Source organism: Arthrobacter alkaliphilus (assembly GCF_021483235.1).
GTDB classification, from domain to species: Bacteria; Actinomycetota; Actinomycetes; order Actinomycetales; family Micrococcaceae; genus Arthrobacter; species Arthrobacter alkaliphilus.
On sequence record NZ_JAKEEC010000016.1, the window covers coordinates 1 to 55,924 of the forward strand.

Genomic DNA, 55,924 nt, shown 5'->3' on the forward strand with positions numbered 1-55,924 from the left:
ATCGTCACCAAAACCCTCCAACTCCTCGCAGCAAAGGGCCAGATCGACCCGAGTGCGCCGTCGTACGCCATTGACCGGTACAAGCTCCTGGACGTGAACTCCGGAACCACCGGCTCCGCAGGCGGAGAAAGCTAAGGCCTGCAAAAACATCGGCGGCGGTGCTCCCTGAGCACCGCCGCCGATGTGATTTCCTCTTACGCTCCGAGCGAGCGGTGATCCACCACGAATCCCGTGGCCGCACTCTCCCTGACCGCGTTGATACCGGCCACGAGGGCCGCGATATCCGGGAACCTGGGCGACACTGCCACGACCGTTCCATCATCGGCCTTCAAGCGGAACCGGAACGATTGTTCCCCTGCCTTCAAGATCTCGAAAATGCCAGACATAGACTCTCTTTCCACCGTGGATGCGACGCTGCACCCGCTGCGATGACCACTGACTCTCGTGAAGTCCCTAAGAGAATATCGGCCACGCAAGCGGGTCAGAAGGCCTACCCGTGGGTAATATTCAACCTTTTTCGGTAGACCAAACTTTTGCATGAACATGCATGGATACCTTGGAGTACCCCGTGGATAGGGTGAACACATGAACGATTCCAGCACCGTGCCCACCACTGGCGTGCTGTTGGCCGGCGGGGCGGGAACGCGCCTAGGCCTGGGCCCGAAGGCCCTGCTGCCGTTCCGCGGACGCACCTTGGTGGAGGAACTCGCCGCCACATTGCTCGACGGCGGTTGCCGGGAGGTGGTGGTGGTGCTCGGTGCCGGCGCCGCGGAGGTCCGCCGGGCGACAAAACTGGACAAGTACCTCGTGGTGGACAACCCGGAGTGGGCGAGCGGCATGGCCGGTTCGCTTCGTGCCGGTGTCGCGGCGGCCGCCGAAGGCCACCATGTCATGGTGGCCTTGGTGGACCAGCCCGGGGTGACATCCGGCGTCGTTGCCAGGCTGCTGGCCGCGCATCGGGACGGACGCGTGACCGCCGCGGGATACGCGGAACCCCCCTTCGAGGGTGGCCGCACCGCAAAACTCCGGCGCGGCCACCCCTTGATCATCGATGCCACCCTCCGTGCCGAAGCGGCCGAAGCCGCCGTGGGCGACGCCGGAGCCCGCCGTTTCTTCAAAGCCCACCCGGGCCTCGTGGACGTCATCGACTGCAGCGACCTCGCCGATGGAGCCGACGTCGACACGAAGGACCAGCTGCACCTCCTCGGCGATTAGCTCACACCAGTTGCACGGTGGCAGCAGCGTCCTTCAGTGCGAGGTAGATCTTGTCCCGCGCGATGGGGAGCGCCGTGAACCGGATTCCCGTGGCGTTCCGGATGGCGTTGGCCAAGGCGGGTGCCACCGGGTTGAACGGGCTCTCACTCATGGACTTCGCCCCCAGCGGTCCCATCTCATCGTTTGTTTTCGCGAAGTAGACCTCGCTGCGCGGCACGTCCGCGAAGGACGGGATGTGGTACTGCCGCAGGATGTCCGTGGTGACCTTCCCGGCGTCGTTCACCCGGACTTCCTCGTACAGCGCGACCCCCAGCGCCTGGGCGATTCCGCCTTCCACCTGGCCGCGGCATTGCCGGGGATTGACCACGACGCCGGCATCGGCCGCCTGGACGCTCTGCAGGATCCGCAACTCCCCCGTGCCGGTGTTCACGGCAACCCGGAACCCGTGGACGTTGAAGGCGACCGAACGCGGAGTCCCGCCCCCGCGACCCTCGGAGGCGAGTTCGATCCCCGCTGCCTCGGCGCGCGTGGACAGCTCGGCAAGCGTGAGGCGCTTACCGTGGCATTCCACGGCGCCCTCGATCAGGACGCAGCTCCCCGCATCGGCCCCGAGGATTCCGGCGGCGAACGCCCGGAGGCGAACAGCGAGTTCCTGGGCCGCGAGCAGCGTGGCCTGCCCTGCCACCACTGTTCCGGCGGAACCGAACGCGCCGGTGTCATGCTCCACGAGGTCCGTGTCGGACTGGCGGACTGCCACGTTCGACGCCGTCGTGGACAGCGCGGTCGCCGCCAGCTGCGCGTGGACCGTGGTGGTGCCGTTGCCGAACTCCGCGGTCCCGACGGCGGCGTCGAAGGTGCCGTCGGGAAGTAGCCTGAGGTGCGTGTGCGCGAAGTGGCCGCGCGGCGGAACGGTGTCGATCATGGACAGTGCGGAACCGACGCCGGTGACCCATTCCGGGCCAAGGTCGTCGAGCCCGGCGAGGCGGTAGCGTTCGCCGCCGCGCTCCAAGGCATCCCGGACCAAGGCCACGCACTGGTCCAGTCCGTAGCTCCCATAGAAGACGTCCTCTTCCGGCTCCGGATTCGTTGAGAGCATGTGGTCCCCTGGCCGGACCATGTTTTTGAGCCGGAAGTCCAAGGGGTCCATGCCGATTCCGACGGCAAGTTCGTCCATGGCGGATTCGATCGCGAAAATCATCTGGCTGAGACCATAGCCACGGAAGGCGCCGGCCGGGACCGTGTTCGTGTAGACGGCCTGCGCGTCTACCTTCTTGTTGGCGCATTTGTAGACAGCGAGTGACTCGCCGCAACCGTGGAACATCACACCGGGCGCGTGGTTTCCGTACGCGCCGGTATTGGTGACCACATCCACCTGCATCGCGGTCAAGTGGCCGTCGCTGGTGGCTCCGGCCTTGACCTTGATGGTGAACGGATGGCGTGTGGTGGTCGCAGCGAATTGCTCCGTCCGGGTGAACTCCACCTGCACGGGCCGGCGCAGCTTGAGTGCCGCCATGGCAACGAGGTCCTCGGTGAGCACCTCTTGCTTGCCGCCAAACCCGCCGCCCACGCGTCCGGCCACCACGCGGATACGGTCTTCCGGAAGATCGAACACCCGGGCGAGTGTCCGCCGGACCAGGAACGGGACCTGGCTGGATGAACGCACCACGAGCCTGTCCTCCGCTGGATTCCCGGAGGGCTCCACCCATGCGATGGAACAGTGCGTTTCCATCGCGACGTGCTGCACCCGCTGCGTCTGGTACGTGTTCTCGTGGATGAAGCCGGCCGCGGCGAATCCGGCTTCGACGTTCCCCAGCTCGGAATGGACTTCCGCCACCACGTTGTCCTGCGGGCGCGAAATCCGGGTTATTTCCCCGTCTTTGTCCCCATGGATCGCGGGGGCACCCGGCAACAAGGCCTCCTGCGGCGAGAAGACGGCGTCCAGGAGTTCGTACTCGACCTTGATAGCCCGGGCCCCGGCTTCGGCCGCGCCCACCGATTCGGCGACGACGGCGGCCACCCGCTGGCCGATGAAGCGCACCACGTCGTCGAGGACACGGGTGTCGTCCGGGTCGTCGGTGTAGAGCTCGTGCTGGGCTGTTGAGAACAACCGGGCCGGCGCGTCCTCGTGCGTGAAGACCGCGACGACGCCGGGTACCTGGAGGGCCGCCGTCGTGTCGATGGAAACAATGCGCGCGTGCGCATGCGGCGAGCGCAGCAACCTGAGGTGCAGCAGTCCCGGGAGTTGTTCCGCGGGGACGTCGAGCGTGTAGCGCGCGGTACCGGTGACGACGGCGCGTCCCGCCGGCGCAGGGACGTCGTCGCCGAGCTGGCCTGTTCCGGCGTCGTGCGTGCTGTGCCCCTCGCGGGCGACTCCGCACACCGCGTCCGCAATGGAGCGGTAACCCGTGCAGCGGCACAGGTTTCCCTTGAGGTTTCGCGGGAGGTTGGCTTTTTGTTCCTCGTCGAAGGTGGCGGCGGTCATCATCATGCCGGCTGTGCAGAAGCCGCACTGGAAACCCTGGTGTTCCAGGAACTGCTCCTGTACCGGATGCAGTTCCTCGCCACGCGACAGCCCCTCGATGGTGGTGACCGAGTGCCCTTCGGCACGCACCGCCGGGTAGATGCAACTGTGCACGGGAGTTCCGTCGACGTGAACGGTGCAGGCGCCACAGTCCCCGCCGTCGCAGCCTTTCTTGACGCCGAAGTTGCCTTGTTCACGGAGGAACGTCCGGAGGCACTGGCCCGGGCGGGGTGCGGCCTCGGTGGTGGTTCCGTTGATCTCGATTGCCATGCTCAGGCCTCCTTCTGTTGGGTGGACGGTTGCGGCGAGGTGGCATGCGGCGGCCAAAAATCGCCGGAGACTGTGAGCGGTCCGTCGCCTGGAGCCGGGCCGCACAGCTCCACGCGGATCTCCTCGGCGAGCCGGAACGTCATGTCGCGGCGCCATTCCGGGAGCCCGTGGATGTCGTCGTGGTAGAGCTCGGTGGGAATCGAGTGCCCGACGGCGGCGGCCAACTGCCCGGCGTCCGGCAACCCGGGGGCGGCGAACCTCAGCTGCACGGGCCGCTTGGTGGCCGCGGTGACGGTGAGGACCAGGCCGCCATCGGCGTCGAGCCTTCCGATCAGCAGCACCCCGGAGCGTCCGAGGTTGCTGAGCGAGAGCCGCCGGAAGGCCACCTTGGCTGCCAGGGCCGGCGCCGGCAGGTGGATGCTGCGCAGGAGTTCGCCGGGTGCCAGGCAGTTTTTGCCGTCCCCGGTCACGAACTCGGCCACTGGAACGGTACGGCTGCCGCCTCCCGGGCTAAGGATGGTCGCGGTGCCATCCAGGCCGGCGCACAGCGAGATCATCGGGCCGGCCGGGAGTGAAGTGCAAAGATTGCCGCCAACGGTGGACATGTTCCACACCTTGAAGGAGGCCACGAAGGAGTCGCAGCACGGGCGGAAAAGCGCCAGTCCCGGCCAGTTCCGGCCTGCCACCGCGTCAGATACCGGGAGGGCGTAGAGCTCGGCGACTGTGCAGGTGGCGGCCAGCTCAACGCCGGCATCGCTCACGGTCACGGCGGGCCAGCCCGCTTGGCCCAGGTCGAGCAGCCGTTTGAGCGGTTCTTCACTGCCCACTGGACTGCCGTAGGAGAACAGGACTGTACCGCCGGCGAGCCAGGCGTCGCCTTCGCGCCACTGGCCCGGGTCCGAAGTCGCCACCACGGACTCGATGGTGTTCATGTCCATGGGGTCACCTTGCTGTCCTCGGGGGTGTTGGTCTGGTGGATGGGTCCTGTCCCGTCCTTGAGCGGGGCCGCGGTGGAAGCCGGGCGGCGGGAGGCAAGGATTTCGGCGGTAATGGAAACGGCCACCTCGGCTGGAGTGACCGCGCCAAGATCCAGTCCGATCGGCGAATGCAGGCGTTCGAGGGCCTCAGCCGACGTCCCGCACGCAAGGAGCCCGTCGATCCGTTGGCGGTGGCTGCGCCTCGAACCCATCGCTCCCACATACGCAAGATCCAGGCCGAGGGCGGTCTCCAGCAGCGGGACATCGAACTTCGGATCGTGGGTCAGCACGCACACCACCGTGCGGGAATCGATCCGGCCGGCAGCTGCTTCGGCGGCAAGGTAGCGGTGCGGCCAGTCCGTGACGAGGTGGTCGGCGGCGAGGAAACGGCCCTGGCCCGAGAACGCGGGCCGGGCATCGCACAACGTGACCTCATAGCCCAGGAGTTTCCCGGCGGGGAGCAATGCCGCGCCGAAGTCGTTGGCGCCAAAGATGAGCATGCGCGCCGCCGGCAAGCGGCTTTCAACAAAGAGGGTGATGGGTTCGGGCTGCGTTGTGTTCCCGCAACCTTCGGCCGGGGCGAGCCGTACCAAACCGGTGCGGCCACCGTGCAGGAGCGGCTCCAGTTGCGCGGCCGCCGCGCGGATCACTGCCTGGTCCCTGCCAAGCAGGGTTGCAAGCTCCCGCGAATCGGCAGCGCGGAAACCCGCCGGATCCGGAACGACGACGGCTCCTCCAGGGGCGTCGAGCCTGCGTATCAGGGCCAAGGCGGTGCCGCCGGAAGCCTTGTTTAGGAGTGCAAGGTCGAGTCCCGCGGTGCTGGTTGATTGGATGGGCTGGATGTGGACTTCCAGCTCGCCGCCGCAGGTGAGCCCGACGGCGAACGCGTCCTCGGCGCTGTAGCCGAACGACTCGAGCCGGCTGCCGCCGTCGTGCATTGTCTGCAGGGCGGCCTCCACTACGGCACCTTCCACGCAGCCTCCGGAGAGGCTGCCAAGGACATCGCCGTGCTCGGAAACCAGCATAGACGTTCCGAGGGGCCGCGGGACAGAGCCTCCTGCGGCCACGATGGTGGCGATGGCGCATCGCTGCCCGGAGAGCACAGGCCGCCACGTGCCCAGCGAGGGCATCAAATCCAGCATGGCAACACTTCCTTTACCGAGGTCCCGGACCGGAGACCCGCCCGGGGCAGTGTGCGATCTTGCCTCATATTCTCATTCCTTGCGTCTGTTCAGGAGAGTTTCGGGTCAACGTGTAACCCTCTACGTGAAGAGGACCGGGGCGGGCCTCTCATTTCCCACCCCGGTCCTTAGCGGAACGGCCGCTCTTCACCGCCGCCCGCCGTCGTCGTCGGAGCCATGCGCCGGGCGACGGTCGGCGGACGCCTATTCATTGCGGTGACGTGCGGCCGGACCGCCGTCTCAATGGCCGGCTACCCTCCGAGGAAGGCGCTGATCGGCCCGCGGGCGAAGTAGATCAAGAAGCCCAAGGTCACCACCCACATGAGCGGATGGACCTTCTTGCCCTTCCCGGACGCCGCGTGGATCACGGCCCAGGAGATGAATCCGACGCCGATGCCGTTGGCGATGGAGTAGGTCAACGGCATGGTGACGATGGTGAGGAAGGCAGGCAGCGCCACGGAGAACTTGGAGAACTTGATCTCGCGGATCTGTGCCATCATCATCGCGCCCACTACCACCAACGCCGCGGCCGCAACTTCGAGCGGAACCACGCTGGTGAGCGGGGTCAGGAACATCGAGCCCAGGAACAGCAGACCGGTGACCACCGAAGCCAGACCGGTGCGGGCACCTTCGCCGATGCCGGCCGCGGAGTCGATGTACACGGTGTTGGACGAGCCCGACGTCGCGCCGCCGGCTACCGCGCCCAGGCCCTCGACGATGAAGGCCGACTTGAGCCTTGGGAAGGTGCCGTCCTTGTAGGCTACGCCGGCGCTCTTGGCTAGGCCGGTCATGGTGCCCATGGCGTCGAAGAAGTTGGTAAACACCAGGGTGAACACCAACATGGTGGCCGCCAGCCCGCCGATCCGCGAGAACGAACCGAAGAGGTCGAAGTGGCCCACCAGGCTGAAGTCGGGGGCGGATACCAGCTGGCCCGAGAGGACCGGGGTGTTGAGGTGCCAGCCACCGGGATTGGCGGCGCTGCCAGGCCCGATGTGCATGAAGGCCTCGACGACGGCGGCGAGGACCGTGGTGGCGACGATTCCGATCAGGAGGCCGCCTTGGATCTTGCGGGCCACGAGGATTCCCATGACCAGCAGACCGACAATGAAAACGAGGGTGGGGATGGACGTGATGGAACCATCAGTGCCGAGTTGTACCGGCGGTCCGCCTTTTGTGGCGCGGACGAAGCCGGAATCGACGAAGCCGATGAAGGCGATGAACAGGCCGATGCCAACGGTGATGGCGGCCTTGAGTTCCCTGGGAACGGCCTTGAAGATCGCGGTCCGTGCACCCGTGACGCCGAACAGGACAATCAGGATGCCGTTGATGACCACCAGGCCCATGGCTTCCGGCCAAGTGACCTCATGGATGACCGCGACCGCGAGGAACGAGTTGATTCCCAGGCCGGCGGCGAGCCCGAAGGGCAGGTTCGCGATCAGGCCGAAGAGGACAGTCATGACACCGGCGGTCAGGCCGGTAACTGCCCCCACCTGCGCTGCGGACAACCATCCGCCGGCCACATCCGTGGGCGCGTTCTGGGCTGAGAAGCCGCCCAGGATCAGTGGGTTGAGGATGACGATGTAGGCCATCGTGAAGAACGTGACGATGCCGCCGCGGAATTCGCGGGCCAGCGTGGAGCCACGCTTGGTGATCTGGAAGAAACGATCCAGGAAGGAGTTCGGCGCCGGGCGCTTGGGGCTGCTGCCCCGCTGTGCAGGTTCAGTTGCCGTTCGCATTTCTGCGGGGTCCAGGATTGTCATTTTCAGCCACCGGCCCTAGTAGTCAATCCTGGAGTCGAGCGTGTTCCAGGTGTTGAACGGTTGGAGGATGGCCGGTGCCTGGGGATCGCCCAGTTCCAGTTTGGTGACCGGCATGAGCGTGTTCCGGTCTTCGTTCTCGAAGTATTCGTAGAAGACCGCGTCGTCGAAGCCGACGGATGCGGCATCGTGCCGGTCGGCCGCGAAAACAACGTTGCTGATGCGCGCCCAGAGCGCCGATGCCAGGCACATGGGGCAAGGCTCGCAGCTCGTGTAAAGGGTGGCTCCGCTGAGGTCGAAGGTGCCCAGCTCGCGGCAGGCGTTCCGGATGGCGGTGACCTCGGCGTGGGCCGTGGGGTCGTTGCTCGCGGTGACCCGGTTGACGCCTTCGAAGGCGCGGCCATCCGCGGTGACAATGACGGCGCCGAACGGGCCGCCGCTGTTGAGGACATTGGCTGTTGCCAGCTCAATGGATGTGGCCAAGAAATGTTCGGCCGTGACGGTGGTACTCATGTGCGACTTCCTTAGTGCTGAGGAAGCCTGGAACCAGAGGGGCGTCTGAACATGACAGACCAGTGCTGCGATTACCAGGCTTCAGCATGTGCTTTTGAAGGTTTCGCCTGGTAGATAGCTTCCCGGAGTCCGGGTGCCCGCCTTTGGCAAATCGAGATTAGCACCGGTGATGTGAGCCGCGCCATAGTTTCTGGAAAAAAAGTTTCGACATGTGAAATGTGGTGGTCACATTGCGAACTTTGCACGGCACACCTACGCTGGGTGCCACCGGCAGGGTTGACCTCCCGGAAACCTGGATCAGCAGACAGGAACCACTGAGCTGGAACGCAACCACGCCGACCAGACAAGGATTCCAATGTCCCCGACATCCGATTTCCAACCGCAAGCCCCGGTAACCAATTCAACTTCTCCGAGGACTTGGATCAAGAATCCCCTCGCGGTGTTCACCGCCAACGGACTCGACGCCCGCGGCGGCATCGTGGTCAGTGACGGGAAAATCGCGGAGCTCGTCCCCGCCGGAAAGCGCCCTTCCGCGCCATGCAACGAAACCTACGACGCCGGAAGCCACGTCCTGCTGCCTGGCCTCATCAACACGCACCACCACTTCTACCAAACGCTCACCCGCGCCTGGGGCCCGGTGGCCAACGCCCCCCTCTTCCCTTGGCTGCAGAACCTCTATCCCGTATGGGCGCGATTGACGCCGGACAGCCTCGAACTTGCCGTCAAGGTGGCCCTCGCCGAGCTCCTGCTGTCCGGCTGCACCACGGCAGCCGACCACCACTACCTCTTCCCCGCCGGGCTCGAGGACGCGATCGACATCGAGGTCGGCGCGGTACGCGAACTTGGCATGCGTGCCACGCTCACGCGCGGCTCGATGACGCTTGGCGAGGACGACGGCGGCCTGCCGCCCCGGTCCACCGTGCAGTCCGCTGAGGTCATCCTCGCGGACAGCGAACGGTTGATCGGGAAGTACCACGAGCGCGGCGACGGAGCGGTCATCCAGATTGCCCTGGCGCCTTGCTCGCCGTTCTCGGTGACCAGGGAGATCATGGCCGAGAGCGCCGCCATGGCCGAACGGTTGGATGTCCGGCTCCACACGCACCTCGCGGAGACCATCGACGAGGAAGATTTCTGCCGCGAGAGGTTCGGGCTACGGACTGTCGACTACCTCGAAAGCGTCGGCTGGCTTGGCAAACGAACCTGGCTTGGCCACGGCATCCATTTCGACGACGACGAGATCGTCCGGCTGGGAGCCGCGGGCACCGCCGTCGCGCACTGCCCGACGTCGAACATGCGGCTCGCGTCCGGCTCCGCGCGGGTGCTGGAGCTTGAGGCCGCAGGAGTCGCGGTGGGGCTGGGAGTGGACGGATCGGCGTCGAACGATGCCTCGAACATGATCCTCGAGGCGCGGCAGGCGCTGTACCTCCAGCGGCTGCGCTACGGCGCGGACGTCCCGGTGGAGCGCGCCCTCGGCTGGGCGACGCGGGGTTCCGCCGCCGTTCTTGGGCGCTCCGACGTCGGCCAGATTGCCCCCGGAATGCAGGCCGACCTAGCCCTGTTCAAGCCCGAAGGGCTGCGCTTCTCCGGCAGCCACGATCCCCTCGCCGCCCTGCTGCTCTGCGCGGCGGACCGCGCCGACCGCGTCATGGTGGGCGGAAAATGGCGCGTGGTGGACGGCCGGATCCCCGACCTGGACATCCCGGAACTTATTGCCAAACACTCAGCCGCCGCACATAAAATCATCAGCGGTTAGGAGTAGCCTCGCGATTAAGTCCTAGATCAGGAGGCCATAATGACTGTCCCCCAGCACAACTCGCCGACACCTCCAGGTTGGTACCCGGACCCTTCGGGCTCCGGGCAGCTGCGGTGGTGGGACGGCAACGCCTGGACTGGAAACGCCTGGAACCCACAGGCCCAGGCCGGAGCGAGGCCCGGTCAGTATGGCGGGCCTCCGCAATACCTCGGACACGCCCAGCCCGCGCCGCGCCCGGAAATCAGCAGGGGGACACCGGTCTACAACCCGTTCATTTGGCTCGTCACGCTACTGCCGGTGGTCTCGCTGATCATCCTGCTGTTCTGGAATCCCGTCTTCCAAGTGCGCTACGTCGGCGCAAAGCGCGTACCCACGATGGATCCTTCAACGATGTTCAGCCTCCCGTACATAATGCTGATGATTTCGGGTTGGTTGATCTATGGAGTCAGCGTCTTCTTTGCCTACCTCGACTGGCGGAAGCTGCAAAGCGACGGAGTGGTCCGCCCCTTCCACTGGGCGTGGGCCTTCCTGGGCGCCGGAGTCTATGTAGTGGGCCGTTCAGTGATCGTGCACAAGGTTGCTCAGCAGCGCGGGCTCGGACCCGTTTGGGCGCTCATCGGCGTGACCGCCCTGAGCTTGATCGTGGTGTCCGTCAAAGCGAGCATCATGGTTTCGACCATCGCCAAGACGCTGCCCATGTAGGGATCGATAGCCCTAGGAACGCTGCCGGCCGAATACGGGAAGGGCCCGCAGCCAACGGGAGAAAGCCCCGGGCGTGCGGTCACAGTCGGCCGGAATGTAGAAGTCCGGATCCGTGGCGCCGAACGGCAGGTACAGTTCCTGGCCGGGCGCCGGGAATTCCACGACGTTGTTCTTATCCTGCGAGTCCATCTGTCCTCCTATTTCGTGCGCTCAAGGTTTTAGTTTTTTACTCCTGTTTTCCGCATATCGGAAAACAGTTTTTGTTATATGGAAATTGTAGAGGCGGGTCCTCGACCACGTCAAGGGTTGCCCACGCCAACCGCACCCGCGCGGCCAACCGCCGTCGGGCACCCCCGGTCACAATCGGAAAGTTCGTAACGATTCTTCGAAAGTGATGTACACCACTGGCAGGCGTGGGCTACGCTTTTTCTCAATTCGTGGCGCAGGTCACGTAACCTGGGAGCAGCAGGCAGGGTCGTAATGAGCTGGCATCAACGGATGCCGGCTCTTTTTTGTTGGGTCGGCTCCACCAGAAACGCGTACGAAACACGCGCTTAATTTCATTGGTGGACCTTAGTGGTTCCACCTCATAGAAGTTGGGATATGACCATGAGCAACAACATCGTCCTCGGCGACAACCAGTACGGCAAGGCTGAAGTCCGCGTCGTCAAAGTCACCCGCGACACCGACCGCCACCAGATCGAAGACCTGAATGTCACCTCACAACTGCGTGGCGACTTCGAGGCTGCGCACCTCCAAGGGGACAACGGGCACGTCGTCGCCACGGATACCCAGAAGAACACCATCTACGCCTTCGCCCGCGACGGCGTCGGCTCCCCCGAAGCATTCCTCCTCCGCTTGAGCGAACACTTCACCTCGGGCTTCGAGTGGGTCACGGGTGGCCGCTGGGAAGCGGAACAGTACGCGTGGGAGCGCATCCAGGCGCACGGCTCCGAACACGACCACAGCTTTGTCCGGAAGGGGCAGGAAGTCCGCACCGCCGTCGTGGTCCGCGAAGGCAACACGACGCACGTCATTTCCGGCCTCAAGGACCTGACCGTCCTCAAGACCACCCAGTCCGGCTTTGTGGGCTACCCCCGCGACCGGTACACCACGCTGCCTGAGACCACGGACCGTATCCTGGCCACCGATGTCTCGGCCCGCTGGCGCTACAACACCGGAATCGACACTGCCGGAACCGACTTCAACAAGAGCTATGAGGACATCAAGGCCCTCCTCTTGGAAGGGTTCACGGAGAACTACTCGCACGCCCTGCAGCAAACCCTGTTCGACATGGGCAAGAAGGTCCTCGAGGCCCACAGCGAGGTAGACGAGATCAAGTTCTCGATGCCCAACAAGCACCACTTCCTGGTGGACCTCAGCCCGTTCGGCCTCGAAAACCCCAACGAGGTCTTCTTCGCCGCCGACCGCCCGTACGGCTTGATCGAAGCCACGGTCCAGCGCGACAACACCACACCTGCCCCGGCCGCGTGGAACGGCATCGCCGGCTTCTGCTAAACCGCTACCTCCGCACCCAACTGACTCGCAAGAAGTGCCGTCTTGGACCCCAAAACGGCACCAATGCGGGTCAGTTGGGCCGCCCTACCGAAAACCACCGTTAGCCAGACCTGTTAGCCAGACAAAGACGTCTGCCATGAACCAAGAAAGTCTGCCATGAACACCAAGAAGAAAACCCGCCCCGCGAATACCACCGACACCGCGCCTAAGAGGCCCGAGGACCAGCGCCTCTCGATCGGGAGCACGTTCGCCTACGGCTTCCAGCACGTCCTGACCATGTACGGCGGCATCATCGCCCCGCCGCTCATCATCGGAGCCGCCGCGGGCATGTCCCCGCAGGACATCGGCCTCCTGATCGCGGCGTGCCTCTTTGTTGGGGGGCTGGCAACCATCCTCCAGACCATCGGCATCCCGTTCTTTGGATCGCAGCTCCCGCTGGTCCAAGGCGTGTCCTTCGCCGGTGTGTCCACCATGGTGGCGATCGTCCACGGCGGCGGCGGAATCCAGGGGGTCTTCGGCTCCGTCATGGTTGCTTCCCTGATCGGCCTGGTGATTACTCCCCTCTTCTCCAAGATCATCAAATTCTTTCCGCCCGTGGTCACGGGCACCGTCATCACCACCATCGGCCTGACGCTCATGCCCGTCGCGGCCAACTGGGCCATGGGTGGCAACAGCGCCGCACCCAACTACGGCAGCATGGCAAACATCGGCCTTGCCGCCGCCACGATGGGCGTTGTCCTGCTTCTCAGCAAGATCGGCAACGCCGCCATTTCACGCCTGTCCATCCTGCTCGCCATGGTGATCGGCACCGTCATCGCCCTCGCCACAGGAATGGCCGACTTCTCCAAGGTCGGCCAGGGGCCAATCGTTGCCTTCCCCACTCCCTTCGCCTTCGGGGCTCCCACCTTCGACATCGCGTCCATCGTGTCCATGCTGATCGTCATCCTGGTCACCTTGACCGAGACCTCGGCGGACATCATCGCCGTCGGCGAAATCGTCGATACCAAAGTGGATTCGCGCCGCATCGGCAACGGCCTGCGGGCAGACATGCTCTCCAGCGCCATATCGCCGATCTTCAACTCCTTCACCCAGAGCGCCTTTGCCCAGAACGTCGGCCTCGTGGCCATCACCGGCATCAAGAGCCGCTTCGTCGTGAGCGCCGGCGGATTCATCCTGGTGGTCCTGGGCTTGCTGCCCGTCCTCGGCCGGGTGGTCGCAGCGGTTCCGACTCCCGTCCTGGGCGGTGCCGGCGTCGTGCTCTTCGGAACTGTTGCCGCCAGCGGCATCCGGACACTTTCCAAGGTGGAGTACCGCAACAACATGAACCTGATCATCGTGGCCGCCTCGATTGGCTTCGGCATGATCCCGATTGCCGCTCCGAAGTTCTACGACCAGTTCCCGGCCTGGTTCTCGACGATTTTCCACTCGGGCATCAGCTCGGCCGCCATCATGGCCATCGTCCTGAACGTGCTCTTCAACCACTTCAAGGCCGGCAATTCGGACAACCAGTCCGTGTTCGTCGCCGGCACGGAACGCGTGGTGAGCGAGGCGGACATCGCGTGCTTGGCGCACGGCGACCGTTTCGAGAACGGCAAGCTGATCGACGCCGACGGCAAGGAAGTGCCACTTAAGTCGAGCTCCGCCGTCGAACACTGACGTTTTGCCTCCGCCGGCGGGGTGTGCGTGAGACGGTTGTTCCATGAGGATCGACGAGCGAATCGAAAAGCACTATGCGGAGCTTGGACCGCAGGAACAGAAGGCCGCGGACACCCTGCTGGACCGCTTGGGCGATTTGGCCGTTTACAACGCGGCCGAGCTCGCGGAGTTGAGCGGGGTGTCCAAAGCCACCATCAGCAGGCTCTTCCGGCGCCTGGGCTACGCCGATTTCAACGAGGTCAAGGAGCACGCCCGGACGCTGAGGTCCAGTGGAGTGCCACTCCCCACCCAAGGGCCCGACGGCGGCATCGCCCTCCACTTGGCCGCTGACCGGCAGAACCTTGACCGGCTTTTCGAGACGTTCGACGACGACCGCCTCCTCGCGGTGGCCCGGCAAGTGGCCGGAGCGCGCAATGTCCTCCTGATCGGTTTCCGCAACAGTTTCCCGATCGCGCTCCACCTGCGCGAGCAACTCCTCCAAAGCCGTTCCTCGGTGAGCCTGGCCCCGCAACCGGGCCAAAGCGTCGCCGAGGAATTGGCCGGGCTGGGGGACGCCGACGTCGTCATCCTGCTCGGTTTCCGGCGCCGGCCCGAAGGTTTCCACAGCGTCCTGAAAGCCGCTTCGGCCACCGGGGCCAGCACCATCTTGATTGGTGATCCAAGCGCCCGGTGGCTGGCGGCAGGCGCCTCAACCTGGATTGAATGCCGGGTGGAGGGCAGCGCGGCATTCGACAGCTACGCCGCGGCCATGAGCCTCATGAGCGCCATCGCCAACGGAGTCCTGGCTGCGGTGGGCCGCCCCGGAAGGGACCGGGTCCGGGAAATCACGGGCATCTTCGATTCCCTCGGAGAGATCGAGCAGCGGTGACTGTTAGCTGCCCAATGCTGTGGTCGGGTTGGCCACGAGGAGCTGCCTGATTTCCCCGAGTTCGAACCCGGCGTCGTGCAGGAGTATTGCCCACCGCCGGATGCCGTCGGCAAGAGGGCCGTTGCGCGGCTGGCCAAGGTCTCCGGTCAGGAGGGAGGCGCCGATGCCGCAGGATTTGATGCCGCGGATGGCGTTTTCCGCCGGAAGCTTGCCTTCGAGGACTGAGGCCATGGTCCTTTCGATCCAGGCACCGCGCCGGGTCATTTCAACCTGGGCTTCGGGAGTGATCCGCTGGCGTGGCAGGTCCGGGTGCGTGACCATGACGCGTTCGATGCCGTGGTCCTTGGCCGCAACGAGGACGGCAAAAACCTCTTCGCTGTCCAAATGGCCCGTGGCGAGAAGCATGCCATGTTCCTTCACGACATCGAGGACATCGTGAAGTTCCGGTACCACGCGGCCGCTCTCAAGGACTGCGATAGGCGGCCCATAGCCGGGGAGGCCGGACAGCCGGGCCTGCGCTTTTTCCCAGACCGCGGCGGGTCCCGGCGTCCGTGCCGCCTGTTCACGCTGCCGGCGGCTATCGACGGTCGGCAGCCAGACCACGCGTGCACCAAGCAGGGCCGCGACCTCCACCGCCGCCGCGTTCAGGCCGCCGACCGGGCGGTTGAGCGTGATCGACCCAATGGCGCGTGCCTGCCGGTCCACGGCCATAGTGCTGCAGAGTCCGGCAGTGGAACCGACATGGGATTTGGCGACGAGGCCAGCGAAGCCTGCCTCGGAGAAGTCGTCCATTGCCTCGGCGAGGGTCTGTGAGCGCGGGACGATGTCCGGTCCGGGGTGGGTATGGAGGTCGATCGCACCCTTGATGGCCTCCGACAGATCGTTCATGGCTCAGCCCTTGGCTTCAAGTGGCGCAGGCTCCGCAGCGGGCTCGTCAATCCTGGATCGGCCGACGAAGAGCAGGGCTACCAAGCCAATCAACGCCGAACCTGCCATATAGGCGGCCGGCGCGAGATTCCATCCGGTCGACGTCGTGATCAATTGGGCGACATAGGGCCCGAAGCCGCCGCCAAGGATCGTGCCGAAAGAGAAACCCAAGGCCACACCGGTCAGTCGGGCCCTTGATCCGAAGAGTTCGGTGAAGAGCGGGTAACCGACGGCTTGGGAGAACACCCATGGAATGAAGGAAACGGCCATCGCGAGCCAGAGGGGGACGCCGCTGCCGGGAGCCATCCACAGGAATGCGGGGAGGGCGAGGACCACGTACCCGATCATCGCCGCCCCAAAAACCCGGCGGCGGCCAAAACGGTCAGAGGACCAGGCGGCGAGCGGCATGAGCAGGGCGAAGATGACCGTGATGACCGAATTCGTCGACAGGGCTTCCCCGGCAGGGTAATGGAGCTGCGTCGTGAGATAGGTGTTGAGGTAGACATGCCCGACGTAGGCGGTGCACGTCATGGAGAAGGAAAGCACAACGAGCTTCAGGATGGCCGGCCACTCCTCCCCGAGCGCAGCACGCAACGGGCTACGTGCGGAGGCACCGGCGCGGAGGTTCTCCGCAAACTGCGCCGATTCCGGCAGGCGGCTGCGCAGGTAGAGGACCACGAGGGATAGCGGAAGCGAGATGAGGAAGGGTACGCGCCAACCCCATTCGGCCATGGCGGCGCTGCCGAACAGCGCGTTGATGGCCGCGGCCAGGCCCCCGGCGGCTGCGGTGCCGATCGCGATGCCGGCGGGGTTGAATGCACCGAAGAATCCCCGCAGCCGGGCCGGAGCCGTCTCCGCGATGTAGGTCGACGCCCCGCTGGCCTCGCCTCCCGCGCAAAAGCCCTGAAGCAGGCGCAGGAGCAGCAGTAGGGCAGGCGCCACGAGCCCGATGCTCGCATACCCCGGCAGGAGGCCGACAAGCGAACTTGCCAGTCCCATCAGGACAACGCTGGCCAAAAGTGACGTCCGCCGTCCGTGGCGATCGCCGAGCCAGCCGAAAAAGAGGGCACCGACGGGGCGCATCAGGAATCCGCTGCCAAAAACCGCCAGTGTTTCCAGCAACGCGGTACCGGGGTCGGAGCGGGAAAGGAAGGCGGTGGAAATGTAGATCGCCAAGTTCGCGTAAAGGGAGAAGTCGTAGTATTCGATGACAGATCCTGCCCCGCCTGCCACGGCGGTCTTCCAGACGGTCCGTATGGGGTTGGTCGCCGCCGCGCCTTCGTCCGGGACGGGCCCAAGTGCCCCTTCGGGGGATGCATGCAGCTCCGCGTCAGGTCTCTTCATCGAAAATCTTTCCTTCAGGGAGGAGTACGTCCTCGTACTCTCATTATCCTCGCCGGCCTTTATCATAGAATGATAGAGGCTATCATCACATTCTCAATGCGACGCGGCCACCATCGCGTGTCAACCGCGGGCAGGCCCCGCAGCCTCGCCGCCGTCGGCAGTTCGGACGCCGCACCCCAATGGCGTAAATTTCTAGATGATCCTAGGAGGAAACATGGCAGGCGACGACGGGGTGCAGGAGCGTTCCACCATGCGCTCGGTAGAGCGGGCGTTCGATGTGCTCGATTTTCTCTCGGATAGCGGGCGCCCGCTCAGGCTCGCTGAAATCGCCCGCGGCACCGGGTTGCACATTGCGACGGCGCAGCGCATCCTGCGGGTGCTCGAGAAGAGGAATTACCTCGCACAGGATTCAGCCGGATACAGCGTCGGCGCGGCTGCGCTCGCCTCGGCCCATTCCTTCCTCGTAGGCAACCAGCTGGTGCTGACGGCAAGGCCGGTCCTGCAGGAACTCGCCGCAGCGCTCGGCATGACCGCGTCACTTTCGGTCCGTCTGGGTGCCGCCCGCGTCTTGGTTGCCCGGGTGGAAGGCAGCAGTCCCCTGCGATACCAGCTGCCCGTCGGCGGACGGCTCCCGCTGCAATTGGGTGCGGGCAAGGTATTTCTGGCTTATATGGATCCGTCCGGCCGGGACGAGATACTGGGTGCCGCGGATAAAGTCGAGACCGCCAGCGGCCCAGCCATTCCTATCGCGGAGTACATGTCCGCACTCGATGAGATCGCCGCCAATGGATATGCGATCTCGCGCAACGAGCGAGTGGTGGGGGCCGTGTCCGTCAGTGCACCTGTCCGGTCCAGGGAAGGCGGGATCCTCGGCGTCGTTCAGGTCTCGGGCCGGGACGAAGATCTCTCAGCCGACCGGCTGCCCGAGGCCATCCGCGAGGTGCTCAACGCAAGCGCCAGCATCGCGGCGCGGAACCCCTGACGGCGCCGGCTCAGGCGATGGCTGTGGCATTTGCGGGCGAGCCGACCGCGCCGGGAAGGTTCAAGGGCTTCACGGTAAGGAAGACGGAGTAACTGCCCGTACGTGCACATTCCGCGGCGAGTCCGGCAAGGTGCCACAGCTCGCCAAGCGGGCAGCCGAGCTTGGCGATCAGCTCCTGGTGCATCATTCCGTCGTCCGCGCCGGCGGACGCGAGGAAAGGACTCTCCGGGCTGGCCGGGAGGGACTCGACGGCGAACGTGTCCGTACCGAGCAGGGCGATCCGGCTGTCCCAGAGCCAAGCGAGGAAATCGCTTGACTGCGCGACGCCGGTAGTCTGTCGCTTGGCTTTGACGGCGGCCCGATCGGCCGGTTCCAGGCCCAGGAACCACTCGGCCCAGCCGGTGTGCAGCAGGAGCATGTCGCCGGACTCGATCGATGAACGCTGGGCCGCAAAGATGGAGATAATCTCCGCGAGTCCGATCGACTCGCCTGCGTGATGGTCGATCGAGGACCCGTTCAACCTGCGGTACCGTTCGACGTCGACAAGGACTGCCCTGCCCACGATCGGCTTCTCCGCCCAGCGCTGCACCCCGAGTTCGGGAGTGCCTTGGTTGATGCTCGCATCCGGTACGCCGTTGTAGAACCCGTACCCGTGCGCCCTCCGATGCCGAAGCCCGTCGATATGGCTGCTTGCCTGGGGCCAGTAGCCGTTCCATACATCGTCGAAACTGTCGGCGTGTGCGCTTGTAATCGTCTGGGCGGGCGGCTTGCGGTTGCGTGACATCGAGGGCTCAAAGGCGTTGGCCTGGTAGTCCAGGTTGAACACCGTGCCGCTGCGGATCGCCTCACGCCCCTTCAAAACCTGTTCAGGGCCGGCAAAATTCGCCATGCCGCGCTCCGGGTCGGTGGCGAACAGCCCCCAACTTGAACCCGGGGGCGCGTCTGTGCGCTGGAGCAGTTGGTCGTAGCTCGGGTATTGCTTGTTCATGGCTTTCAGGTCCGTTGGAAGAAAGGTGTGGTGCCAGGAGCCAGCCGGAAGGCGTGGTCGCAGGCAAAAAGGTCGGCATAGTGCAGGATCCAGGCTTCGGCGTCCCCGGTCTTGACGGGGCTCGTCGTGGTATGGGTGCCGACAAGGGTGACCACGCTGTCCGGCAGCCCTGCCTCCTTCAACAGCATCGCACCAAGGACACCGTGGGGCAGGCCTGCCCTGGCAGGATCGGACACCACGGCACCATTGATCCGGGTGTAAAGGAGGGCCTTGTCAATGTCGTGCAGGAGCAGCGAGGCCAGCAGCACGTCCCGGTCGAAGTTGGCTCCCCAACGGGCGCGGGCGTAGTCCGCAAGGAGGATCCCGGCGTCGGCCACTTCATTGGTGTGGTCCAGCAGGCTGTAGTCCGGAGCCTGAAGGGAGTAGGGCATCTCCTCGAGGGAGTCGTGCGTGCTGGCGAGCCACGCGCTGACCCATGCCGTGACCGCCAGCTCCCGCAGTGGTGCGCCGAGCCCTGCCAACCTTGGCATTGCCCGGAGCACCCCGCGCCTCTGTTCGATATCGCCCGCCTGGAGGGTGTAAAGGGAGCTCATGCGCTCTTCAAGGCCGAGCCGGCCAAGGCCAGCAGGGAGTCCCGGGTCGCGGCGCTCATCTGTGAGGGGGCCCCGAGGGCCTCGCAGTAGTCCGCAACCGCCGCCATCTCGTCGGCCCTGCGGGCAGCATGTTTGACCGAGCCGGAAATGAAGCGATCAATCGTCGCCTGTCCGTCGCCGGAAAGCTCGGCCGCGATCTGGCCTCGGACCCAGTCCTCGTATCCGGCCCGGCGTCCAGCCTCGACGGCCTCGCACACCACAGCGGCCAGGCCTTTCATGACGATGCTCCGCAAGAGCTTGTGTGCCATTGCATCCCCGTTGGCGCCATGGACTACCTCAACGGGAGCGCCGATCGGGCGCAGCAGCTCTGCGATCCGCTCCGCGCCTGGGCCGGCCGCCATGAGGGGGGTCGACTCGCCAAGCGAGATGACAGGCCCGAGAATTGCGATGTCGGCGGCCTGGACGCCCGCGGGAAGCTCCTGCTCAAGGGCGCGTTTCGCCGAAGGGGCTGCGGAGGTGAAGTCCGCATACAGCGTCCCCGGAGCGAGATACGGCGCAGCGTCGCGGGCCACCGGGAGCGATGCCCGCGCAGTCGTCATGACAAGCACTGCGTCGGCCGTTCCCACGGCTTCGGCCATGGTCGAAGCGCGAGGCAGGCCGGGAGTGGGTGTGGGTGCGACGTCATAGCCGAGGACGTCTTGTCCACTGCGCTGGAGGGCGCGGGCGTAGATCTGTCCGGCTTCGCCGAGTCCGATTACTGTGCAACGCATGCGCTCGACTCCTCCTTCTCGTCCGCGCCGGCCTCGGAGAGGATCTTCCGCATCCTCTCGTCCTCGTCCCGGCGGACGGCCTCGGCCGCGAGGAGCACTTCCTCGGCGCGTGCGCGCGGCACGACGACGGCGCCGTCGTCGTCCCCCACCACGATGTCGCCCGGGAGGACCGCGACCCCGCCGACTGCAACCGGGCAGCCAAGGACACCAGGACCATGCTTGTACGGACCGGCCGGTGAGGTGGACCGCGCGAAGACCGGCATGCCTACGCTTTCGAGCCCGGCGGCGTCGCGAACCGCTCCGTCGATGACGAATCCCGCGATGCCTGCGTTCCGGGCACGGGCACCGATGAGATCACCCATCAGGGCCCGGGATCCGTCGCCCTGGCCGTTGACGACGACGACGTCGCCCGGGGCCGCTTCTTCGAGGGCGCGGTGTATGTAGGCGTTGTCCCCCGCGCGGGTCCAGACGGTGAAGGCCGGGCCGGCTACCCGGCCTCCTGGCCAGACCGGCTTGATGGCGGAGTCGAGGACGCCGAGGCGTTCCATGGCATCGCCGATGTTGGGCGTGGGGAGGGCACCCAAACGGTGGGAGATCTCCTCGGTAGTCAGTGTCATGATCGGTCTTTCCAATAGGGCTGGTGGTGTTGGTCAGGCAAGTCGGAGGAAGGCGCGGGCGCGTTCGGTGCCGGGGTTGTCGAAGAACGAATCGGGCGTGGTGTCCTCGACGATGCGCCCATCGGCCATGAAGACGACACGGTCGGCCACTTGCCGGGCGAAGGCCATCTCGTGGGTGACCACGATCATCGTCATCCCTTCCTGGGCGAGGGAACGCATGGTGTCCAGCACCTCGCCGACCAGTTCGGGGTCCAAAGCGGACGTGGGTTCGTCGAAGAGCATCAGTCCGGGACCCATCATGAGCGCGCGGGCGATCGCCACCCGCTGCTGTTGGCCGCCGGAGAGCTGGGACGGGAAGGCCTTGGCGCGGTCCGACAGCCCGACTTTGGCCAGGAGCTGGTGTGCTTTCCCTTCGAGCTCCGCCTTGCCCCCGAGCCTGTGTGCCCGGGGCCCGAGTACGAGGTTGTCCCGGACGTCCAGGTGCGGGAACAGGTTGAATTGCTGGAAGACCATTCCGATCCGCTCGCGCTGGCCGGCGGCCTCCTTGTCACTGAGGTCGTGCAGCTTCCCGCCCTGGACCTTGCGTCCAATAAGTGTTCCGCCCACGGAGACGTGCCCTTGGTCAGGCATGACGAGCCCGTTGATGCAACGCAGGAGGGTGCTCTTGCCGGATCCGGACGGTCCGAGGAGGCAGACGACTTCGCCCTGCCGCACCCGCATGTCGATGCCTTTGAGGATGTGGTTGTCCCCGAAGCTCTTGTGTACGTTGACGATGTCCACGCTGCTCATAGCGATGCCTCCTTCATATCCACCGCTCCTGCCGGCTTCTGCTTGCGCTTCTGCTGCAGGAGCCCGCGGGCAGTGCGGCGCTCGATGATGTTCTGCCCCAAGGTTGCGGCGCTCGTCACGAGCAGGTACCAGATGGCCGCGACGACCAGGAGTTCGATGGTCCTCAGGTTGTAGCCGGCGATGTTCTCGGCCTTGCTCAGGATGTCGCCGCCGGCGATCACGGAGACCAGGGAGGTTTCCTTGAGCAAGGTGATGAACTGGTTTCCGGCCGGCGGGATCATCACGCGAAGTGCCTGCGGCAGGATCACCTTCCGCTGCGCCTGCCACCAGGTCAGGCCAAGAGCGGAGGAGGCGAGCCGTTGGCCCTCGTCCACCGAGAGCAGGCCTGCGCGGATGATCTCCGCGAGGTAGGCACCGTTGGCGATGGACAGGGCGACAATCGAGGCCGCGAACGGAGACAGCACGTCGTTCGTCGGGGCCGAGATGAGGCTCCAGCCGGTGCCCGGGATCCCCACGCCAAGACGGGGCGCGAACAAGGCAAGGTTTCCCCAGAAGAGAATCTGGATCAGCGCAGGCACACTGCGGAAAACCCAGACGTAGAGGCTGCCGAGTGTTCCAAGGACCGGGTTCTTGCTGAGCCGGAAGAATCCGAAGACGAGCCCGATAGCCGTGGCCCCGAGCATCGAGAGCAGGGCAAGGACGACTGTTTGGCCGAGTCCTTCGAGGATCAGCCCGTCGAAGAGGTACTGTCCGACGACGTCCCATTCCAACTGCGGGTTCTGCGCGAGGGACTTCACGGCTCCGACCGCAAGCGCGGCAAGGATCGCGACGGCGACCCAACGGCCATAGTGGCGCTTGACGGCCACGACGTCGGGCACTGCGGCGGGCGGGGCATCGACGTCGACGGACGTGCGCATCCTGGCACCGGTCGCCGGATCGTCCGGTTGGTTGATTGAGGTTTGCATGAGGGCCTGCTTCATCACATCGGGATCTCGTCGTTAATCTCCGCCTTGTCGACGGCCATGGTCGACAGATCCCACTTGTCCAGGATCTACTTGTATTCGCCGGTGGCGATCATGGCGTTGAAGGAGGCCTGGAACGCTTTGGTCAACTGGCCGTACTCCTTCGGCAACGCCACACCGGTTGCCCGCGAAGCCAGCCTGCCGACCAGGGTCGACGCCAGGCTCTTGTCGGCCTTGACAGCCACCTGGATCTGGGGAGTCGAGTTCAGGAACGAGTCGATACGGCCCGCCTTGATCGCGTCCGCTCCCGCGTTGAAGCTCGGGAAGTAGAGGTACTGCAGTTCCGGCTTGCCGGCGTCCTTGCACTCCTTGTTGATGGAGTCCGCGATGTTCTTGTTGACCGTGGAGCCGGTGGTCAGGCCAAACCGCGTGCCGCAGGCATCGGTGTCCGAGGCGTAGTTCTTCCCGGCCGGGACGAGGAGGCTCGAGGATGCGTTGTAGAAGGCCAGCAGGTTCACCACACCGTTGTTCTCGGGAGTCTTGCTGATCTGTGCGCCCGCTATCTCCACGCGCTTGGACTGCAGCGCAGGAATCAGCCCCGCATAGGGAGTCTGGGACCACTTGATCGAGAGGCCAAGCTTGGCCGCGGCTGCGTTGAGCAAGTCGATGATCACACCGTCAGGCTTGTTGCCCGGAGCGTAGAAGTTCATTGGCTGCGTGTCGAAAGATGCGCCTCCCGCCAACGCACCCTTCGCACGGATGTCGTCGGGGACCATCTTGGTCAGGTTCGCGTCGGCGCCGCCGCTGCTCGTCGCACTCGACGTAGCACCACTGGTTCCGGCGGCGCTGCTGTTTCCACAGGCTCCCATGAAAAGGACCATGGACGCGACGGCGCCGATCGTGACGGTGTTGCGGATCAATCTCTTCATTGACATCTTTCCTCGATTGGAAGCCACCTTTGGCTTTGTGCTCTCTCAGTTCGGTCTATCACTCTATGATAGTAACTATCACTAAATAAAGTGTGATGCAGCACACGGCGCGATGTCAAGCGAAGGCGAGCCGTTGAGCGCCCAAGGCGTAAAGAAGAGTTAGCGGACCGGAAACGGCATTGAAACATTCGTTCCATTGAATTGGATTAATGAAACGACTGACCCTGTCGTGGAAACCCTGATTCGAGGAACCGATGGCCGAAGCACGACTCGCCCCAGAAACCGGCACTCTGCCCGTCAGCCCGATCGATGAAGCATCGCCCCGGCCGCACCGCGATCCGCAGCTCAGCAATGCAGACCTGGCGCCCTTGGAAAACCAGCGCTGGAGCAGCTACAACCTGTTCGCATTTTGGATGTCCGACGTGCACAGCATCGGTGGTTATGTGACGGCCGGCAGCTTGTTCGCCCTCGGCCTGGCAAGCTGGCAAGTACTGGTCGCCCTGCTGGCCGGAATCGTGATCGTGCAGGTCTTCTGCAACCTGGTGGCGAAGCCCAGCCAGAAAACCGGAGTCCCGTATCCGGTGATCAACCGGGCGGTGTTCGGCGTCAAAGGCGCCAACATTCCGGCGATCATCCGTGGTTTGATCGCGGTCGCCTGGTACGGCGTCCAGACTTTCCTTGCTTCCGAAGCCCTGGTGATCGTGTTCTTGAAGTTCTTCCCGGGCATGAAACCGCTGTATGACGTCCACCAATACGGCTTTCTCGGACTGTCGGCATTGGGCTGGATTTGCTACGGAATCCTCTGGGTGGCGCAGGCCGCGTTGTTCTGGAACGGCATGGAAAGCATCCGCAAGTTCATCGACTTCGCCGGACCGGCCGTCTACGTGGTCATGCTTGTCCTGGCGATTTACCTGGTATCCAAGGCAGGCATCGGAAACATCAGCCTCAACTTGTCCGCCGGCGAACCCCTCGACTTCGCGGCCTCGATCCCGGTAATGATTTCCGCGATAGCCCTGGTGGTGTCCTACTTCTCCGGCCCCATGCTCAACTTCGGCGACTTCGCGCGCTACGGCAAGAGCTTCAAGGCGGTCAAGAAGGGCAATCTCCTGGGCTTGCCCGTGAACTTCCTGTTCTTTTCACTCCTGACCGTCATCACCGCGTCGGCCACCATTCCCGTCTTCGGGCACTTGATCACGGATCCGGTCAAGACCGTTCAGGAAATCGACTCCGTGTTCGCAGTGCTGCTGGGCGGCTTGACGTTTGTCATCGCCACGGTCGGCATCAATATCGTGGCCAACTTCATCTCGCCCGCCTTTGATTTCTCCAACGTGAGCCCCCAGAAAGTCAGCTGGCGCATGGGCGGCATGATCGCCGCCGTCGGATCCGTCATCCTGACCCCATGGAACTGGTACTCGAACGACAACGCGATCCACTACACGCTCGGCGTCCTCGGAGCGTTGATCGGTCCGCTCTTCGGCATCCTCATCGCCGGCTACTACCTCGTGGGCAAGCAGAGGGTGTGGGTTGAAGACATGTACACCATGAAGCCAAGCGGCAAGTACTGGTTCCGCAACGGCTACAACCCCAACGCGGTCAAAGCCGTAGCCATCAGCGGCGTCGCCTCCATTGCCTCGGTCCTGATCCCCAAGGCACTCCTCGACTCGGGAGCCACCACCCTCGACGCGACGTGGATCGGAAACTACAGCTGGTTCCTCGGCTGCGCCCTCGGCCTGGTGACGTTCTGGTACTTCGAAAAGCGCACCCCGATGATCAACCTTGAGCCGAACGGCGTCGAAGCGAACAACGGGACACTCGTTTAGGGCGCGAGTGCTAGCCCTTGTTGAGCTCAGCTGAGATGGCGAGGGCCGCTTCGCGCAGGAGCGGCACGGCGCGGTCGGCAAAGTGCTCATCCACGCGGGACACCGGCCCTGACACGGAAATCGCGGTGGGAGTGGGCGCGTTCGGGACGGCCATGGCGAAGCAGCGGACGCCGATCTCCTGCTCTTCCTCGTCGATCGAGTACCCACGTTCGCGGATGCGTTTGAGGTCCAGCAGCAGTGATTCGATATCCCCGATGCTCTTGGCCGTGGGTGTCGGCATGCCGGTCCGGGCCACGATGCCGCGGACCACCTCGTCATCCAGCTGGGCGAGGATGGCCTTCCCGACGCCGGTGTCGTGCGTATGGGCGCGGCGGCCCACCTCGGTGAACATGCGCATGGAGTGCAGAGACGGAACCTGGGCAACGTAGATGACCATGTCCGAATCCAGCACGGCCATGTTGGAGGTTTCGCCGAGCCGGTCCACGAGGGACTTCAATTGGGGACGTGCCAGCGCACCCAATTGCTTGTTGGCGCCTTCGCCGAGCCGGATGAGGCGGGGGCCCAGGGCGTAACGACGGTTGGGCAATTGCCGGATGTAGCCGAGGGACACCAAAGTGCGCAGCAGGCGGTGGATCGTGGGGAGCGGCAGGTCTGTCGACGACGACAGTTCGCTCAACGTTACGTCTCCGCCGGCATCCGTAATGAGTTCCAGCAGTTCGAAGACGCGCTCGACGGACTGCACGCCTCCCGAGGTCTTTTCGGCCATTCCGTTGTCTCCTATGGCTCGGAATCCGACAACTCTTATCCGCATCGTGAAAAGAATTGCTTAGAACACTCAAGATACAGCACGCGGCGCCGGATTGCTCGCTCGGAACTGCGCCGTCAAGTAAGGGCTTGTGTTTCCACTTCGTAGATAATAATATCCATAATACGAAAACATTCGGACTGAGCGGAGGCCTGCTGCAGGCCTGTACGAGGAGGAAATTCAATGGCGAACCCGAGCCCCGGAAATTCGATCACCCTGCGCGTCGCCGCGCCGTCGAGCTTCACTGCCACGAGCGAGCTGGCCGCAGCCGTCGCCGCCGCCGGCGCGGCCGTGACCGCGCTGGATGTGACCGAGTCGCACCACGACACCCTGGTTGTCGACGTCACCTGCAACACCACGGACGAACAACACGCCAACCGCGTCAAGGACGCCCTCAACGCGCTCGATGGCGTCACGGTCCAGCACGTCTCGGACCGCACCTTCCTGATGCACCTCGGCGGCAAGCTCGAGGTGGTCCCCAAAGTAGCCCTGCGCAACCGCGACGACCTGTCGCGCGCCTACACTCCCGGCGTCGCGCGCGTCTGCCTCGCCATCGCGGAGGACCCCGCCGCGGCCCGCAACCTCACGGTCAAGCGGAACACGATCGCCGTCGTCACCGACGGTTCCGCCGTCCTTGGCCTGGGCAACATAGGTCCCGCAGCCGCCCTGCCGGTGATGGAAGGCAAAGCGGCGCTCTTCAAGCAGTTTGCCAACGTCGATGCCTGGCCGGTCTGCCTGGACACCCAGGACACCGAGGAGATCATCAAGATCGTCAAGGCCCTGGCACCGGTCTACGGTGGAGTGAACCTCGAGGACATCGCCGCTCCGCGCTGCTTCGAAATCGAGAACCGCCTCCGTGAAGAGCTCGACATCCCCGTCTTCCACGACGACCAGCACGGCACCGCGATCGTCACCCTCGCTGCCCTCGTCAACGCCCTCCGCGTCGTCGACAAGAAGCTCAGCGAGGTCAGGATCGTGGTCTCCGGCGTCGGCGCAGCCGGCTCGGCGATCATCCAGCTCCTCAAGGCCCAGGGCGCGCAGCACATCGTCGCGGCCGGCCGTTCCGGCGCCATCCACTCAGGCGAAAAGTACGACGACGAACACCGCACCTGGATTGCCGCGAACACCAACGAGGAAGGCTTCTCCGGAACCCTGCACGAAGCCCTCAAGGGCGCCGACGTGTTCATCGGCGTCAGTGCACCCCACGTCATCGGCGAAGAGCAGGTAGCCTCCATGGCCGAGGACGCGATCGTCTTCGCCATGGCCAACCCGACGCCGGAAATCGACCCCGTGATTGCGTCCAAGCACGCAGCTGTGGTTGCCACCGGCCGGAGCGACTTCCCCAACCAGATCAACAACGTGCTGGCCTTCCCGGGCTTCTTCCGCGGTCTGCTCGACGCCGGAGCCTCGGACATCATCCCTGAAATGCTCGTGGCCGCAGCAGAGGCTATCGCCAACCGGGTCGCGGATGATGAACTGAATGCGAGCTACATCATCCCCAGCGTCTTCGACCCCCACGTTGCAGCCGACGTCGCCAGTGCCGTAGCAAACGCAGCATCCGCTGCCGCCGCCAAGGCCAACTAGCGCCACCAAGGAAAGGACCACCCATGGCTCTCACAGTCACAGACCCCCGGCCGATCGAACGCGCCGAGGAGATCCTGACTCCCAAGGCGCTGGCCTTCGTGGAGGAACTGCACCGCCGTTTCGCCGGCACCCGCACCGAGCTCCTGGCGGCCCGTGTCGCCAAGCGCGAAGAGGTGGCCCGCACCGGCCGCCTCGACTTCCTTCCGGAAACCCAGGACATCCGCGACGGCGACTGGAAGGTCGCCGAGGCACCCGCAGCCCTGCAGGACCGCCGCGTGGAGATGACCGGCCCGGCTTCTCCCGCCAAGATGGCCATCAACGCCCTGAACTCCGGCGCCAAGGTATGGCTCGCGGACCTCGAAGACGCCAGCACCCCGACATGGGCGAACGTCATCGACGCCATCCTCAACCTCCGCGACGCAGCCCAAGGCACCTTGAGCTACACCTCCCCCGAGGGCAAGGAGTACCGGCTCCGCACGGACGCCCCGCTCGCCGTAGTGGTGGCCCGTCCCCGCGGCTGGCACATGGACGAGCGGCACTTGCTGCTCGACGGCGAGCCCACGGTGGGCGCGCTGGTGGACTTCGGCCTGCACTTCTTCCACGTGGCCAAGCAGCTCCTGCTCAACGGCCACGGTCCGTACTACTACCTGCCGAAGATGGAAAGCCACCTTGAGGCCCGCCTGTGGAACGACATCTTCGTCTTCGCCCAGGACTACCTCGGCATCCCGCAGGGCAGCGTCCGCGCCACCATGCTGATCGAAACCATCCCGGCCGCCTTCGAAATGGAGGAGATCCTCTACGAACTGCGCGACCACGCCTCCGGCCTCAATGCCGGCCGCTGGGACTACCTCTTCAGCATCGTGAAGTACTTCCGCGACGCCGGCGAATCCTTCATCCTGCCGGACCGCGCGTCCGTGGCCATGACGGCCCCGTTCATGCGCGCCTACACCGAATTGCTGGTCAAGACCTGCCACAAGCGCGGGGCCTTCGCGATGGGCGGCATGGCGGCCGTCATCCCGAACCGGCGCGAACCCGAAGTCACCGCCCAGGCGTTCGAAAAGGTCCGCGCGGACAAGACCCGCGAGGCCAACGACGGTTTCGATGGTTCCTGGGTGGCCCACCCGGACCTCGTCGCCACCTGCCGCGAAGTGTTCGACTCCGTGCTCGGCGATCCGGCAAACGGCGGCAAGCCGAACCAGCTCGACAAGCAGCGCCCGGAGGTCTCGGTGACCGCCGATCAGCTGCTCGACATCTCCTCCGCCGGCGGCGACGTGACGGAGGCCGGGCTGCGCCTGAACCTCTATGTCGCCGTCGCATACACGGCCGTGTGGCTCTCCGGCAGCGGCGCGGTGGCCATTCATAACCTTATGGAAGATGCCGCGACGGCGGAAATCTCCCGTTCGCAGGTCTGGCAGCAGATCCGCAACAAGTCCGTCCTCGCTGACACCGGCAACACCGTGACCCGCGAACTGGTCACGCAGATCCTCGCCGAAGAGACCGAGCGCCTGCGCAGCGAGGTTGACGAGGAGTCCTTCGAGAAGTTTTACGAGCCGGCCAGCCGCCTGATCGCGGACATCTGTCTCTCCGAGGACTACACGGACTTTCTCACCACTCCCGCCTACGAGCTGGTGTAGGAATGGCCGCATCCTCCTTCACCCCTTCCATGACTCCGGCAGATCTTGCCGCGATCGACTCCCAGCTGGCCGCCACTGACGAGCTGCTGGAGCGCAACTACCCCGGCGACGACGGCACCCGCCAGCCTGTGCACACCGTGTACGTGCCCGCGGACCGTTTCACGCCGTCGCTGCCGGCTGAATGGGGCGCCCAGGCAATTGCGACGGCGGAGGCCCACGGAGGCCTCGAAAGGCTCGGTTCGTTGCTGGGCCAGGAGCCGGAACTCGCCTCCGCCGTCGCCGCCCGCGTCGCTGCCAAGCTGCGCAACGAACCAATCGAGGACTTGCGCCTCGACTTCGAGGACGGCTACGGCGACCGCGGCGACGAAGCAGAAGACGTCGCGGCGGTTGCGGCTGCCCAGGCTGTCAGCGAGGCCGTTGCCGCGGGTTCGGCTCCGCCGTTCATCGGCATCCGGTTCAAGTGCTTCGAGGCTCCCACCCGGGCACGCGGCCTGAAGACCCTGGACCTGTTCGTCTCCACCTTGGCGTCCGCCGGCGAGTTGCCCGAGGGCCTTGTCCTGACCCTGCCGAAGGTCACCACGGTGGCCCAGGTGCAAGCGATGGACTTCGCGGTCTCCAGGCTTGAAGAGATCCACTCCCTCCCGGCGGGCCGGCTCCGCTTCGAGGTCCAGGTGGAGACGCCGCAGCTCATCCTCGGCCCCGAGGGCACGTCCCCGGTTGCCCGGCTTCCGCACGCCGTCCCGGGCCGCATCAGCGGACTCCACTACGGCACCTACGACTACTCCGCGTCGCTGCAGATCTCGGCCGAGTACCAGTCCATGGAGCATCCCGTGGCGGATTTCGCCAAGGAAGTCATGCAGTTGGCAGTTGCCGGCACGGGAATCCGGCTCTCCGATGGCTCCACCAACATCATCCCGGTAGGCGACAACGTGGAAAACGCGTGGAAGCTGCATGGCCGCTTGGTCCGCCGCTCACTTGAACGCGGCTTCTACCAAGGATGGGATCTGCACGCTGCACAATTGCCCAGCCGTTTCGCTGCAACGTATGCCTTCTACCGCGAGGGCCTGCCGGCCGCCGCGGCACGCCTCCGCAACTATGTGGAACGCACCGAAGGCGGCGTCATGGACGAGCCCGCCACCGCCCGCGCACTCGCCGCCTTCGTCCTCCGCGGCGTCCAGTGCGGAGCGGTAGGGGCCGAGGAAGTGCTGGCGCTTGCCGGCGTCGACCTCTCCCGGCTGACTGTACTGGCCCATCCGCGGCTCGCACACACCACCTCGAAGTAAGGATCCAATGATGGGCAAGTACTACTATCCCCAGGGCGGCTTGCCGCCCCAGACCCACCTCACCACCGAGCGCGCAATCGTCACGGAGGCTTACACGGTCATCCCCAAGGGCGTGCTGACCGATATCGTGACCAGCAACTTGCCTGGTTTCTCGAATACGCGTTCCTGGATCATTGCCCGCCCGATCTCCGGATTCGCCACCACGTTCTCCCAGCTGATCGTTGAGATCGGACCCGGGGGCGGCGCTCCCAAGGCCGAGTTCGAGGCCGGTGTCGAGGGCGTCGTCTTCGTCACCAAGGGCAAGGTCAACCTGACGCTCGACGGCGAACTGCACCAACTCGAGGAGGGCGGCTACGCCTACCTGGCCGCCGGTTCCAACTGGGGCCTTGAGAACGTCTCCGATGAAATCGTTTCCTTCCACTGGATCCGCAAGGCCTACGAGCGCCTTGAGGGCTACGAAGCCAAGTCCTTCGTGACGAGCGACGAGGAGGTCGAGGCCGGCGAAATGCCGGACGTCAACGGCGTCTGGGCAACCACGCGCTTCGCGGACCCCAACGACCTGGCCCACGACATGCACGTGAACATCGTGACCTTCCAGCCCGGCGGGGTCATCCCGTTCCCGGAAACCCACGTCATGGAACACGGCCTGTACGTGCTGGAGGGCAAGGGCATGTACCTGCTCAACAATGACTGGGTCGAAGTGGAAGCGGGCGACTTCATGTGGCTGCGCGCCTTCTGCCCGCAGGCCTGCTACGCCGGTGGCCCGGGCCCGTTCCGCTACCTGCTGTACAAGGACGTCAACCGCCAGGTCAAGCTGACCTAGCTTCAGGAGGCAGCCATGGAGGCGGCCCGGGCCTCCCGGGCTTCCCGCAAATACAGGGCGGGAAGCCCGGTGGCCATCGCCTTGGCTTTGATCCTTGCCGCCGGTGCTTGCACCTACCCTCCGACGGCTGAATCCGCGGCGAGCAGTTCGACGCCGGATTCGCCAGGAGCGGTGCCGGAATCCTCCGTTGCGGACTTCTTCGCGCACGAAATGCTCAACCGGGGCGCGCCGGCCGTCGTCGTCCAGATCAAAGTCAGGGGCCGCGAATGGTCCCGGGCCTACGGCAGCAGGGACGTCGAGACCGGCGAACCGGTGGCCGTGACCGACCGGATCCAAGCAGGCGGCATCACCCAGTCCATGGTGGCGGTCTCGGTGCTCCAACTGGTCCAGGAAGGAAAGCTGGGCCTCGAGGACCCGGTCACTAAGTACTTCCCGGAATTCGAGCAACTTGTCCACCCGCCTGGCCCCGTTACGGTCCGCTCCCTGTTGAACCACAGCTCCGGCCTGCCCGACGCGCCGGCTGCCATCTTGAAGGCCATGACGCCCAAGCAGGCAATTGACACGAAGTTCAGTATCGAGGAGTACCTCCGGATGGCCGGGTCAGCCCCGTGGGCGCGGCTGAATTCCTCGCCCTTCCGTTACTCGGATGCCAACTACTTTGCCTTGGCCGCGATAGTGCAGAAACTTCGCGGCCGGCCAATCGGCGATGTCCTCAAGTCGGAGATCTTCGTGCCGCTGGGAATGAGCCACACCGTGCTGCCAACCGAACCGGGCAACGATACGAACGACATGATCCAGAGCTACCAATTCATCGACGGCGAGCGCATCAACGCCTCACAGCCTGGGTATCTGCTCGGTTCGCCCGCAGAAGGAGTCATCTCCACGGTGGGCGATATCAACTCCCTTCTATGCCGCGCTCATGCAGGGCCGGCTACTCACGGCGAGCGCACTGCGGGACATGGAGACCCTGTGGCGCGGGAACCACGGACTCGGGCTGCAGCGTTGGAATGACGAATGCACGAACGGGTTCTACTACGGCTCCGGCGGCAGCACCTGGTTTGCGAGCATCACGCTGTCCACGAGCGACGGGAGCCGCCAGATAGCCATGAGCTTCGCCTATCCGTCAGACACGGACAAGCACATTGAATCGACGGACGGCAGCGGCCAGCCGGAGTTCGAGCAGCTCCGGCAGGTGGCCATCGCGGCGCTGAACGGACTCTGCTGATTCGCAGCTCAGGCCGGAGACTTCTCCCCCTCGGGTTCCTGATCCGCGGGCGTCCAGGTGAGCTTGACCGTGGCTCCGTCGGTCTTTTCCTCGATCCTCAAGCTCAGTTCCTCGCCGTAGAGGAACTCGTGTTCAAAGTGCCGTCCGTCAATACGAGCCGCGTCCAGGAGTTTTGTCATCGCCGTTGCCATCGCCCGGCCCCAGTCATGCGGATTCTTGCTGGACGCTTCTTCAAGGGCTGAATAGCTGACCATGGATCAATTGTTCTCCGGTGCGCGACGTTCTGCCAGACCCGGTACAGCCCTGACACCGGGGGTAAGCCGGCAGTCAGTCGGCGTTGTCCGGGGCCAGCCGGAGTCCTGCCGCGGCCATGTCCGCCCCCAGCACAGCACCGAGCTTGGCATGCCCGGCCGCGTTGAGGTGCACACCGTCCACGAGGTCTCCCTCTACGCGATATTTGGTGATCCAGTCCCCGACGCTAAAGAAGGTTGCTCCTGCTTTTGCCGCGACCGTACCCAGCAGGGTGTCTACCTCCGTGCGCCTGCCCCCGCCGGCGTTGGCGCCCTTGGCGAGGGTTCCGATGATCGCAATCTTCGCCAGGGGATACCTCTTCCTGAGGGCTGAGATGAGCCTGTTGGCATTGCTCGAGATCTGCTCATCGCTCGCCTGGCGGGCAGCATCGTTGCCGCCACCTTGCAGCACGATCAGCGGCGGTGCCCCGTATGGGAGTACCCAGTCTCCGCGCTGCAGCGCGTCGATGTAATTGCCGGCCTCGCTCGTGGCGGCCACGAAGCCGGTGCCTCCCCGGCCCACGGTGTACACCTTGTAGCCGATGGAGCCAAGGGCGGCCCGCGGCCAAGATCCGTCGGGCTGGGACTGGGAGTCCCCGATGAGGACAGCGGTGTGCCGGACATCCGCCAGGATGATTTCGTTCCGGTTGTCGCCGGGGTTCTTGTACAAGGACCCCACTGGAAGCTTTGACGGATCTTGCCCGGAATCAGGTTTCTTGGGACTCTGGCCCGCGGCTGCTGGACTGCCTGAGGGTGCAACCGGTGCCGCTGTCTGCCGGCCGCTAGATGAGTCGCCCGGTTCAGCAGGCGCTTGTGAACAGCCTGCCAAAAGTACTCCGGCGGCGATCACGGATGCAGCGGAGCGAAATATGCGAGATGTGTGCATCGACCTGTCCCAGGCTTGCTTTCTGTTTGTTTTCGGGTTGTAGGAGCAAATTTGCATCGCTCAGGGACCGGCGGCGGAACCAGCCGACAGCCTGCCTACGTGGGAGTCTATTGGATGGGACAGGGAAGGTCACTGCGCGGTGGTGGTTATCCTCGTCGGCTGGGCGGTGTGGAAGAATTCATTTCGCACCCCCATCAACCCAACGCGCAGATAGGAACCCCGTGCACGCACCGGCGGCCGAGCCGGAAACCCGCTCCGTCCCCGACGCCCGTCCGCGGCGATCATGGATGGAAGGACTCCGCTCTGCGCCGCTCACGTTGGGTTTTGTCATCGTCTTCTGGGGATTGGGAGCTCTGACCTCCAGCCTCGCCACCGGTCCGGACGCACAGTTGCGGCTCAACTTCGCTCTTACCCCTCGCTCGGTGCCGGATCATTGGTGGGCCGCAGTGACTTCCGCCTTCTGGGCCAGGGACCTCACGGGCTATGTCCTGGAAACCGCTTTGGTGCTTGTGTTGGGCCTGCCGCTGGAACGGCGCATGGGCCGGCGGGCGTATGCAATCGCTGCGGTCTCGAGCCAGGTCCTGGGCGTTGGCATTGCCTTGGGGTTCCTTGCCTTGGCCCAAGGGTTGCTCGGGAGCTGGATAGCGGAGATAGGCGGCCATCTCTTCGTGGGCCCGAGTGCGTTCATCCTCGGTACCGCCATGGCGGGCACTGCGTCCATGGCAACCCTGTGGAGGCGCCGGATCCGGCTGGTCGTCTTCGCCTTGCTACTCCTCCTTGCCCTCTACAGCGGTGGATTTGCGGACCTGGTCAGGCTCGGCGCCGCAGCTGCGGGAATGGTCCTGGGGCCGCTGCTCGCGGGCCGCCGGCCACGGTTTGCGCGCCCGGTCAGTTCCCGCCACGAAGGCCGGGTGCTCCTTTCGCTGCTCATTGCCGCGTCGGCGATCGGTCCGGTAGTCGCCGGCCTTATCCCGCATGCTGTGGGGCCGTTGTCCATCCTGCGTTTCCTGTTCACCAACATCCAGCCCGTCGATCCCCAAACACTCCAGAACCTCTGCTCGGATCCGGCGCAGGCGAAGGACTGCGCCGTCGCGCAGTTGCAGTCCCGTGCCGGCGCCGGCGGGATCTTCATGGCGATCCTTCCGTCATTTCTCTTGCTGCTGTTTGCCGAGGGCCTCCGCCGCGGCCGGCGCTTTGCCTGGGTGGGAACCCTCGTGATCCAGGTGGGGCTTTCCGTTCTCGCCGGAATCGCCCTCGCCGGAGTATTGCAGCAAACGACGTCGGACACCGGCGCGAGCGAAGGGATCGTCGCAATCGAAGGATCGGCTTCCTCGCAGCCATTCACCTTCGCCCTTCCGCTGCTGCTGCCTGTTGTGTTGACGATTATTTTGCTCGCGACGCGGCGGCTGTTTCATGTCCGGGCGCCGAGGGGGACCTACCGGAGGCTCGCGGTCCGGGTCCTCGCGATGGCTGCCGTGCTCAGTGCCGTCTATGTCGGCGCCGGCTTGCTCCTCGCCCAGGAGTTCTCCCCTGTTCCGGGACTGCCGGAACTACTTGCGGATGTTCCGGACCGTTTCCTTCCGCTGGGCTTCGTCCTGGACGTTCCCCCGGCGATCTTCCCCCAAGGTACGGCCGCCGTTCTTGTGTACGAAGGCGTCGGTGTCGTCTTCTGGGCGATAGCGGGTGTCCTGATCCTCAGGACCTTCATCCACCAACCCCATACCCGGCACGACGCCAATATGGAGCGTGCCCGGAATGTCATCAAGACGTGGGGCGGAAGCTCACTTTCCTGGATGACGACGTGGCGCGGAAACATGTACTGGTTCTCCGCTTCCGGGCAGTCCTTTGTTGCCTACCGGGTGAGCACGGGGGTTGCGCTGACGCTCGGCGGACCAGTGGGGCCCGCATCCGAGACGACCGCCGCGTTCGAAGAATTTGCCGGATACTGCAGGGGCAACGGGTGGACGCCGTGTTTCTACTCCGTGCACCAGGAGTTGCGCGACCATGCTGATTCCGCCGGCTGGAGCTCCGTGCAGGTAGCCCAGGAGACGGTCCTGCCATTGCATTCTGTCTCCTTCAAGGGAAAGAAGTTCCAGGACATCCGCACGGCCCTGAACCAAGCATCGAAGGCGGGCATCCGCTACGAATGGACGAGCTTCGCCTCGGCTCCCTTCTCGGTCCAGGTCCAGATCGAGGAAATCTCCGAAGAATGGGTAGCTGACAGGGACATGCCCGAAATGGGCTTCACCCTGGGCAGCCTGGACGAACTCGACGATCCGGAGGTGCGCTGCCTGCTTGCCATCGACAAGCGGCACACGGTCCACGCAGTTACCTCCTGGCTGCCCATCTACCGCAAGGGCCACATCGTCGGTTGGACCCTCGATTTCATGCGTCGCCGTAACGGCGGCTTCCGGGCCAGCATCGAGTTCCTTATCGCTTCCGCGGCCCTCAGCCTCAAGGATGAAGGATGCGAATTCGTGAGCCTCTCCGGAGCACCCCTGGCACGGGCCGAAGAGGACCCTTCCGATGCGCCGCGCCGGAAGGCGCGGTCCCGTCCCCCCGGCAATCTCGAGCGCCTGCTCGACTGGTTGGGCGCCACTTTGGAACCGGTGTACGGGTTCCGTTCCCTCTTGGCATTCAAAGCAAAGTTCCAGCCGCGGTACGAGCCGCTCTACATGATCTACCCGGACGCCGCGTCGCTTCCTGCGGTCGGGGCCGCGGTGGCCCGGGCCTACCTGCCAAGGCTCAACTTCGGAGCGGGCCTGGCCCTGGCAGGCCGGATCTTCCGCTGGACCAAGCGCTCCGGACGGTCAGGGCGAGACCGCTCCTGAGGCCGACGACGGCTCCGGCGCCTCAGCCGGCGAGCCCGGCTGCGGGGCCCCGCCAATCGGGACATTGCTACGGTGCGCTTTGCCGTGGTGGAGTTGCAAGGCGCTGAGCACCAAACCGAAATGGCTGAAGGCCTGGGGCGTATTGCCAAGTTGCCGGCCCGCGTGAGCGTCCCATTCTTCGCTCAGCAGGCCCACATCATTGCGCAGGGCCAGCAGCCTTTCGAAGAGGGCCGTCGCCTCCGCGCGGCGGCCCGCGCCCAAGAGGGCGTCCACCATCCAGAAGGAACACGCAAGGAAGACGCCCTCCTCGCCGGGCAGTCCGTCGTCGCTGTCCTGCGGGCGGTAGCGCAGAACAAAGCCGTCTTCGGTCAGCTCGCGCTGGATGGCGTCAATGGTGCCGATGACACGCGGATCATCGTGCGGCAGGAAACCCACTTTGGGGATAAGGAGAAGGCTCGCGTCCAACTCTTTGCTTCCGTAGGACTGGACGAACGTGTTGCGCTCCGTATCGAATCCATGGGTCATGACTTGGTCATGGATGGTGTCCCGCAAGGCCTCCCAGCGATCCAGCGGACCAGGCATCCCGGAATCACGGATCCCCCGCACCATGCGGTCCGCCGCGACCCAGGCCATCACCTTTGAGTGGACGAAGTGGCGGCGCGGGCCGCGTACCTCCCAGAGCCCGTTGTCCGGTTTGTCCCACGTGCTTTCAAGGTGGCGCATGAGGGCGGTCTGGATGGCCCAGGACTCATCGCCGACGCTCATCAGCGATGCCCTGGTCAGGGAAAGGCAGTCCAGGACTTCCCCCCAGACGTCCAGCTGGAGCTGTTCCGCTGCCGCATTCCCGATGCGCACCGGCGTCGATCCTTGGTATCCGGAAAGCCACGTCAGCTCCGTCTCGGGCAACCGCCGGCGACCGTGCAGGCTGTACATGATCTGAAGGTCGGCCGGGTCGCCTGCTACCGCGCGGAGCAGCCAGTCCCGCCATGCGCTGGCCTCCTCGGTGTAGCCCGCGGCCAGGAAGGCTTGAAGGGTCAACGTGGCATCACGGAGCCAGCAGTAGCGGTAGTCCCAATTCCGCGGGCCGCCGATCTGTTCGGGCAGTGAGGTGGTGGCGGCGGCGACGATGCCCCCGGTTGGCGCATAGGTGAGGGCCTTCAGCGTGATCAAGGAACGCTGAACGGCTTTCCGGTAAGGCCCCCGGACGTTGCAACGCTTGGACCAGTCCGTCCAGAACGCGGAGGTGTCTTCGAGGGCGATATCAGCCTCGACGGTGCGCGGGCGCCGTTCGTGGCTGGGCGCCCACGTCAGGACGAAGGGCACGTGGTCGCCGGCGTGCACCGTGAACTCACTGACTGTGGTGAAGTCCTTGCCTACCAGTGGTGCCGGGGTCTTGAGGTAGACGGAGTCCGGGCCGGCCACCGCGCGGATGCCGTGCCGGTCACGGCGCACCCAAGGCACCACGTGACCGTAATCGAACCTCAGGATCAGCTCCCCTCGCATTTTGACCGTCCCGCGGATCCCTTCAACCACCCTCACGATGTCCGCGACCTCGTCGCGCGGCGGCATGAAGTCGATGACCCGGACGTGCCCTTCCGCGGTTTGCCACTCCGTCTCCAGGATGAGGGTCCCGTCCCGGTATTTGCGGCGCGTGCAGGTTCCACCGGTTTCAGGCGCCAAGAGCCAGCGTCCTGCTCGGGGGGAATCCAGGAGCGCGGCGAAGCACGCAGGAGAGTCGAAACGCGGAAGGCACAGCCAGTCTATGGAGCCCGCTGTGCTGACCAGGGCTGCGGTGTGCAGGTCCCCGATCATCGCATAGTCTTCGATTCTTTGGCCGGTAGCTGGTTGACCGTTCACAGTCCCTTTCCTAGTGCTGATTCAATGGCGGCTATGGCCTTGGCGGTAATCTCTTCCCGCCGGCCCGAGCCATCCACGGCGAGCACGATTCCGCGCTCGGCGTACCGCTCGACCACCGCGCGTGTCTCGTTGCGGTACAGCTCCAAACGACGCCGGATCACTGGTGCCGTGTCATCGCTCCGGCCCTGGTCCTGCGCCCTGCGCAGCATCCGCGCGACCAGCTCGTCGTCGTCGACCGCCAATTCGACCACGGCATCCAGCTGCTGCCCCGCGCCGGCCAGGATGCCGTCCAGTGCCTCGATCTGCGCCGTTGTGCGGGGATATCCGTCCAGCAGGAATCCCGGACGGACGTCGGAGTTGCCAAGCCGCAGCCGGACCATGGCATTGGTGAGGTGATCCGGCACAAACTCGCCGTGGTCCATGTACTTGCTGGCTTCGGCTCCGAGTTCGGTGTTGCCGCCGACGTGCGCGCGGAAGATGTCTCCCGTGGAAATCGCAGGTATGCCGAAATGACCGGCGATATGCCCGGCCTGCGTACCTTTGCCCGAGCCAGGAGGGCCCATGATGATCAATCGCGTCATGATACTGGTCCGTTCGTGAAGCGGTTTTACGTGCCCCGGCAGTCTCGCTCGAGCTTAGCAACTGTGATGCGCTCGCGGCAGGGCTACGGCAGGCAGCCTCAGGCCGTTGCGGGATCGGTGTTGGCCCCGCACAAAATAACGACCACCCGCTCCCCTTCTGCCGGAACATACGCTCCCGAGTTCAACGCCGCGAAAGCTGCGGCTGCGCCGTGTTCCACGATAATCCGGTACTGCTCCCAGAGCAGCGATCGTGCCGCGGCGATCTCGTCGTCGGACACCAGGACGGTCCGGACGCCTGTCCTCACCGCTATTTCGAACCCGATCCTGCCGATCTGCCGGGCGCCCAGGGAATCTGCGGCGATCCCGGAGACTGCTACGTCTACGGGTCCCCCGGCAGCAAGGGCCGAATGGAGAGTGGGAGCATTGTCCGGTTCGACGCCGACAACCCTGGCGTGGCCTTCGACGGCGGCCGCGATGCCCGCCATGAGCCCGCCGCCTCCGACCGCCACCACAACGGTGTCCACTTCCCCCAGCTGTTCCAGGAGCTCCGAACCGACAGTGCCCGCGCCGGCGGCGATTTCCGCTTGGTCGTAGGCATGGCAGTAAACCGCGCCGGTCTCCGCGGCATAGTCCACGGCGGCCTCAAACGCTTCGGCGTATTCGCTGCCACGCTGCACCACCGAGGCTCCGCTGGCCTTGAGCTTCGCGACTTTCACTGCAGGTGCGGTTTCGGGGACAAAAACGGTTGCGGGCACGCCGAGTTGCGCCGCGGCAAAGGCATTCGCAAGCCCTGCGTTGCCTCCCGATGCGACGACGATTCCAACATCGTCTTTCAGCTCGCCGCGCTCCCGGGCGGCAAGCACGCGGTTGAAGGCACCCCTCGCCTTGAAGGTTCCCGTGTGCTGCATGTATTCGCATTTGAACCACAATCGCCCGGGCACGGTCCCGGCATCCGCCTCGAAAACGGGTGTGCGGCGGATCCGCCCCGCAATCCGGGCGGCAGCTTCATCGACGTCGACGCGTGTGATCATGGCAAGTCCTCGTTCCCGTGCGGTCCGCTAGCCTTGCTGCCGGCGCACTTCCCGGTTCCGCAGCCAGCGGCGGGCAAGGTCCACCGCGGCCCAGATACCGGCGAGGGGGGACAAAACGACCACGCCGTAGATGAAGATCAACCACGTCAGGATCGCCAGGGGTTGCTGCGCTCCGCTCAACCAGGACAAGCCGCCAAGCAAGCCGATTGTCCAGAACAAAACAACGCCCACGAGCACTGCTCCCGCCGGAAAATACTCGCTCCTCACAACAGCCATCAGTGTCTCCACCGGCTGCCACCTGCCTTCCATCACCGCACCCGAATTACTTCAGTATGCCTCCGGAAAAACGCCGGACACCGGCAGCGCGCGGGCGAAGTGACGAACATAACCACGGCGGCCTCGCCGCCGCGGATTCCGGCCCCTATGTGACGGACGGGGTAGCGGCGTACCCTGTAAGCACGCACGGTTGATAGCTGGAAAAATGGCTCGGAAAAAGAACCCTAAACGTGGTTTCGCCAGTGTCCTGCGAAGGGTCTTCGGATTCTTCCTGGTGAGTGTTCTTTGCGGCGTATTGGCTGCCGGGCTGGCAGTCCCCGGGGTGGCGTCGGCCGGGATGGCCGTCAGCGGTTCGATCCAGTACTTCGACCACCTCCCCGGTGATCTGGTGGTCAATTCGCCGTCGCAGTCCACCAAAGTGCTCACCGCAGACGGAAAGACGATCGCCACCTTCTTTGCGGAGAACCGTGTCCGGGTCAGCCTGGACCAGATGTCTCCCTACATCAAAGAGGCGATTGTCGCCGTCGAGGACAACCGCTTCTATGAGCACGGCGGCGTCGACCTCCAAGGGATCTTCAGGGCGCTGGCATCCAACCTCACGAAGGGCTCCAACGAGGGCGCGTCGACCCTGACCCAGCAATACGTGACCAACGTACTCAACGAGTCGCGCCTGGCGGCAGGCCAGACGGGACAAGTGGTGCTCAGCGGGCAAAAAAGCCTGGGTGACAAGGTGCGCGAAATGAAGCTCGCCATCGAACTCGAGAAGAAATTCACGAAGGACCAGATCCTGGAGGGCTACCTCAACATTGTTTTCTTCAACCGGGACGCCTACGGCATCGAAGCCGCGGCACGGCACTTCTTCAGCGTTTCCGCCAAGGACCTGAGCCTTCCCCAGGCCGCCCTGCTCGCCGGCCTGGTCAACAGTCCCACCTACTACGACCCGTCCGTCCATCCGGACAACGCCATCCAACGCCGCAACCTGGTGCTGGCCGACATGCTGGCACAGCACAAGATCCAGCAAGGGGAGTATGCGGCCGCCGTGGCGACGCCCCTCAAGCTCACCATCACGCCGGCGAAGCAGGGCTGCGCCGGCGCGGAGATGGCGGTGTACTTCTGCGACTACATCTCGCACCTCATCCTCAACAACCCTGCCTACGGTGCCAGCGCCTCGGACCGGGAACAGCTGCTGTACCGCGGCGGCTTGACGATCACCACCACTTTGGACAGCCGCCTGCAGGCAGCGGCACAAGCCCAGGTTGATGCCACGGCAGGTGCGAACCCGGACAAATGGGGAGCCTCCTTGGTCACGGTGCAGCCCGGCACGGGCAAAATCCTGGCCATGGCACAGAACACGGTGTTTCTTGCCGAGCCCGGCAAATTCGATTCCCAACTCAACTTCAACGTTGATTCCAAAGACGCCAACGGCAATGACTTGAACGGAGCCGGAGGGTTCCAGCCAGGTTCCGCCATGAAGCCGTTCACTTTCACCGAGTGGCTCAACGAGGGCAAGTCCATAACCACTGTTGTGGACGCCTCGCGGAGGGAATATCCACTCGGATTCCCCTGGAGGGACAGCTGCGGGAAGGTCCTGGGCGGGTACAGTACGGCCCAGAAAGCCGCAGGCTTAGGCACGGCTGACGATCTCCGCAACAACGACGAGGGGTATTACCGTCCGATGCCCGTCAACTATGGCCTCTACAACTCCATCAACACCGCAACGTTTGCCGAGGCAGCCCAACTGGACATCTGCGGCATCCAGAAAGTGGTGGATGCGGTCGGCCTTCACAGCGGCGTGGACAACGCGCCCGTGAACATGCACCAATTGGGCAACCTCCTCGGCGGCACCGAAGTGGCTCCCCTTGTCCTGGCCGATGCCTTTGCCACCTTCGCCGACGACGGCACGTACTGCGGGCCGATCGCCATTGTGGGCATCACGGATCCATCCGGCGCGAAGCTGCCGGCCCAAGCCAGTTCATGCCATCCGGCTATCAAGCCCGAGGTTGCCCGCGGCGTCAACTCGGTTCTCCAGGACGTCCTGAAACGCGGCTCCGGCGTCTACATTCAACCGAAAGTCCAGGACTTGTTCCCCACCGCGGCAAAGACGGGAACGAATAACAGCAACGGCTCCACGTGGGTGGTCGGGTACACCACGGGGATGGCCACGGCGTCCTTCTTCGGCGACACCATGGCAGGACAGAACCGGACCGGCCGGAACGTCACCATCAACGGCAAGTTCTACCCCGTAATCGACGGCTACATGCTGGCTGGTCCGCAATGGGCCAACTACATGACGCAGGTCGGTCGCCTTTATCCTGCAGCGCCCTTCCCGGGGCCACCTGCGTCCATGATTGGGACGCCCACGCCCAGTCCTTCCCCCTGAGTTCCGGAATTCCCTGTCCAGCCGCGGAGTCCTCGAAGCGGACCGCCGCCGGGGGTACGAGGATTTCCTGTGAGTTCCGGAAGAGTTCGGCTACCCGCAATTGAACCTGCCATGAACTTTTCCGAAGCAAGGCCCAACTGTAGAGACGGATCCCTTCCGTGCAACAAGAATCATCCGGGGACGAATTCTCGATGGATAAGAACGCAATAGCGAAGGGTCTTGTTTCGATGAAGACAGCCAAGAAAAACAGGCTTGCCACAGCCGCGGTCCTGGGGGCCGTGCTGATGGCCGGATCGGCGGTTGCGCCGGCGATGGCCGACGACGCTTCACGCGGCGGCCAGGACATCCAGGGCCAGCAGGGATCAGACAACAAGGGCCAAGGCGGCGAGGGCGAAACGTCGAAGCATGTCCTGCTGCTTTCGGTGGACGGGCTGCACCAGAAGGACCTGGACTTGTACGTGAAGAACCACCCGACGTCCGCGCTGGCGTCGCTGGTCAACCACGGCACCAGCTATACCCACGCCCAGACTCCCGTTCCCTCGGACTCCTTCCCCGGAATGGTGGGCCAGGTGACCGGTGGAAATCCCGGGACCACCGGCGTCTACTATGACGACACGTTCAACAGGGCACTCCTGCCGGCGGGTACAACGGACTGCAAGAACACCGCGCCGGGCGCAGAAGTGGCCTTCACCGAAGGGGCGGACAAGGACCCGAACGCCCTCGACGCCGGCCAAGGCCTGACCGGGCTTCCAGGCAGCATCCTGAACATGACCGGACAGCCCGGCGCGCTCCTCGACCCGGCCGCACTCCCGGTTGACCCCGCGACGTGCAAGCCGGTCTACCCGCACCAGTACTTGAAGGTGAACACGGTGTTCGAGGTGGCGAAGAGCGCCGGCCTGACCACGGCATGGTCGGACAAGCACCCCGCATACGAGATCCTGGGCGGCCCCTCCGGCAAGGGCTTGGACGACCTGTTCGCCCCTGAGATCAACAGCGTCGCCCCGGCTCCCTTCAACGGCGACTGGACCAAGGACAACGCCGCTACCCAGCAGTACGACGGCTACAAAGTCCAGGCCGTGCTCAACGAAATCGACGGCAAGGACCACTCCGGCACCAAAACAGCTGCAGTGCCGGGCATCTTCGGGATGAACTTCCAGTCCGTCTCGACGGCCCAGAAGCTCCCGACGTCGGACGGCCTCACCGGCGGTTACCTTCAGGGCGGCACCGTTCCCGGCCCGCTCTTGAGCAAGGCCCTGGACTTCGTCAACGCCTCTGTCGGGAAGCTCGAGTCGGAGCTGGCGGCTTCCGGCCACGCAAAGGACACCACCGTGATCCTTTCTGCCAAGCACGGACAGTCGCCGATGGACCCCTCGACTCTGACGAGGGTGCCTGACAGCGCAATCATCGACGGCCTGAACGCAGCATGGAAGTCGGCCCACCCCGGCTCCGCTGACCTCGTGGCCTTCTCCACCAACGACGACATCATGCAGCTGTGGCTCGCGGACCACTCGCAGGCCGCGGCGCAGTTCGCCAAGGACTACCTTGCAGCGCACCCTGCTGCCGGTAACGACATCAACGGTGCCGCCAAGACCGTGGCAACCTCCGGGTTGAGCAAGGTCTACGCGGGCAGCGAAGTCGCAAACTATTTCGGCACCCAGACCAGCGATGCACGCTACCCGGACATCCTGGGCATCGCCCAGGCCGGCGTGGTCTACACGGGCGGCAAGGGCAAGATTGCTGAGCACGGCGGAGCCAGCGCGGAGGACCGCGACGTGCCGCTCGTGGTCTCCGGCGCCAACGACGAACACGCCCGGACCGTGACCACCGAGGTCGAGACGAGCCAGATCGCGCCGACCATCCTGAAGACCCTGGGCTTGGACCCGAACAAGCTGCAGGCTGTACGTATCGAGGGAACCAAGGCTCTCCCGGAGCACTGATCAACCGCGCTTCACACACGGAGGGGTTCCACGGCCGGAAAGCCGAGGAGCCCCTCCCTGTTTTCACCCGACCCTTGGCCGGACGAAATGGACCGTTCCGCTTCCGAAGCCGGTACACGCACTGATGCCCCGTCTGCTTACAATCAAACGACAGCAACTACTGAGGGAACCATGAAGAAAATCACCACAACCCTGCTCGCGGCCGGGCTCCTCCTCTCCGCTTCAGCCTGCTCGGCATCGCAGCAGCTGAGCACCCAAGACACCTGCAGCAGGGTCAAGACCGTCATCTCGAACCCCACGAACACCAATGACAAAACGGGAACCATCCGGGTAGCCAACCAGCTCCGCCCGATCGAAACCGTGTCCTCGGATGAGCTGAAACCCACCCTGAAGACGCTGGTGGACTACCTCGACGAGTCTTCGAGGGACAATCCGGACACCGCGAAGCTCAATGCCATGAAGAACGACTACCAGAACGCGGGCGCCAACTACGGCAAGTACTGCGGCGGCTAAACACTAGAGTGCGGTGTGCTTCCCGAACGGATGGTGGCCGGTGGCTGGCTGTCCGTGGCTCCCCAGCCACTCGGACAGCGCCTCGCGAAGGATCTCGCTGGGCGTAAGACTGAGGGATTGCGAAGCCGACTCCAAGGCACGGTCCAGCTCCTCAGGGATCTGGAAATCCAGCGCGGAAGGTTGGTCGTTTTCCCGGGGATCGGCAGGCAAACCAGTACCGCGCAACAGCTTGCCGACCACCGGCTTCGTGTCGTTTTCGGTCCAGGCTGAAAGGCGCTCGAAATGAGTCACATCTCGTGTCATGATTTTCCCTCCCAACAATTAAGCATCCTCCGTTGGCGGGCCACAGTCACCATCTGTGAGTAATTACTCTCTAATTACCGCGAGCTAATTACCGCGAGGTTACTGCCGAAGGGCACTCAGCGCTCCGTATCGGCATCGCCGTGGATGAGCCGGGGAGAGGCCGACCGGGCCCGTTCAGAGACCCAGGAGTCGCGGAACGGACCCGGCGCTCACGCTTGTTGGTGAGACCGCGACGGACATCGATCAGCCAGGGCTGGTGCCGTCAGAGTGATCTTAGGGCTTGCTGCGATTCCGGTCTAGGGAGCCGGACGCCCGGGGTCGTAACAGCCCGCAAGGGACGCGCCGAGATGCCTTCGTCCGGTCTTTCCCTCCAGAAGGCCTGGTGGGAGGATGCCTATAGGCGCGAGCAACGACGAGAAGGACGGGATGCGGCATGTCGACCCAGGAATCCGTGGAAACAGAACGCAAATACGACGCTGACTTGGAAACGCCTCTTCCCGCGTTCGAGGACATCGCCGGCGTCGAACAGGTTGCAGAGCCTGCCGATCATCAACTCGAGGCCGTCTACTTCGACACCGAAGGACTCGTTCTTGCCAAGCACCGCATCACTTTGCGGCGCCGCACCGGCGGCACCGACCCAGGCTGGCATGTGAAACTGCCGGCAGAGCGGGACAACCGGGTGGAGATCCACGCGCCGCTGGGCCAGCCCGAGATCGTCCCCGACGAGCTGGCGGAGCGGCTCCTCGTCTTCACCCGCGGCGAGGAGCTCAGGCCCGTGGCCCGGATCCACACCCGTCGCACCTTGCACCGGCTGCACGGCAGCGAGGACGTCACCCTGGCCGACTTCGTCGATGACCACGTCACGGCCGAGACTTTGCACCCAACGCAATTGGAGCGGCAGTGGCGGGAATGGGAAATCGAGCTGGTACACGGCGACCAAGCCCTGTTTGATAGCGCGGAGCGCGTATTGTCGGGGACCGGCGCAAGCCGATCACGGCAGGTTTCCAAGCTGGCCCGCGCCTTTGGAACTGCGTGGCCAGCCGCCGTGCCGGCGCCACCGAAGGCCCGTCCGAAGGGTTCCGCCGGGGACGCAGTACTTGCCTATATCGCCGCGCAGATCGCTGTCATCACGGAATTGGACTCCGGAGTCCGGCAAGGCGCCGACGACGCCGTTCACGGCATGCGCTCCGCAACGCGCAGGCTCCGCTCCACTTTGTCCGCGTACGGCAAGCTCTTCGACGCCGACACCACCGACCAGCTCAAGGCCGAACTGAAATGGCTGGGCAAGGTCCTGGGCAAGGCCCGCGATGCCGAAGTGCTGCGCGACCGGATCGGGGAACTGCTGAATGAGCAACCGGACGGCTCGGTACCCGCTTCAGCCGCCAGCAGGATCCATGACGAACTCGAGACCTCCTTCAATTCCGGATATCGCGAGATGCTCCGTGCATTGGAAACAAAACGCTATTTCCGGCTCCTGGAGTCCCTGGAGCAATTCCGCGACGAGCCTCCAACAAAGGCTCGTGCCGGGAAGAAGGCCCGCCCCCTCACCGCTAAGCTGGCCGGCAAAGCGATCAAGCGGATGCGCAAGTCCCAGAAGGCGGCCGCCGGGCAAACCGGCGTCGAAGGCGACAAGGCATTGCATCAGGTCCGCAAAGACGCGAAGCGGCTGCGCCATGTGGCCGAAGCGCTGGAGGACGTCCACAAGAAACCGGCCGTGAAGCTGGCACGTAATGCACAGAAGATCCAGAAGATCCTAGGAGAGCACCAAGACAGCGTTGTCAGTCGCTCAATACTGCTGCGGCTCGCGAACCATGCCGACGGACCGGCGCAGGACAACTCACCATACGGTCCGCTGCTCGCTGCCGAAGAGCAGCGAGCAGCCGACTCCGAGGCCCGCTATGAAAAGCTCGCCAAGAAGAAGCGCCTTCAGCCCCTGTGATGAACGCAACTACAGGGAAGGAAGCTGAGCGGCCATTGGGCCGGCTTCAGGGGCTCAGCCTTCGCACTCTACGCAGTACGCGTGGCCGTTCTTTTCACGGGCAATCTGGGAGCGGTGACGGACGAGGAAACACGAATAGCACGTGAACTCGTCTTCCTTCTGGGGAACGACGGCGATGACGAGTTCTTCGGCCACGAATTCGCCGCCTGGAACATCGTTCCCTTCGAAGGCATCGGCTTCGTCCAGCTCCCGAACGACGCTGCGGGCATCCGGAGCGTTGGCGGACTGCAGGGCCTGAAGTGACGTGCTTTGGGATTCCGCGACGTCGGAGCGGAGTTCGTCGTAATCGGTTGCCACCTGAGGTTATCTCTTCTCTTGTATATTTCCTGGCGAATGTGCAACATACACCATCCAGCTGCTATTCCCCACATAGTGGCAAAAATCGTCGCCCGATCGGCGCGAGGGTTCCCGACGGCGGAACGGGGCCGGGGCGCCCGATCAGGCCTTGCGTCCGCCGCCAGCTCCGGGATCACGTCCGGCCTGGCGGCCGAGATCGCGGTGGAGGTCCACGTCCAGTCCGTGGCCACTGGCGAGTTGCGCGAGCAGCACCTCAAGCTGGCCGTTCTGCTCCGCTGTCAGGGGGGCCAGAAGCTCCGCCTCATGTTGTTCCGCGATACCGCGCAATTCACGCAGCACGCGCTTGCCGGCGTCGGTGAGGTGGAGTTCGTAGTTCCTCCGGTCCGTGCTGCTGCGCACCCTGTCCACGAGCCCGCGGTCTTGGAGTGAGTCGATGAGTGTGACAACCCGGCTCGGGACGGCGCCAAGCCTGTCGGCCAGGGAGCGCTGGCTCAAACCAGGAGCGCGTCCGATCAGGCGGATGACACCGGCATCGCTCGGCGTCAGGCCGATCTCCCGTGTGCGGTCGGCAAAGCGCGACGACGCGACGGCGCCGAGCTGCGACAAGAGAAAAGCGGTCCGTCTCGACCGGCCAGGTGTGGCGAAGTCCATGGATCAAGAATACATGCTTGACAGAACAATTCTGTAGGTGAACTATTTCATTAGTGATGCAATTACGAAAGGTTCAGCCATGAGCAATCGTTCGAATCCCGATGTAGGCGTCCGGCCAGCCCGGTCCGGCGGCCCGCACCCCGGCATTCTCGCCCTCGTCAGCCTGGGTATCTTCCTCGCCGGCCTCGCCACCTCCGCAATCATGACTGGTGGCCAAACGTACGTCTCGCCCTTTGCCCCGACCGGACAAGTGGCGGCATTCTTCCAACAAAACTACGCCGCGATGCGGGTAGGCGGCATGCTTCAATTCGGCTCCGCCGTGCCGTTGGGGATTTACGCGGCCACCGTCTACGCCCGGCAGCTACGGCTTGGCGTACGCGTCCCCGGACCGGCCATCAGCTTCTTCGGGGGCGCCAGCGCGGCCATCTTCCTGATGTTGTCCGGCTCCCTGACCTGGTTGCTGAGCCGGCCTGAAATCACTACGGATGTGACACTTACCCACGCTCTCGCATTCCTTGCGTTCATCACCGGCGGGGTCGGCTTTGTGGTCGGTACCGGCCTCCTCATGGCAGGAATCGCCGTTCCGACCCTGATCCTGGGCTTTATGCCCCGCTGGCTGGCCTGGACCGGGCTGGTCATTGCCGCACTGTCCGAGTTGAGCTTCCTGTCGATGGCGATCGAACCTCTTCAGTTCCTCCTGCCACTGGGGCGCTTCGGCGGCCTGCTGTGGCTTGTCGCGGCAGGCTTCCTGCTCCCCCGCAGCCGGGCGGCGGCGAACCAGGAGCCACGGGCGCACGCGCCCCGCGCACCACGGACGGTGGAACCATGACGACGCCGGATCCCGCCCGGCCCCTGTCAGGCAAGGTCGCCCTCGTCACCGGAGCGAGCCGCGGAATCGGCGCCGAGATCGCGGCTGCGCTGGCCGGAGCCGGTGCCCAGGTCGTCCATGCGTCACGGGACAGCACCGGCCTGTCCCAACGTGTCGCCGCAATTACTTCGGGTGCCGGGAACGCCGTCGCCATGACCGTGGATGTTGGCGACGAGGACTCAGTGAAAGCCCTGATGAGCCAGATCCGGGACCGCTTCGGCAGGCTCGACCTCGCGGTCAACAATGCCGCAGGCGACGGGCGACCACCCGCGCCCCTGGCCGAGTGGGAGAGCTCGGAGTTCGACAGCGCCATCTCGGTCAACTTGCGCGGAGTGTTCCTCTGCCTGAAATACGAAATCGAGCTCATGCTGGCGGGCGGGAATGGCGGAGCAATCGTCAACATGTCCTCCACCGCAGGCGAACAAGGCGTCGCCGGCTTGAGCGGCTACGTGGCGAGCAAGTTCGGCGTCGGCGGCCTGACCCGGGTGGCCGCGCTCGACTACGCCTCGCAGGGGATCAGGGTCAACGCGATCGCACCCGGCCCCATCCTCACCGAACGCCTTGCCGGCGCGGGCCAAGCTGCCCAGGATCGGGTGGCCGCCGCCGTGCCGCTCGGACGGATCGGTACCACGGCCGAGGTTGCCGCAGCCGCCGTCTGGCTCGGCTCGGAGCAGTCGTCGTTCGTCACCGGCACGGTGCTCGCGGTCGACGGCGGCAGGCTGGCTGGGACGCCTGCGTTCAACACAGGCAGAACCTAACAATGACGCCACTCCACGCCCTAGAACGGCGGGGGTTCTGGCCGCTGGAGCAAATGGACCGTCCTGCCAACATCTGCTGCTTCGCTCGTATATTGCCGGCCCAGGGGCGACTTCCACTCGAGGTAGCCAGTTGGCGAGGACTGTCTATAGCTCCAGGCGCCTATGGACTTCAGCGCATGGTGCTTTCGGCAGAGCATTGCAAGGTTGCCGGCGTCAGTAGTGCCGCCATCCTGCCACTCGATGATGTGGTCGGGTTCGCAAGCGACAACCCTCCGCGTGCACCCGGGGAACCGGCAGGTCCCGTCACGGCCCTGAAGGTACCGGCGAAGAGCCTTCGGTGGACGGTAGGCCGTGCGCCCCACACCCAGGACCTGGCCGCTGGCGCAATCCGTAAACAGCCGTTGCCACGTTGGCGCAAGGGCCGCCATGCGCCGGGCCGTTGCACCGTCTATGGGTCCGTATCCTTCGAGTTCAGCTGTATCGAACTCGCCACCGCCGGGCACGACGCTGCCGCCAAAGACGGATCCAACGGGAATGGTTATCACGACCTCGGCGCGGAATACCCCGGGTTCGGACAGGTCAGATCCGCCAAGCAGCTCGCCTGATCTACCCAAAAGGCGGTCAGACCCACCAAAGAGACGGTATGCCAGCGCATCCGCGCGGAGCTCCGACAGTGTGCGGGAATCGGAGGCAGCACCAAATTCGGGTGTAGGGTGCGGCCCGGGAAGGCCTCCCAGCTCCGCAGCCCGTGCACTGGTCTGCCGTGCATCGTGGTCGAGCCCGTTGTAAATGGCCATCCCGACTTCCGCCGTGAGGAACGCGGAGAGCGTGCACATACCGTCCGGCTCGGCCGTGAACCATACACCGCGCTGCCGCTGGGCAGACTCTTTGCGGGCGGTAATGCTTTCGGGGTGCACATGCTCGCGCAGCCGCCGCAGGCAGGCGCGGAACTCGGACAGCGTGCGGCGCCGGCCTTGCCGCGTCCGCGTGCGCAGCAAGGCCACGGTAGCGAATTTTTCGGCGTGCCCGGCCGGGAGCGAACGGGCCTGGTCGAGAATGATTCGGGCGTGCATTTCAGAGATATCCCCGGCCTCGACCGCCTCAAGGACTCCCCATTGGGACGTCGTGAGATCCGCGGCATCATGCAGCAAGCGCGCGGCCATGCCTTCCGTCAGGGCACAGGCGGTGGACACTTCGGAGACGGCCAAGGCATGGGCTTCATCCCCACCGAACCGTACCGGCTGCCTCTCTTGCCTCCGCGGGGATTCTTCATCGATTACCTCTTCAACCCGGGCCAGGGCCTGATACTTCATGGCGGTTGCCCAGGCAATGAGCCTATCGGCCGATTCCACAGCACTGAGCGCATCGTCGGCACTGAGGAAGGAAGCGAGCGGCAGGCTCATGGTGCCAAGCAGCGGCGAATCCTCCCGGTCCGTGAAGCTGACGGCCGGAACCCACGCATCGCTTTCCGTTCCGAACACCCGGTCTTCCACGCCTGCCCCCTCCTGGATTCCTGGCCCTGAAACCGCGCGGGCCTTTCGGCCGCCTGACAGTTTCAGGCTAGGGGGAGGGTCTGACATTTATGGGCCGGCGGACAGCCACGGGGAACATTCATCGCAGCTCACCGAGTTTCCCAAGCGTTCCCTAACCGGGACCGCTCCACAAGCGACGCCACCACGGCCGCTTGCCGGCATGCTCCTGGTTCACGGCCTCCCGGGCTGCCGTAGCCTCGGCAGCCGCCGCCCGGCGCTCGCGCCAGCGTTCCACCTCGACGCCGACGTCGCGGGTTTTCGTGATCACCGGAGGCCCGCCTTGGAGCTGGCGCCGTGCATCGATGACCCGGGCGTTGAAGTCCTCCACAAGCTCGCGCACCTGATTTTCCGAGTACAAGGCATCAAGGTTCGCATCCAATTCGGCATCCTCGGCGCGGAGCAGAATGGCCTTCGGACCGAGTCCGCTGAGATGCTCCCGCTGGATAAGGCCTTTCACCCACCAATCGGGATCGTAGCGCTCCCCCAGCCCGGGGATCGGCTTTCCTGCGTACTTGAGGTTGTCGAACTTTCCTTGCGCCATGGCGTCGCGGATCAGATATTCCGCCCTGGCGGCATCGTCCACCTTCTTGCGCTTCCGGCGCTCTTCCTCGCCTGCGGCCTCAAGCTCGGCTTCCTCCTCGGCCGTCATGCCTGCCGCCCGGACGTTCCGCAGCTCCAGGGCCCGCTCCAGCTTTCGCTTGAACGCACTGTTTTCGCCGCTCACGTCAATCACCCGCCTTCGCTTGCGCAATCTTGGATCTGCTTCCAAGTATTCCGCAAATGGAAGATCGAGGGACGGCACCTGCGGAGGCGGACTCTGGCCACTGCCCGCCGACCTCACTAACCTGACAGGTAACGGCTAGTTCAGGAAGAGGGTCATCATGGACGAACAAGGCATTCTCCAGCGCATCCACTCACTGGTGGAGGAAGAGCGTGAGCTTCGAGAAAAGGCGGAGGCGGCCCCGCCAGGGCCCGGGCATGCCCCTGACCGCACAAGACTGGAGCGCATTGAACAGGACCTGGATCAATGCTGGGACCTGCTGCGGCAACGGCGGGCCAAGAGACAGTACGGCGAGAACCCGAACGAGGCTAAACCGCGGCCCCCAAAGCAGGTGGAGGGCTACATCGGCTGAGCCGTATGAAACGCGGGACGACGACGGCGGGAGGCTCCCGCCGTCGTCGTCCGCGTTAGGCGCGGAGTGCGGCGCGGACGCTGAGATAGATGCCCGTATGATCCAGTTCGCCGAGCCCCAGCGCAATCATCGTTTGGAATGCCCTGCGGACGCTGCTCGAAACCGGCAGGTCCAGCCCGGCATCTGCCGCCGTTTCCGCGATGAACGTCAAGTCCTTCAATTGGTTCTTTGCCGATCCGCCGCCTTGAAAATCGTGTTCGAGCCAGCGATGGCCCTTTTGTTGAAGGACTTCTGAGTTGGCCAGGCCTCCGGCAAGTATTTCTTGCACGTGCCCGGAATCCAGCCCGGAAGCCTCGGCGAGGGCCATGGCCTCGGCGATTGCCGTTACCGTTGCGGCCACAACGATTTGGTTGCAGGCTTTGGCAATCGAGCCTGCGCCCGTGTTCCCGAACCGCAGGACGGTGGAGCCGTAGAGTCCGAGCAGCGGCCTAAGGCGCTCCACCACCTCGTGGGGACCCCCGACCATGATGCTGAGGCGTCCCTGTTCGGCGCCAATGGTGCCGCCGCTGAGCGGAGCGTCAATGACGGTCACTCCCGAGGTCTTCCGGCATTCCTCGGCGAAGGCGGCGACAGCGACGGGCGACACCGTTCCGTGGACCACCAGAATCGGGTTGTCGATGCCGGCGGCCTTCCACCCCGCAAGGAGCCCGTCGGGTCCGTGCAGGAGCTGCTCGACTTGGGGGAGGTCGGGCAGGACGGTCAGCACCACGTTGCTGGCCGTTTCCGCCGGGGAATCCACGGCATGTCCCCCGAGGATGGCTTTGGCCTTGCGGGCCGTCCGGTTCCAGAGCTTCAGCGGCACTCCCGCGGCGATGAGGTTTCGGGCGATGGGGGCTCCCATCGGCCCGGTACCCAGCAGGGCCACCGACGAGGGAACGCCTTTCTCAGCGTTGCTCATCTGCGTCATGGCCTAGAACGGGATCAGCCCGGCGAGGGCCGGCAGGAAAGTACTGAACCACGGCACCGCCGCGAGCACCAAAATCCCCACGAAGAGGGCGAGAAGGTACGGCCAGAAGTGCTTGAGGCTGTTCTCCACGGTTTCCCGGGCCGTGGCGCACGCGACGTAGAAGCCGACACCCGCCGGCGGCGCGAACGACCCTATGCCCATGGAAATGATGAGCACCATGGCATATTGCACCGGGTTAACGCCGAAGTCTGTGGCGATAGGCAGCAGCAACGGGGCGAAGATCAGCACCGCCGGCAAGCCCTCGAGGAGTTGGCCCATGATGACGAGCAGGATGACCGTGAAGAGCATGAAGAGGATCGGGGAATCCCCGAGGCTGGACATGAGGTCGTGGATTTGCTGCGAGACGCCGGCGAGGGCAAGTGTCTGGGCAAGCGGAGAGGCGGCAGCGATGATGAAGAGCACCATGCCCGCCGTCGTCGTGGTTTCCCGGAGGGTGTCACCGAGCAGCCGCTTGCTGCCGCGGCGATAGGCGGCCGCCAGGACGAATGCGTACGCGACGGCGACGGACGAGACTTCTGTCGGCGTCGCGAACCCGCTCAGGATACCGGCCACCATGCCGACCGGCAGGAGAAGGGTGGGCAGCGCGAAAAACGTAGCCGAACCGCGTACCCGCCAGCTTGCCTTGGGACTGGCCACCCCGCCATGCTTGCGTGCACGCAGGAAGACGAGCGCCATGACTACGAGCGCCAGGAAAGCTGCCGGCACGAAGCCGGCGAGGAAAAGGGTGGTGGTCGAAATCGTGGTGATGGAGCCAAGGACGAGAAGGACGATGCTTGGCGGGATGGTTTCACCCATGATCGCGGACGCCGACAGCACTGCAACAACCTCCGCGCGTGGATATTTGCGCTCTTCAAGCATGCCGCGCATGGTGGTGCCGACGGCCGCGACGTCGGCGACCTTCGAGCCCGAGATGCCGGAGAAAATGTACATCGTCACGACAACCACGTGCAGCAGTCCCCCGCGCAAGTGCCCGATAAGGGCGTCGACGAGCTTGGCCAGAGGGAGGGTGAGTCCGGCGGAGTTCATCACTGTGCCGGCCAGGATGAAGAACGGGATCGCCAAGAGCACGAATCCCTTCGCGCCCGAGGCCATGCCGATCGGGATCGCGCTGACCTCGGAAATCCCTCCGAGGTAGAGGTAGGTCCCTGAGGCAAGGGCAAGCACGAACGCGATGGGAAGTCCAAGGAACAGCAGGAAGAACAGAACCGCGAGCACCGTGCCAAGGAGGATGTTGGGCGAGGCATAGTAAAAGAGCGGCGGCGCCAGGAGTATGACGACGGCCAGGACTGCAGCGATGCCGGCGGCTACCAGGACGGCGCGCTTTTGCTGCCGCCAAAGCTTGACGAGCGCGAACCAGGCAATCAGGACCATGCCGAGCGAGAACGGCATGGAGACCCAGAACACCGGGAGCTGGAGGATGGGCGTCTTCTCCCCGGTTTGCTGGACCAGCGTGGGAACGAAAAGTGTGAAAGCACCGGCGCTCATCACGAAGACCAGCCAGTCCACCAGCGCAGCCAAATAGGGCTTCCACGCAGCGGGAAGCCGCATGACCAAGGCCTGCACCGACATGTGGGCACCCTTGGGATAGGCGATTGCCCCACCCATGAAGGCGATAGTCAGGAGGGCTATCTCGGAGACTTCCTGGGTCCAAAGGACCGAATCGCCCGTGGCCACACGGACGGTGATGTTCAACAGGATGACGGCGAGTTCGGCAAGGATCGCTGCACCCACAATCCACTCCAAAGCCCGGTCCAGCCACATCGCGCCG

Annotated in this window: 52 protein-coding genes (1 of these 52 cut by a window edge); 22 read left to right on the plus strand and 30 right to left on the minus strand. The window is 64.7% G+C overall.

Features of this window, described 5'->3' with window-relative positions:
• Positions 1-194 precede the first annotated feature (194 nt).
• A complete protein-coding gene (locus L0B83_RS12110) occupies positions 195-386 on the minus strand; it encodes a YegP family protein (RefSeq protein ID WP_234758706.1) in 192 nt (63 codons plus the stop codon).
• Positions 387-585: 199 nt separating this feature from the next.
• Between L0B83_RS12110 and nboR the strand changes: the two genes are divergently transcribed.
• Complete coding sequence (gene nboR / locus L0B83_RS12115) at positions 586-1,215, plus strand: nicotine blue oxidoreductase (RefSeq protein ID WP_234758707.1); 630 nt, start codon at positions 586-588, stop codon at positions 1,213-1,215.
• Between the two features lies 1 nt (position 1,216).
• On the opposite strand, the gene L0B83_RS12120 is transcribed toward nboR, so the two are convergent.
• From L0B83_RS12120 to L0B83_RS12140, 5 genes are all read right to left on the minus strand, one after another.
• Entirely contained in the window at positions 1,217-4,006 is a 2,790-nt protein-coding gene (locus L0B83_RS12120) for a molybdopterin-dependent oxidoreductase (protein ID WP_234758708.1), read from the minus strand.
• Between the two features lie 2 nt (positions 4,007-4,008).
• Complete coding sequence (locus L0B83_RS12125) at positions 4,009-4,944, minus strand: FAD binding domain-containing protein (protein ID WP_234758709.1); 936 nt, start codon at positions 4,942-4,944, stop codon at positions 4,009-4,011.
• Positions 4,935-6,125 carry an XdhC family protein gene (locus L0B83_RS12130; RefSeq protein WP_234758710.1) on the minus strand — a complete coding sequence of 397 codons (1,191 nt, stop codon included), beginning with the start codon at positions 6,123-6,125 and terminating at the stop codon, positions 4,935-4,937. The genes L0B83_RS12125 and L0B83_RS12130 overlap by 10 nt, the downstream gene beginning before the upstream one ends.
• Positions 6,126-6,415: 290 nt before the next feature.
• Positions 6,416-7,900, minus strand: coding sequence for an NCS2 family permease (locus tag L0B83_RS12135; protein ID WP_372461192.1), 1,485 nt, complete (start codon positions 7,898-7,900; stop codon positions 6,416-6,418).
• 39 nt (positions 7,901-7,939) lie between these two features.
• Entirely contained in the window at positions 7,940-8,434 is a 495-nt protein-coding gene (locus L0B83_RS12140; protein WP_234758712.1) for a nucleoside deaminase, read from the minus strand.
• A 355-nt stretch (positions 8,435-8,789) separates the two neighbouring features.
• Here L0B83_RS12140 and L0B83_RS12145 point away from each other — a divergent pair, with 355 nt between their 5' ends.
• Positions 8,790-10,187 (plus strand): 8-oxoguanine deaminase, encoded by a 1,398-nt coding sequence (locus tag L0B83_RS12145; protein ID WP_234758713.1) that lies wholly within the window; start codon positions 8,790-8,792, stop codon positions 10,185-10,187.
• 39 nt (positions 10,188-10,226) lie between these two features.
• Positions 10,227-10,889: a DUF2510 domain-containing protein gene (locus tag L0B83_RS12150; protein ID WP_234758714.1), complete on the plus strand. Its 663-nt coding sequence runs from the start codon at positions 10,227-10,229 to the stop codon at positions 10,887-10,889.
• Between the two features lie 12 nt (positions 10,890-10,901).
• On the opposite strand, the gene L0B83_RS12155 is transcribed toward L0B83_RS12150, so the two are convergent.
• The gene (locus L0B83_RS12155; RefSeq protein ID WP_234758715.1) at positions 10,902-11,078 is read right to left on the minus strand and encodes a hypothetical protein; all 177 of its coding nucleotides are present in this window, start codon (positions 11,076-11,078) and stop codon (positions 10,902-10,904) included.
• Between the two features lie 414 nt (positions 11,079-11,492).
• Here L0B83_RS12155 and pucL point away from each other — a divergent pair, with 414 nt between their 5' ends.
• The 3 genes from pucL (at position 11,493) to L0B83_RS12170 (ending at position 14,931) form a co-directional block, all read left to right on the plus strand.
• Positions 11,493-12,407, plus strand: a complete 915-nt coding sequence (gene pucL, locus L0B83_RS12160; protein WP_234758716.1) for a factor-independent urate hydroxylase — start codon at positions 11,493-11,495, stop codon at positions 12,405-12,407.
• 156 nt (positions 12,408-12,563) lie between these two features.
• On the plus strand, positions 12,564-14,063 hold the full coding sequence (locus L0B83_RS12165; RefSeq protein ID WP_234758717.1) for a nucleobase:cation symporter-2 family protein: 1,500 nt from the start codon (positions 12,564-12,566) through the stop codon (positions 14,061-14,063).
• Between the two features lie 43 nt (positions 14,064-14,106).
• Positions 14,107-14,931, plus strand: coding sequence for a MurR/RpiR family transcriptional regulator (locus L0B83_RS12170; protein ID WP_234758718.1), 825 nt, complete (start codon positions 14,107-14,109; stop codon positions 14,929-14,931).
• Between the two features lie 3 nt (positions 14,932-14,934).
• Here L0B83_RS12170 and L0B83_RS12175 read toward each other — a convergent pair whose 3' ends face one another.
• Positions 14,935-15,819 carry a DUF6282 family protein gene (locus L0B83_RS12175; RefSeq protein ID WP_234758719.1) on the minus strand — a complete coding sequence of 295 codons (885 nt, stop codon included), beginning with the start codon at positions 15,817-15,819 and terminating at the stop codon, positions 14,935-14,937.
• A 3-nt stretch (positions 15,820-15,822) separates the two neighbouring features.
• Entirely contained in the window at positions 15,823-17,202 is a 1,380-nt protein-coding gene (locus L0B83_RS12180) for an MFS transporter (RefSeq protein ID WP_234758720.1), read from the minus strand.
• Positions 17,203-17,416: 214 nt separating this feature from the next.
• Between L0B83_RS12180 and L0B83_RS12185 the strand changes: the two genes are divergently transcribed.
• Positions 17,417-18,184: an IclR family transcriptional regulator gene (locus L0B83_RS12185; protein ID WP_234758721.1), complete on the plus strand. Its 768-nt coding sequence runs from the start codon at positions 17,417-17,419 to the stop codon at positions 18,182-18,184.
• A gap of 10 nt (positions 18,185-18,194) precedes the next feature.
• Here L0B83_RS12185 and L0B83_RS12190 read toward each other — a convergent pair whose 3' ends face one another.
• From L0B83_RS12190 to L0B83_RS12220, 7 genes are all read right to left on the minus strand, one after another.
• Entirely contained in the window at positions 18,195-19,172 is a 978-nt protein-coding gene (locus L0B83_RS12190; RefSeq protein ID WP_234758722.1) for a cyclase family protein, read from the minus strand.
• Between the two features lie 5 nt (positions 19,173-19,177).
• Entirely contained in the window at positions 19,178-19,765 is a 588-nt protein-coding gene (locus L0B83_RS12195; protein ID WP_234758723.1) for an HD domain-containing protein, read from the minus strand.
• Positions 19,762-20,535 (minus strand): NAD(P)-dependent oxidoreductase, encoded by a 774-nt coding sequence (locus tag L0B83_RS12200; protein WP_234758724.1) that lies wholly within the window; start codon positions 20,533-20,535, stop codon positions 19,762-19,764. The genes L0B83_RS12195 and L0B83_RS12200 overlap by 4 nt, the downstream gene beginning before the upstream one ends.
• Positions 20,520-21,152 carry an RraA family protein gene (locus L0B83_RS12205; protein WP_234758725.1) on the minus strand — a complete coding sequence of 211 codons (633 nt, stop codon included), beginning with the start codon at positions 21,150-21,152 and terminating at the stop codon, positions 20,520-20,522. Before L0B83_RS12205 ends, L0B83_RS12200 begins: the two co-directional genes overlap by 16 nt.
• Before the next feature lie 33 nt (positions 21,153-21,185).
• Positions 21,186-21,941, minus strand: a complete 756-nt coding sequence (locus tag L0B83_RS12210; RefSeq protein ID WP_234758726.1) for an amino acid ABC transporter ATP-binding protein — start codon at positions 21,939-21,941, stop codon at positions 21,186-21,188.
• Positions 21,938-22,906, minus strand: coding sequence for an amino acid ABC transporter permease (locus L0B83_RS12215; protein ID WP_234758727.1), 969 nt, complete (start codon positions 22,904-22,906; stop codon positions 21,938-21,940). The genes L0B83_RS12210 and L0B83_RS12215 overlap by 4 nt, the downstream gene beginning before the upstream one ends.
• A gap of 86 nt (positions 22,907-22,992) precedes the next feature.
• The gene (locus tag L0B83_RS12220; RefSeq protein ID WP_234758728.1) at positions 22,993-23,832 is read right to left on the minus strand and encodes a transporter substrate-binding domain-containing protein; all 840 of its coding nucleotides are present in this window, start codon (positions 23,830-23,832) and stop codon (positions 22,993-22,995) included.
• 254 nt (positions 23,833-24,086) lie between these two features.
• Between L0B83_RS12220 and L0B83_RS12225 the strand changes: the two genes are divergently transcribed.
• Positions 24,087-25,652: an NCS1 family nucleobase:cation symporter-1 gene (locus L0B83_RS12225; protein WP_234758729.1), complete on the plus strand. Its 1,566-nt coding sequence runs from the start codon at positions 24,087-24,089 to the stop codon at positions 25,650-25,652.
• Between the two features lie 10 nt (positions 25,653-25,662).
• Here the strand turns inward: L0B83_RS12225 and L0B83_RS12230 are convergent, their stop codons facing one another.
• Positions 25,663-26,418 (minus strand): IclR family transcriptional regulator, encoded by a 756-nt coding sequence (locus L0B83_RS12230; protein WP_234758730.1) that lies wholly within the window; start codon positions 26,416-26,418, stop codon positions 25,663-25,665.
• Positions 26,419-26,640: 222 nt separating this feature from the next.
• Here L0B83_RS12230 and L0B83_RS12235 point away from each other — a divergent pair, with 222 nt between their 5' ends.
• Genes L0B83_RS12235 through L0B83_RS12260 form a run of 6 tightly spaced genes read left to right on the plus strand, consistent with a single transcriptional unit; the run spans position 26,641 to position 33,006 of the window.
• On the plus strand, positions 26,641-28,041 hold the full coding sequence (locus L0B83_RS12235) for an NAD-dependent malic enzyme (RefSeq protein WP_234758731.1): 1,401 nt from the start codon (positions 26,641-26,643) through the stop codon (positions 28,039-28,041).
• Between the two features lie 23 nt (positions 28,042-28,064).
• Positions 28,065-29,675 carry a malate synthase A gene (gene aceB / locus L0B83_RS12240; protein ID WP_234758732.1) on the plus strand — a complete coding sequence of 537 codons (1,611 nt, stop codon included), beginning with the start codon at positions 28,065-28,067 and terminating at the stop codon, positions 29,673-29,675.
• 29 nt (positions 29,676-29,704) lie between these two features.
• On the plus strand, positions 29,705-30,958 hold the full coding sequence (locus L0B83_RS12245; RefSeq protein WP_372461191.1) for a DUF6986 family protein: 1,254 nt from the start codon (positions 29,705-29,707) through the stop codon (positions 30,956-30,958).
• 10 nt (positions 30,959-30,968) lie between these two features.
• The gene (locus L0B83_RS12250; RefSeq protein WP_234758734.1) at positions 30,969-31,781 is read left to right on the plus strand and encodes a bifunctional allantoicase/(S)-ureidoglycine aminohydrolase; all 813 of its coding nucleotides are present in this window, start codon (positions 30,969-30,971) and stop codon (positions 31,779-31,781) included.
• 15 nt (positions 31,782-31,796) lie between these two features.
• Positions 31,797-32,792, plus strand: a complete 996-nt coding sequence (locus L0B83_RS12255) for a serine hydrolase domain-containing protein (protein WP_234758735.1) — start codon at positions 31,797-31,799, stop codon at positions 32,790-32,792.
• Positions 32,740-33,006 carry a hypothetical protein gene (locus tag L0B83_RS12260; RefSeq protein WP_234758736.1) on the plus strand — a complete coding sequence of 89 codons (267 nt, stop codon included), beginning with the start codon at positions 32,740-32,742 and terminating at the stop codon, positions 33,004-33,006. The genes L0B83_RS12255 and L0B83_RS12260 overlap by 53 nt, the downstream gene beginning before the upstream one ends.
• A gap of 8 nt (positions 33,007-33,014) precedes the next feature.
• On the opposite strand, the gene L0B83_RS12265 is transcribed toward L0B83_RS12260, so the two are convergent.
• Together L0B83_RS12265 and L0B83_RS12270 are read right to left on the minus strand one after the other, a co-directional pair.
• A complete protein-coding gene (locus tag L0B83_RS12265; RefSeq protein WP_234758737.1) occupies positions 33,015-33,260 on the minus strand; it encodes a hypothetical protein in 246 nt (81 codons plus the stop codon).
• A gap of 73 nt (positions 33,261-33,333) precedes the next feature.
• Positions 33,334-33,966 carry an SGNH/GDSL hydrolase family protein gene (locus L0B83_RS12270; protein WP_234758738.1) on the minus strand — a complete coding sequence of 211 codons (633 nt, stop codon included), beginning with the start codon at positions 33,964-33,966 and terminating at the stop codon, positions 33,334-33,336.
• Positions 33,967-34,403: 437 nt separating this feature from the next.
• On the opposite strand from L0B83_RS12270, the gene L0B83_RS12275 reads away from it, so the two are divergent.
• Positions 34,404-37,013 (plus strand): bifunctional lysylphosphatidylglycerol flippase/synthetase MprF, encoded by a 2,610-nt coding sequence (locus tag L0B83_RS12275; protein ID WP_234758739.1) that lies wholly within the window; start codon positions 34,404-34,406, stop codon positions 37,011-37,013.
• Here L0B83_RS12275 and L0B83_RS12280 read toward each other — a convergent pair.
• The 4 genes from L0B83_RS12280 to L0B83_RS12295 form a co-directional block, all read right to left on the minus strand.
• Positions 36,993-38,825, minus strand: coding sequence for a glycoside hydrolase family 15 protein (locus L0B83_RS12280; RefSeq protein WP_234758793.1), 1,833 nt, complete (start codon positions 38,823-38,825; stop codon positions 36,993-36,995). The genes L0B83_RS12275 and L0B83_RS12280 overlap by 21 nt on opposite strands.
• A 41-nt stretch (positions 38,826-38,866) precedes the next feature.
• The gene (locus tag L0B83_RS12285; protein WP_234758740.1) at positions 38,867-39,451 is read right to left on the minus strand and encodes an adenylate kinase; all 585 of its coding nucleotides are present in this window, start codon (positions 39,449-39,451) and stop codon (positions 38,867-38,869) included.
• Between the two features lie 98 nt (positions 39,452-39,549).
• Positions 39,550-40,482, minus strand: coding sequence for a threonine/serine dehydratase (locus tag L0B83_RS12290; protein WP_234758741.1), 933 nt, complete (start codon positions 40,480-40,482; stop codon positions 39,550-39,552).
• 27 nt (positions 40,483-40,509) lie between these two features.
• Complete coding sequence (locus L0B83_RS12295; protein WP_234758742.1) at positions 40,510-40,758, minus strand: hypothetical protein; 249 nt, start codon at positions 40,756-40,758, stop codon at positions 40,510-40,512.
• Positions 40,759-40,963: 205 nt separating this feature from the next.
• Here L0B83_RS12295 and L0B83_RS12300 point away from each other — a divergent pair, with 205 nt between their 5' ends.
• The 3 genes from L0B83_RS12300 to L0B83_RS12310 all read left to right on the plus strand — a co-directional run bounded on the left by L0B83_RS12300 (position 40,964) and on the right by L0B83_RS12310 (position 45,588).
• Positions 40,964-43,138 (plus strand): transglycosylase domain-containing protein, encoded by a 2,175-nt coding sequence (locus tag L0B83_RS12300; RefSeq protein WP_234758743.1) that lies wholly within the window; start codon positions 40,964-40,966, stop codon positions 43,136-43,138.
• 158 nt (positions 43,139-43,296) lie between these two features.
• Positions 43,297-45,075, plus strand: a complete 1,779-nt coding sequence (locus tag L0B83_RS12305) for an alkaline phosphatase family protein (protein ID WP_234758744.1) — start codon at positions 43,297-43,299, stop codon at positions 45,073-45,075.
• Positions 45,076-45,246: 171 nt separating this feature from the next.
• Complete coding sequence (locus L0B83_RS12310) at positions 45,247-45,588, plus strand: hypothetical protein (RefSeq protein ID WP_234758745.1); 342 nt, start codon at positions 45,247-45,249, stop codon at positions 45,586-45,588.
• A gap of 3 nt (positions 45,589-45,591) precedes the next feature.
• On the opposite strand, the gene L0B83_RS12315 is transcribed toward L0B83_RS12310, so the two are convergent.
• Complete coding sequence (locus tag L0B83_RS12315; RefSeq protein WP_234758746.1) at positions 45,592-45,891, minus strand: ribbon-helix-helix domain-containing protein; 300 nt, start codon at positions 45,889-45,891, stop codon at positions 45,592-45,594.
• 433 nt (positions 45,892-46,324) lie between these two features.
• Here L0B83_RS12315 and L0B83_RS12320 point away from each other — a divergent pair, with 433 nt between their 5' ends.
• Positions 46,325-47,830, plus strand: a complete 1,506-nt coding sequence (locus L0B83_RS12320) for a CYTH and CHAD domain-containing protein (protein ID WP_234758747.1) — start codon at positions 46,325-46,327, stop codon at positions 47,828-47,830.
• A 54-nt stretch (positions 47,831-47,884) separates the two neighbouring features.
• Here L0B83_RS12320 and L0B83_RS12325 read toward each other — a convergent pair whose 3' ends face one another.
• Positions 47,885-48,187 (minus strand): DUF4193 domain-containing protein, encoded by a 303-nt coding sequence (locus L0B83_RS12325; protein WP_234758748.1) that lies wholly within the window; start codon positions 48,185-48,187, stop codon positions 47,885-47,887.
• 141 nt (positions 48,188-48,328) lie between these two features.
• Positions 48,329-48,838, minus strand: a complete 510-nt coding sequence (locus tag L0B83_RS12330; RefSeq protein WP_234758749.1) for a MarR family winged helix-turn-helix transcriptional regulator — start codon at positions 48,836-48,838, stop codon at positions 48,329-48,331.
• 79 nt (positions 48,839-48,917) lie between these two features.
• Between L0B83_RS12330 and L0B83_RS12335 the strand changes: the two genes are divergently transcribed.
• Together L0B83_RS12335 and L0B83_RS12340 are read left to right on the plus strand one after the other, a co-directional pair.
• On the plus strand, positions 48,918-49,667 hold the full coding sequence (locus tag L0B83_RS12335; protein ID WP_234758750.1) for a hypothetical protein: 750 nt from the start codon (positions 48,918-48,920) through the stop codon (positions 49,665-49,667).
• Positions 49,664-50,464: an SDR family NAD(P)-dependent oxidoreductase gene (locus tag L0B83_RS12340; protein WP_234758751.1), complete on the plus strand. Its 801-nt coding sequence runs from the start codon at positions 49,664-49,666 to the stop codon at positions 50,462-50,464. Before L0B83_RS12335 ends, L0B83_RS12340 begins: the two co-directional genes overlap by 4 nt.
• Before the next feature lie 20 nt (positions 50,465-50,484).
• Here the strand turns inward: L0B83_RS12340 and L0B83_RS12345 are convergent, their stop codons facing one another.
• Together L0B83_RS12345 and L0B83_RS12350 are read right to left on the minus strand one after the other, a co-directional pair.
• Entirely contained in the window at positions 50,485-51,957 is a 1,473-nt protein-coding gene (locus L0B83_RS12345) for an HNH endonuclease signature motif containing protein (protein ID WP_234758752.1), read from the minus strand.
• Between the two features lie 151 nt (positions 51,958-52,108).
• A complete protein-coding gene (locus L0B83_RS12350) occupies positions 52,109-52,720 on the minus strand; it encodes a DnaJ family domain-containing protein (protein ID WP_234758753.1) in 612 nt (203 codons plus the stop codon).
• A 157-nt stretch (positions 52,721-52,877) separates the two neighbouring features.
• On the opposite strand from L0B83_RS12350, the gene L0B83_RS12355 reads away from it, so the two are divergent.
• Positions 52,878-53,129 (plus strand): DUF2630 family protein, encoded by a 252-nt coding sequence (locus L0B83_RS12355; protein WP_234758754.1) that lies wholly within the window; start codon positions 52,878-52,880, stop codon positions 53,127-53,129.
• A gap of 55 nt (positions 53,130-53,184) precedes the next feature.
• Here the strand turns inward: L0B83_RS12355 and L0B83_RS12360 are convergent, their stop codons facing one another.
• Both L0B83_RS12360 and L0B83_RS12365 read right to left on the minus strand, forming a co-directional pair.
• Entirely contained in the window at positions 53,185-54,087 is a 903-nt protein-coding gene (locus L0B83_RS12360) for an NAD(P)-dependent oxidoreductase (RefSeq protein ID WP_234758755.1), read from the minus strand.
• A 12-nt stretch (positions 54,088-54,099) separates the two neighbouring features.
• Positions 54,100-55,924: the 3' portion of a TRAP transporter large permease gene (locus tag L0B83_RS12365; RefSeq protein WP_234758756.1), read on the minus strand. It continues 116 nt past the right edge of the window; only the last 1,825 of its 1,941 coding nucleotides appear in the window; the start codon falls outside the window, past its right edge — the gene reads right to left on this strand; the stop codon is at positions 54,100-54,102.

What these genes read in the sequence shown, in the direction of transcription:
- L0B83_RS12150 (WP_234758714.1), top strand. Translation starts at nt 10,227, where the DNA reads ATGACTGTCCCCCAGCACAACTCGCCGACACCTCCAGGTTGGTACCCG.
- L0B83_RS12210 (WP_234758726.1), bottom strand. Translation starts at nt 21,941, where the DNA reads ATGAGCAGCGTGGACATCGTCAACGTACACAAGAGCTTCGGGGACAAC.
- L0B83_RS12120 (WP_234758708.1), bottom strand. Translation starts at nt 4,006, where the DNA reads ATGGCAATCGAGATCAACGGAACCACCACCGAGGCCGCACCCCGCCCG.
- L0B83_RS12125 (WP_234758709.1), bottom strand. Translation starts at nt 4,944, where the DNA reads ATGGACATGAACACCATCGAGTCCGTGGTGGCGACTTCGGACCCGGGC.
- L0B83_RS12290 (WP_234758741.1), bottom strand. Translation starts at nt 40,482, where the DNA reads ATGATCACACGCGTCGACGTCGATGAAGCTGCCGCCCGGATTGCGGGG.
- L0B83_RS12110 (WP_234758706.1), bottom strand. Translation starts at nt 386, where the DNA reads ATGTCTGGCATTTTCGAGATCTTGAAGGCAGGGGAACAATCGTTCCGG.
- L0B83_RS12260 (WP_234758736.1), top strand. Translation starts at nt 32,740, where the DNA reads ATGGAGACCCTGTGGCGCGGGAACCACGGACTCGGGCTGCAGCGTTGG.
- aceB (WP_234758732.1), top strand. Translation starts at nt 28,065, where the DNA reads ATGGCTCTCACAGTCACAGACCCCCGGCCGATCGAACGCGCCGAGGAG.
- L0B83_RS12175 (WP_234758719.1), bottom strand. Translation starts at nt 15,819, where the DNA reads ATGAACGATCTGTCGGAGGCCATCAAGGGTGCGATCGACCTCCATACC.
- L0B83_RS12315 (WP_234758746.1), bottom strand. Translation starts at nt 45,891, where the DNA reads ATGACACGAGATGTGACTCATTTCGAGCGCCTTTCAGCCTGGACCGAA.
- L0B83_RS12215 (WP_234758727.1), bottom strand. Translation starts at nt 22,906, where the DNA reads ATGCAAACCTCAATCAACCAACCGGACGATCCGGCGACCGGTGCCAGG.
- L0B83_RS12285 (WP_234758740.1), bottom strand. Translation starts at nt 39,451, where the DNA reads ATGACGCGATTGATCATCATGGGCCCTCCTGGCTCGGGCAAAGGTACG.
- L0B83_RS12225 (WP_234758729.1), top strand. Translation starts at nt 24,087, where the DNA reads ATGGCCGAAGCACGACTCGCCCCAGAAACCGGCACTCTGCCCGTCAGC.
- L0B83_RS12250 (WP_234758734.1), top strand. Translation starts at nt 30,969, where the DNA reads ATGGGCAAGTACTACTATCCCCAGGGCGGCTTGCCGCCCCAGACCCAC.
- L0B83_RS12170 (WP_234758718.1), top strand. Translation starts at nt 14,107, where the DNA reads ATGAGGATCGACGAGCGAATCGAAAAGCACTATGCGGAGCTTGGACCG.
- L0B83_RS12135 (WP_372461192.1), bottom strand. Translation starts at nt 7,900, where the DNA reads ATGCGAACGGCAACTGAACCTGCACAGCGGGGCAGCAGCCCCAAGCGC.
- L0B83_RS12280 (WP_234758793.1), bottom strand. Translation starts at nt 38,825, where the DNA reads ATGATCGGGGACCTGCACACCGCAGCCCTGGTCAGCACAGCGGGCTCC.
- L0B83_RS12220 (WP_234758728.1), bottom strand. Translation starts at nt 23,832, where the DNA reads ATGAAGAGATTGATCCGCAACACCGTCACGATCGGCGCCGTCGCGTCC.
- L0B83_RS12165 (WP_234758717.1), top strand. Translation starts at nt 12,564, where the DNA reads ATGAACACCAAGAAGAAAACCCGCCCCGCGAATACCACCGACACCGCG.
- L0B83_RS12335 (WP_234758750.1), top strand. Translation starts at nt 48,918, where the DNA reads ATGAGCAATCGTTCGAATCCCGATGTAGGCGTCCGGCCAGCCCGGTCC.
- L0B83_RS12310 (WP_234758745.1), top strand. Translation starts at nt 45,247, where the DNA reads ATGAAGAAAATCACCACAACCCTGCTCGCGGCCGGGCTCCTCCTCTCC.
- L0B83_RS12255 (WP_234758735.1), top strand. Translation starts at nt 31,797, where the DNA reads ATGGAGGCGGCCCGGGCCTCCCGGGCTTCCCGCAAATACAGGGCGGGA.
- L0B83_RS12235 (WP_234758731.1), top strand. Translation starts at nt 26,641, where the DNA reads ATGGCGAACCCGAGCCCCGGAAATTCGATCACCCTGCGCGTCGCCGCG.
- L0B83_RS12355 (WP_234758754.1), top strand. Translation starts at nt 52,878, where the DNA reads ATGGACGAACAAGGCATTCTCCAGCGCATCCACTCACTGGTGGAGGAA.
- L0B83_RS12140 (WP_234758712.1), bottom strand. Translation starts at nt 8,434, where the DNA reads ATGAGTACCACCGTCACGGCCGAACATTTCTTGGCCACATCCATTGAG.
- L0B83_RS12295 (WP_234758742.1), bottom strand. Translation starts at nt 40,758, where the DNA reads ATGGCTGTTGTGAGGAGCGAGTATTTTCCGGCGGGAGCAGTGCTCGTG.
- L0B83_RS12200 (WP_234758724.1), bottom strand. Translation starts at nt 20,535, where the DNA reads ATGCGTTGCACAGTAATCGGACTCGGCGAAGCCGGACAGATCTACGCC.
- L0B83_RS12130 (WP_234758710.1), bottom strand. Translation starts at nt 6,125, where the DNA reads ATGCTGGATTTGATGCCCTCGCTGGGCACGTGGCGGCCTGTGCTCTCC.
- L0B83_RS12205 (WP_234758725.1), bottom strand. Translation starts at nt 21,152, where the DNA reads ATGACACTGACTACCGAGGAGATCTCCCACCGTTTGGGTGCCCTCCCC.
- L0B83_RS12360 (WP_234758755.1), bottom strand. Translation starts at nt 54,087, where the DNA reads ATGAGCAACGCTGAGAAAGGCGTTCCCTCGTCGGTGGCCCTGCTGGGT.
- L0B83_RS12185 (WP_234758721.1), top strand. Translation starts at nt 17,417, where the DNA reads ATGGCAGGCGACGACGGGGTGCAGGAGCGTTCCACCATGCGCTCGGTA.
- L0B83_RS12340 (WP_234758751.1), top strand. Translation starts at nt 49,664, where the DNA reads ATGACGACGCCGGATCCCGCCCGGCCCCTGTCAGGCAAGGTCGCCCTC.
- L0B83_RS12230 (WP_234758730.1), bottom strand. Translation starts at nt 26,418, where the DNA reads ATGGCCGAAAAGACCTCGGGAGGCGTGCAGTCCGTCGAGCGCGTCTTC.
- L0B83_RS12195 (WP_234758723.1), bottom strand. Translation starts at nt 19,765, where the DNA reads ATGAGCTCCCTTTACACCCTCCAGGCGGGCGATATCGAACAGAGGCGC.
- L0B83_RS12330 (WP_234758749.1), bottom strand. Translation starts at nt 48,838, where the DNA reads ATGGACTTCGCCACACCTGGCCGGTCGAGACGGACCGCTTTTCTCTTG.
- L0B83_RS12245 (WP_372461191.1), top strand. Translation starts at nt 29,705, where the DNA reads ATGACTCCGGCAGATCTTGCCGCGATCGACTCCCAGCTGGCCGCCACT.
- L0B83_RS12145 (WP_234758713.1), top strand. Translation starts at nt 8,790, where the DNA reads ATGTCCCCGACATCCGATTTCCAACCGCAAGCCCCGGTAACCAATTCA.
- nboR (WP_234758707.1), top strand. Translation starts at nt 586, where the DNA reads ATGAACGATTCCAGCACCGTGCCCACCACTGGCGTGCTGTTGGCCGGC.
- L0B83_RS12155 (WP_234758715.1), bottom strand. Translation starts at nt 11,078, where the DNA reads ATGGACTCGCAGGATAAGAACAACGTCGTGGAATTCCCGGCGCCCGGC.
- L0B83_RS12265 (WP_234758737.1), bottom strand. Translation starts at nt 33,260, where the DNA reads ATGGTCAGCTATTCAGCCCTTGAAGAAGCGTCCAGCAAGAATCCGCAT.
- L0B83_RS12320 (WP_234758747.1), top strand. Translation starts at nt 46,325, where the DNA reads ATGTCGACCCAGGAATCCGTGGAAACAGAACGCAAATACGACGCTGAC.
- L0B83_RS12190 (WP_234758722.1), bottom strand. Translation starts at nt 19,172, where the DNA reads ATGAACAAGCAATACCCGAGCTACGACCAACTGCTCCAGCGCACAGAC.
- pucL (WP_234758716.1), top strand. Translation starts at nt 11,493, where the DNA reads ATGACCATGAGCAACAACATCGTCCTCGGCGACAACCAGTACGGCAAG.
- L0B83_RS12300 (WP_234758743.1), top strand. Translation starts at nt 40,964, where the DNA reads ATGGCTCGGAAAAAGAACCCTAAACGTGGTTTCGCCAGTGTCCTGCGA.
- L0B83_RS12180 (WP_234758720.1), bottom strand. Translation starts at nt 17,202, where the DNA reads ATGAAGAGACCTGACGCGGAGCTGCATGCATCCCCCGAAGGGGCACTT.